Annotated in this window: 53 protein-coding genes (2 of these 53 only partly in view); 30 read left to right on the top strand and 23 right to left on the bottom strand. The window is 67.7% G+C overall.

Annotation, left to right across the window (positions count from 1 at the left end):
- On the top strand, nt 1-1,124 hold the 3' portion of the coding sequence (locus tag K320_RS0115795) for a lysophospholipid acyltransferase family protein (protein ID WP_024539792.1). It extends 577 nt beyond the left edge of the window; 1,124 of the gene's 1,701 nt are visible here — the last part of the coding sequence; its start codon lies off the left edge, out of view; the stop codon is at nt 1,122-1,124.
- Nucleotides 1,125-1,375: 251 nt separating this feature from the next.
- Complete coding sequence (locus tag K320_RS0115790) at nt 1,376-1,681, top strand: hypothetical protein (protein WP_024539791.1); 306 nt, start codon at nt 1,376-1,378, stop codon at nt 1,679-1,681.
- Between the two features lie 46 nt (nt 1,682-1,727).
- Here the strand turns inward: K320_RS0115790 and K320_RS0115785 are convergent, their stop codons facing one another.
- Together K320_RS0115785 and K320_RS0115780 are read right to left on the bottom strand one after the other, a co-directional pair.
- The gene (locus K320_RS0115785; RefSeq protein WP_024539790.1) at nt 1,728-2,321 is read right to left on the bottom strand and encodes an IMPACT family protein; all 594 of its coding nucleotides are present in this window, start codon (nt 2,319-2,321) and stop codon (nt 1,728-1,730) included.
- 1 nt (nt 2,322) lies between these two features.
- Nucleotides 2,323-3,675 (bottom strand): phospholipase C/P1 nuclease family protein, encoded by a 1,353-nt coding sequence (locus tag K320_RS0115780; RefSeq protein ID WP_024539789.1) that lies wholly within the window; start codon nt 3,673-3,675, stop codon nt 2,323-2,325.
- 78 nt (nt 3,676-3,753) lie between these two features.
- On the opposite strand from K320_RS0115780, the gene K320_RS0115775 reads away from it, so the two are divergent.
- A complete protein-coding gene (locus tag K320_RS0115775; protein WP_024539788.1) occupies nt 3,754-4,056 on the top strand; it encodes a flagellar basal body protein in 303 nt (100 codons plus the stop codon).
- On the opposite strand, the gene K320_RS0115770 is transcribed toward K320_RS0115775, so the two are convergent.
- Nucleotides 4,017-4,277, bottom strand: a complete 261-nt coding sequence (locus K320_RS0115770; RefSeq protein WP_024539787.1) for a DUF2061 domain-containing protein — start codon at nt 4,275-4,277, stop codon at nt 4,017-4,019. The genes K320_RS0115775 and K320_RS0115770 overlap by 40 nt on opposite strands.
- Nucleotides 4,278-4,411: 134 nt before the next feature.
- Between K320_RS0115770 and K320_RS0115765 the strand changes: the two genes are divergently transcribed.
- From K320_RS0115765 to K320_RS0115715, 11 genes are all read left to right on the top strand, one after another.
- Nucleotides 4,412-5,458 (top strand): SPFH domain-containing protein, encoded by a 1,047-nt coding sequence (locus K320_RS0115765; RefSeq protein WP_024539786.1) that lies wholly within the window; start codon nt 4,412-4,414, stop codon nt 5,456-5,458.
- 71 nt (nt 5,459-5,529) lie between these two features.
- Entirely contained in the window at nt 5,530-6,996 is a 1,467-nt protein-coding gene (locus tag K320_RS0115760; RefSeq protein ID WP_024539785.1) for a DUF4178 domain-containing protein, read from the top strand.
- 26 nt (nt 6,997-7,022) lie between these two features.
- The gene (locus K320_RS0115755; protein WP_024539784.1) at nt 7,023-7,241 is read left to right on the top strand and encodes a DUF350 domain-containing protein; all 219 of its coding nucleotides are present in this window, start codon (nt 7,023-7,025) and stop codon (nt 7,239-7,241) included.
- A gap of 224 nt (nt 7,242-7,465) precedes the next feature.
- A complete protein-coding gene (locus K320_RS0115750; RefSeq protein ID WP_245593906.1) occupies nt 7,466-9,205 on the top strand; it encodes a site-specific DNA-methyltransferase in 1,740 nt (579 codons plus the stop codon).
- 5 nt (nt 9,206-9,210) lie between these two features.
- The gene (locus K320_RS0115745) at nt 9,211-10,914 is read left to right on the top strand and encodes an RNA-binding domain-containing protein (RefSeq protein ID WP_024539782.1); all 1,704 of its coding nucleotides are present in this window, start codon (nt 9,211-9,213) and stop codon (nt 10,912-10,914) included.
- A 118-nt stretch (nt 10,915-11,032) separates the two neighbouring features.
- Entirely contained in the window at nt 11,033-13,714 is a 2,682-nt protein-coding gene (locus tag K320_RS0115740; protein ID WP_024539781.1) for a DEAD/DEAH box helicase, read from the top strand.
- Nucleotides 13,711-15,258, top strand: a complete 1,548-nt coding sequence (locus K320_RS0115735; RefSeq protein WP_024539780.1) for a polyamine aminopropyltransferase — start codon at nt 13,711-13,713, stop codon at nt 15,256-15,258. Before K320_RS0115740 ends, K320_RS0115735 begins: the two co-directional genes overlap by 4 nt.
- A 30-nt stretch (nt 15,259-15,288) precedes the next feature.
- On the top strand, nt 15,289-16,491 hold the full coding sequence (locus K320_RS0115730) for a threonine ammonia-lyase (RefSeq protein ID WP_024539779.1): 1,203 nt from the start codon (nt 15,289-15,291) through the stop codon (nt 16,489-16,491).
- 274 nt (nt 16,492-16,765) lie between these two features.
- Nucleotides 16,766-20,485, top strand: coding sequence for a PAS domain S-box protein (locus K320_RS0115725; RefSeq protein WP_024539778.1), 3,720 nt, complete (start codon nt 16,766-16,768; stop codon nt 20,483-20,485).
- A complete protein-coding gene (locus K320_RS0115720; protein ID WP_024539777.1) occupies nt 20,482-21,474 on the top strand; it encodes an HD-GYP domain-containing protein in 993 nt (330 codons plus the stop codon). Before K320_RS0115725 ends, K320_RS0115720 begins: the two co-directional genes overlap by 4 nt.
- 13 nt (nt 21,475-21,487) lie before the next feature.
- Complete coding sequence (locus tag K320_RS0115715; RefSeq protein WP_024539776.1) at nt 21,488-23,167, top strand: NAD(P)-binding protein; 1,680 nt, start codon at nt 21,488-21,490, stop codon at nt 23,165-23,167.
- Here the strand turns inward: K320_RS0115715 and K320_RS0115710 are convergent.
- Both K320_RS0115710 and K320_RS0115705 read right to left on the bottom strand, forming a co-directional pair.
- Nucleotides 23,127-23,705 (bottom strand): cytochrome b, encoded by a 579-nt coding sequence (locus K320_RS0115710; RefSeq protein WP_024539775.1) that lies wholly within the window; start codon nt 23,703-23,705, stop codon nt 23,127-23,129. The two genes, K320_RS0115715 and K320_RS0115710, sit on opposite strands and share 41 nt — an antisense overlap.
- 36 nt (nt 23,706-23,741) lie before the next feature.
- Nucleotides 23,742-24,059, bottom strand: coding sequence for a PepSY domain-containing protein (locus K320_RS0115705; RefSeq protein ID WP_024539774.1), 318 nt, complete (start codon nt 24,057-24,059; stop codon nt 23,742-23,744).
- Nucleotides 24,060-24,189: 130 nt separating this feature from the next.
- Between K320_RS0115705 and K320_RS0115700 the strand changes: the two genes are divergently transcribed.
- The 5 genes from K320_RS0115700 to K320_RS0115680 are packed head-to-tail and all read left to right on the top strand — an operon-like array spanning nt 24,190 to nt 28,334.
- Nucleotides 24,190-24,537, top strand: coding sequence for a PepSY domain-containing protein (locus K320_RS0115700; RefSeq protein WP_024539773.1), 348 nt, complete (start codon nt 24,190-24,192; stop codon nt 24,535-24,537).
- On the top strand, nt 24,537-25,208 hold the full coding sequence (locus K320_RS0115695; protein ID WP_024539772.1) for a response regulator transcription factor: 672 nt from the start codon (nt 24,537-24,539) through the stop codon (nt 25,206-25,208). Before K320_RS0115700 ends, K320_RS0115695 begins: the two co-directional genes overlap by 1 nt.
- Nucleotides 25,205-26,572, top strand: a complete 1,368-nt coding sequence (locus tag K320_RS0115690) for a sensor histidine kinase (RefSeq protein ID WP_024539771.1) — start codon at nt 25,205-25,207, stop codon at nt 26,570-26,572. The genes K320_RS0115695 and K320_RS0115690 overlap by 4 nt, the downstream gene beginning before the upstream one ends.
- Nucleotides 26,573-26,602: 30 nt before the next feature.
- The gene (locus K320_RS0115685; RefSeq protein WP_024539770.1) at nt 26,603-27,427 is read left to right on the top strand and encodes an SDR family oxidoreductase; all 825 of its coding nucleotides are present in this window, start codon (nt 26,603-26,605) and stop codon (nt 27,425-27,427) included.
- 43 nt (nt 27,428-27,470) lie between these two features.
- A complete protein-coding gene (locus K320_RS0115680) occupies nt 27,471-28,334 on the top strand; it encodes a restriction endonuclease (protein WP_024539769.1) in 864 nt (287 codons plus the stop codon).
- Between the two features lie 31 nt (nt 28,335-28,365).
- Here K320_RS0115680 and K320_RS0115675 read toward each other — a convergent pair whose 3' ends face one another.
- Nucleotides 28,366-29,457: a YeiH family protein gene (locus K320_RS0115675; RefSeq protein ID WP_034343707.1), complete on the bottom strand. Its 1,092-nt coding sequence runs from the start codon at nt 29,455-29,457 to the stop codon at nt 28,366-28,368.
- 105 nt (nt 29,458-29,562) lie between these two features.
- On the opposite strand from K320_RS0115675, the gene K320_RS0115670 reads away from it, so the two are divergent.
- Entirely contained in the window at nt 29,563-30,501 is a 939-nt protein-coding gene (locus tag K320_RS0115670; RefSeq protein WP_034343705.1) for a LysR substrate-binding domain-containing protein, read from the top strand.
- A gap of 79 nt (nt 30,502-30,580) precedes the next feature.
- Here the strand turns inward: K320_RS0115670 and K320_RS0115665 are convergent, their stop codons facing one another.
- The 6 genes from K320_RS0115665 to K320_RS0115640 form a co-directional block, all read right to left on the bottom strand.
- Entirely contained in the window at nt 30,581-31,288 is a 708-nt protein-coding gene (locus K320_RS0115665; protein WP_024539766.1) for an ABC transporter ATP-binding protein, read from the bottom strand.
- Between the two features lies 1 nt (nt 31,289).
- Complete coding sequence (locus K320_RS0115660) at nt 31,290-32,495, bottom strand: ABC transporter permease (RefSeq protein ID WP_024539765.1); 1,206 nt, start codon at nt 32,493-32,495, stop codon at nt 31,290-31,292.
- Nucleotides 32,492-33,643: an efflux RND transporter periplasmic adaptor subunit gene (locus K320_RS0115655; protein ID WP_024539764.1), complete on the bottom strand. Its 1,152-nt coding sequence runs from the start codon at nt 33,641-33,643 to the stop codon at nt 32,492-32,494. Before K320_RS0115655 ends, K320_RS0115660 begins: the two co-directional genes overlap by 4 nt.
- Nucleotides 33,640-34,257 (bottom strand): TetR/AcrR family transcriptional regulator, encoded by a 618-nt coding sequence (locus K320_RS0115650; protein WP_024539763.1) that lies wholly within the window; start codon nt 34,255-34,257, stop codon nt 33,640-33,642. Before K320_RS0115650 ends, K320_RS0115655 begins: the two co-directional genes overlap by 4 nt.
- Before the next feature lie 140 nt (nt 34,258-34,397).
- A complete protein-coding gene (locus tag K320_RS0115645) occupies nt 34,398-35,840 on the bottom strand; it encodes a M20/M25/M40 family metallo-hydrolase (protein WP_024539762.1) in 1,443 nt (480 codons plus the stop codon).
- On the bottom strand, nt 35,827-37,083 hold the full coding sequence (locus K320_RS0115640; RefSeq protein WP_084301281.1) for a GGDEF domain-containing protein: 1,257 nt from the start codon (nt 37,081-37,083) through the stop codon (nt 35,827-35,829). The genes K320_RS0115645 and K320_RS0115640 overlap by 14 nt, the downstream gene beginning before the upstream one ends.
- Before the next feature lie 131 nt (nt 37,084-37,214).
- Here K320_RS0115640 and K320_RS0115635 point away from each other — a divergent pair, with 131 nt between their 5' ends.
- The 6 genes from K320_RS0115635 to K320_RS0115610 all read left to right on the top strand — a co-directional run bounded on the left by K320_RS0115635 (nt 37,215) and on the right by K320_RS0115610 (nt 43,360).
- Entirely contained in the window at nt 37,215-38,483 is a 1,269-nt protein-coding gene (locus K320_RS0115635; protein WP_024539760.1) for a diaminopimelate decarboxylase family protein, read from the top strand.
- Nucleotides 38,484-38,499: 16 nt separating this feature from the next.
- Complete coding sequence (gene nadE / locus K320_RS0115630) at nt 38,500-39,324, top strand: ammonia-dependent NAD(+) synthetase (protein WP_024539759.1); 825 nt, start codon at nt 38,500-38,502, stop codon at nt 39,322-39,324.
- A 50-nt stretch (nt 39,325-39,374) separates the two neighbouring features.
- Entirely contained in the window at nt 39,375-39,935 is a 561-nt protein-coding gene (locus tag K320_RS18780; protein WP_024539758.1) for an HNH endonuclease, read from the top strand.
- 54 nt (nt 39,936-39,989) lie between these two features.
- Nucleotides 39,990-40,436, top strand: a complete 447-nt coding sequence (locus tag K320_RS19160; RefSeq protein WP_156914030.1) for an HNH endonuclease — start codon at nt 39,990-39,992, stop codon at nt 40,434-40,436.
- A gap of 291 nt (nt 40,437-40,727) precedes the next feature.
- On the top strand, nt 40,728-41,705 hold the full coding sequence (locus tag K320_RS0115615; protein ID WP_024539756.1) for a bile acid:sodium symporter family protein: 978 nt from the start codon (nt 40,728-40,730) through the stop codon (nt 41,703-41,705).
- Nucleotides 41,702-43,360 carry an acyl-CoA dehydrogenase family protein gene (locus K320_RS0115610; protein WP_024539755.1) on the top strand — a complete coding sequence of 553 codons (1,659 nt, stop codon included), beginning with the start codon at nt 41,702-41,704 and terminating at the stop codon, nt 43,358-43,360. Before K320_RS0115615 ends, K320_RS0115610 begins: the two co-directional genes overlap by 4 nt.
- A 4-nt stretch (nt 43,361-43,364) precedes the next feature.
- Here K320_RS0115610 and K320_RS0115605 read toward each other — a convergent pair whose 3' ends face one another.
- The 7 genes from K320_RS0115605 to K320_RS0115575 form a co-directional block, all read right to left on the bottom strand.
- Nucleotides 43,365-44,084, bottom strand: a complete 720-nt coding sequence (locus tag K320_RS0115605; protein ID WP_024539754.1) for a type 1 glutamine amidotransferase — start codon at nt 44,082-44,084, stop codon at nt 43,365-43,367.
- 16 nt (nt 44,085-44,100) lie between these two features.
- Nucleotides 44,101-45,279, bottom strand: a complete 1,179-nt coding sequence (locus K320_RS0115600) for an ABC transporter substrate-binding protein (RefSeq protein WP_024539753.1) — start codon at nt 45,277-45,279, stop codon at nt 44,101-44,103.
- Between the two features lie 61 nt (nt 45,280-45,340).
- Nucleotides 45,341-45,865 carry a 3-hydroxyanthranilate 3,4-dioxygenase gene (locus K320_RS0115595; protein WP_024539752.1) on the bottom strand — a complete coding sequence of 175 codons (525 nt, stop codon included), beginning with the start codon at nt 45,863-45,865 and terminating at the stop codon, nt 45,341-45,343.
- 11 nt (nt 45,866-45,876) lie between these two features.
- Nucleotides 45,877-46,281: a RidA family protein gene (locus K320_RS0115590; protein WP_024539751.1), complete on the bottom strand. Its 405-nt coding sequence runs from the start codon at nt 46,279-46,281 to the stop codon at nt 45,877-45,879.
- A 19-nt stretch (nt 46,282-46,300) separates the two neighbouring features.
- Nucleotides 46,301-46,771 carry a hypothetical protein gene (locus tag K320_RS0115585; protein WP_024539750.1) on the bottom strand — a complete coding sequence of 157 codons (471 nt, stop codon included), beginning with the start codon at nt 46,769-46,771 and terminating at the stop codon, nt 46,301-46,303.
- A gap of 18 nt (nt 46,772-46,789) precedes the next feature.
- Entirely contained in the window at nt 46,790-48,232 is a 1,443-nt protein-coding gene (locus K320_RS0115580; protein WP_024539749.1) for a glutamine synthetase family protein, read from the bottom strand.
- 12 nt (nt 48,233-48,244) lie between these two features.
- On the bottom strand, nt 48,245-49,567 hold the full coding sequence (locus tag K320_RS0115575; protein ID WP_024539748.1) for an aromatic ring-hydroxylating dioxygenase subunit alpha: 1,323 nt from the start codon (nt 49,565-49,567) through the stop codon (nt 48,245-48,247).
- A gap of 192 nt (nt 49,568-49,759) precedes the next feature.
- On the opposite strand from K320_RS0115575, the gene K320_RS0115570 reads away from it, so the two are divergent.
- A complete protein-coding gene (locus K320_RS0115570; protein ID WP_024539747.1) occupies nt 49,760-50,497 on the top strand; it encodes a GntR family transcriptional regulator in 738 nt (245 codons plus the stop codon).
- A 35-nt stretch (nt 50,498-50,532) separates the two neighbouring features.
- On the top strand, nt 50,533-51,492 hold the full coding sequence (locus K320_RS0115565; RefSeq protein WP_024539746.1) for a PDR/VanB family oxidoreductase: 960 nt from the start codon (nt 50,533-50,535) through the stop codon (nt 51,490-51,492).
- 131 nt (nt 51,493-51,623) lie between these two features.
- Here the strand turns inward: K320_RS0115565 and moaC are convergent, their stop codons facing one another.
- Nucleotides 51,624-52,109: a cyclic pyranopterin monophosphate synthase MoaC gene (gene moaC / locus K320_RS0115560; protein ID WP_024539745.1), complete on the bottom strand. Its 486-nt coding sequence runs from the start codon at nt 52,107-52,109 to the stop codon at nt 51,624-51,626.
- A 72-nt stretch (nt 52,110-52,181) separates the two neighbouring features.
- Between moaC and K320_RS0115555 the strand changes: the two genes are divergently transcribed.
- Nucleotides 52,182-53,717, top strand: a complete 1,536-nt coding sequence (locus tag K320_RS0115555) for a M48 family metalloprotease (protein WP_024539744.1) — start codon at nt 52,182-52,184, stop codon at nt 53,715-53,717.
- On the opposite strand, the gene K320_RS0115550 is transcribed toward K320_RS0115555, so the two are convergent.
- The gene (locus K320_RS0115550; protein WP_024539743.1) at nt 53,673-54,029 is read right to left on the bottom strand and encodes a phage holin family protein; all 357 of its coding nucleotides are present in this window, start codon (nt 54,027-54,029) and stop codon (nt 53,673-53,675) included. The genes K320_RS0115555 and K320_RS0115550 overlap by 45 nt on opposite strands.
- A 112-nt stretch (nt 54,030-54,141) precedes the next feature.
- Complete coding sequence (locus K320_RS0115545; protein ID WP_024539742.1) at nt 54,142-54,897, bottom strand: TerC family protein; 756 nt, start codon at nt 54,895-54,897, stop codon at nt 54,142-54,144.
- 314 nt (nt 54,898-55,211) lie between these two features.
- On the opposite strand from K320_RS0115545, the gene K320_RS0115540 reads away from it, so the two are divergent.
- A complete protein-coding gene (locus tag K320_RS0115540; RefSeq protein WP_024539741.1) occupies nt 55,212-55,517 on the top strand; it encodes a hypothetical protein in 306 nt (101 codons plus the stop codon).
- Nucleotides 55,518-55,523: 6 nt separating this feature from the next.
- Here the strand turns inward: K320_RS0115540 and K320_RS0115535 are convergent, their stop codons facing one another.
- Nucleotides 55,524-55,713, bottom strand: the 3' end of a protein-coding gene (locus K320_RS0115535) for a YaeQ family protein (protein ID WP_024539740.1). 371 nt of this gene lie beyond the right edge of the window; only the last 190 of its 561 coding nucleotides appear in the window; its start codon lies off the right edge, out of view; its stop codon occupies nt 55,524-55,526.

Raw genomic sequence — 55,713 nt, 5'->3', positions numbered from 1 at the left:
TGCACATCGACGGGCGCAATTCGGCGCTGTTCTACGGCGCCTCGATGTGCTGCAAGCCGCTGGCCTCGCTGCTGCTGGTGCGGGAGATGTTCGGCCAGCACCGCAAGAGCATCGCGCTGCGCATCGGCCACCCCATTCCCCACGCCAGTCACGGCGCCATGGCGCTGCCGGACGACGCCAAGGCCAAGCTGTTCTGCAAGCACCTTTATCGCGTGGCGCAGGACCGGCCGGGTCTGCTGCATACCGAGACCGCCGTGGCCCACCCGGTGGACCGCAGCGCGCTGGCGCAGGCCGTGGCCGCGTGCGAGCCGTTGGGGCAGACGCCCGACGGCATGCGCATCCACCTGTTTCGCGGCGGGCTCGACTCGCCCGTGCTGCGCGAGGTGGGGCGGCTGCGCGAGCTGGCCTTCCGCGCGGTCGGCGAGGGCAGCGGCCAGCGGCGCGATCTGGATCGCTACGACCTGCACTACGACCACCTGATCCTGTGGGAGCCGCGCGAGCTGGAGATCGTGGGCGCCTACCGCATGGTGCGCACCGCGCCGGTGGTGCAGGAACTGGGCGCGCAGGCGCTGTACACGCACAGCCTGTTCAGCTTCGGCCCGCGCATGGCGCCGTATCTGGCGCAGGGACTGGAGCTGGGCCGCTCCTTCGTGCAGCCGCGCTACTGGGGCCGACGCTCGCTGGACTACCTGTGGTTCGGCATCGGCGCCTACGTGCGGCGCTATCCCGAGTGCCGCTACCTGTTCGGCCCGGTCTCGCTGTCGCGCGACCTGCCGCAGGCCGCGCGCGATCTGCTGGTGCACCACTACCGCGGCCATTACGGCGAACCCGGCATCGCCGAGGCGCACCGCCCCTACGTGCCGGGCACCGAGCTGGACACGGCGGCGCACGGCAGCGGCGACAGCGCAGCCGACTTCGTGCGCCTGAAGCTGCTGCTGGCGCACCTGGGCTGCAGCGTGCCCACCCTGTACAAGCAGTACACCGAGGTGGCCGAGCCCGGCGGCGTGCGCTTTCTGGACTTCGGCGTGGACCCGGATTTCAGCCACTGCGTCGACGGCCTGGTGCTGGTGGACGTGCGGCAAATCAAGGCGCACAAGCGCGAGCGCTACATCGGGCCTGATTGATGGGTCGGCGCCGCGCCCACTGCCACAGCCGTACCCATGCCTCTCAAGCGAACGGGAATTATTTCGGATATCGAAACAATCAAATTCGGAAATTGATCTTTTTTAACCCAGGGTAAACCCGCACAATACAAGCCATCGAAGGAACACCACCGTGATCCTTCGACAAGGGAAGTGGCCTGAGGACGTCCTTGAGAGCCACCCGTTGACTGAATAGGTTTGTTTTTGGTTCACCACACTTTCAGGAGAAGACCATGATCCGCAAGAATGTTGCTTTCGCTTCCATCGCTGCCGCGCTGCTCGTTTCAGGCGCCGCCTTTGCGGCCGATGCCCAGCCCGCCGCCGGTGCCTTCCCGCTGTTTCAGGCACAAGACGCGGTCGTGAGCCAGGCGCAGCGTGCGGATGTGCATGCGCAGGCCGTGGCCCACGCGCCGGTGGCCGGCAACATGCCCGTGGCGCAGGCCACGGTGGACAGCAGCCTGACCCGCGCCCAGGTGCGCGAAACCACGCGTGAGGCGATCGCCCGCGGCTTTCGCCCGGCCAGCGGCGAACTGTCCTGATCGCCGCGCTGGCGCAAGGGCGGGCGCGGCCGCCTGAAGAGCGCTGCTACATATCCTGGCCGCTCCAGAAGGCGCGCCCTTGCGTGAGGTCATTGATGCGCTGTTGCAGCGCAACAGACTGATCGGCAGGCAGTCGCAGCAGCAGGCTGGCGAACTGACCGTGCTCTGCCTGCAGCAAGGTGGCGCCGGCGTGCTGGAGCTCCCGGCGCAGCAGGCCTTCCAGCGCGTAAGGCACGCTGCAGCGCAGCGTGGCGGCGCGCACCAGCGCCACCTTCTGCGCCGTCAGCAGCGTCTGCGCCACCGCATCGGCATAGGCGCGCACCAGGCCGCCCGCACCCAGCTTGACGCCGCCGAAGTAGCGCACCACGGTGGCGAGCACGCCTTCCAGCTGCTGGTGGCGCAGCACCTCCAGCATCGGGCGGCCGGCCGTGCCGCTGGGTTCGCCATCGTCCACCGCGGCGGATTGCCCGCCGGCCAGCAGCGCCCAGCAGACATGGCTGGCGCCGGGATGCTGCTGCCGTAGCGCCGCCACGCGCGCCTGCGCGCTGGCGCGGTCCGGCATGGGTTCGGCGCAGGCGATGAAGCGGCTTTTCTTGACGATGAGCTCGCTGTGCGCCGGTGCGGCGAGGGTCTGCGCCATCTCAGGGTTGGCGCGATGGCGCGAGGATGGCGCGCACCAGCGCGCGGCTGTGCGCGCCGAAGTGGCCCATCAGCGTGGCGATGCTCGCTTGCAGCGTTGCCTGGGCCTGCGGGCCTTGGCGTGCCACCTCGGCCATGAGATCGATGGTGCCGCCCTCCACGCCAAAGTCAAAGCCGGGATCGCTCACGTAGCGCGCAGGGGCGCAGGCAAGCAGCTGCTGCGTCACCGCCTCGCCCAGCTGGAAGGACTGCAGCGAGACGATGTCGCGCAGCGTGGCATCGTCCCAGGTGCCATCCGCGCCATCCTGGCGTCCATCGTGCAGCGCGTTTTCCAGCGCCGTCGTTTTGCGGACCTGGCCGCCGGCCTGGACCATCTGGCTCTCGTAGCGTTCGAGCACGAAATGGCGGTTGGAGAGCAGCACCACCATGTCGTTCCTGCGGCCGGGCATGCCCAGCGCGGCCAGCAGCTGGATGGCGATGAGCCGCGTGGTGGAAAAGCCCGGCGCCAGGCGCGCGTGGTAGGGCTGAGTCAGGTCCTGCACGTAATGCGCCGCCAGGCCGGCAAAGCGCCAGCCCCAGTAGGCATGGCCGCTCTCGAAGGCGAGCCTGGACAGGCCCATGAACTGGTGCACGCGCAGCTCGGGGTAGGTGCGCCTGAGGAAGCCCGCCGCCGCGTAGATGATGGGCGACTCATGGTAGAAGCCCATGTGAAACGGCGCCTGCGTGGCGAAGTCCAGCGCCGGGTTGCCGAACGGCAATGGGCCGAAGCCGTAGAGCGGCCCCCAGGCGGAGGGGCTGTCCTGCCAGAGGTTCACGTCCATGCCGTAGTCCGGCTCGTCGCTGGCGCTGGAGAGCACCGCCAGCGGTGCCACCGGCTCGCCCGCTTCAAGGCGAACGAAGCGGTGCGCCTCGCCGTCCTTCTCGCGCAGCGGCAGCGCGCTCACGGCATCGTGGGGCAGGGCAGCCGCCGCCGGCTCCGGTCCCCAGGGGTCGGGCTGCACATAGAGCGCGAAGCGGCTCTCGGGCGAGACGCGCAGCGCCATCAAAAAGGCGCGGCGCAGTGCCGGCGCGCCCTGGTGGGCAGCGGCGGGGTCAAAGCGCAGAGCGGCGGGCAGCGGCGGGTAATGCGCGATGTGGCTTTGCGCCCACGCATCCTGCGCCGCCAGCAGCCGGGCAATGGGCGCCGCCTGCGCGGCGAGGAAACTCTCCAGCGGCTCGGCCGCCACCGGCGGCGCCTGCGCGACTTCGGGCAGCACCTCGAAGGCGCGATAGCTGGCCAGCGCGTGGTTGCTCCAGGCCCGGGCGGGGGCGATGGCGCAAAGGGCCAGAGCGAAGGCGAGCAGCAGGTGTTTCATGGGGGTACGGGCCGTGTGGCGATTGTGCCCAAGCCGGGCCACCCTCAAGTCCGGCGCGCAATGGCCGATAGTTCCGGCATGTCCTCCCCCGCCGCCATCGCCCAGTCCGGATTGCAGACCGCCGGCCTGCGCCTGCAGGTGAGCGCGCACAACATCGCCAACATGAACACGCCCGGCTTTGCGCCGCAACGCGTGAGCGAGGCGTCGGCCGGGCCGCTTTCGGGCGTCAGCGCGCAGGTGGTGCCGGGTGATCAGCCGGGCGTCTCGCTGGAGCAGGAAGCCATCGAGCAGATGGCCGCCAGGCTGGCGTTCAAGGCCAACGTCTTCGCGCTGCGCAGCGCTCAGGACACCACGGGCACGCTGCTCAACGTGTTTGCCTGAGCACTGCGCCGCCGGGCCGCGCGCTCCCACGCCTTTTCGTGAAAGAAGAAGGCGCCGGCCTGCACCGTCGGCTCCAGCAGGCTGAGCGTGAGCGAGGCCCAGAAATTGCCGGTGACGGCGTAGGCCACGGTGGCCGCCACGCAGATATGGATCAGGTAGTAGCTGGCGGTCTTGGCGAGGGTGTGGGCGTTGCGGCGGGCCATGCGGCGGATGTGGGACATGAGAGACTCCTTGCAATGGTTAAATGATAACCATTCTCATTTAAATCGGCAATGGTTTCTGCCTATCGCCCGGATAGGCAAGTGGTGGCCCCGTCGCTATGATGCCCCCTCCCTGTCGTCACCGGAGCAGCGCCATGGCCCTGATGGATTTCATCAAGAAACAGTTTATTGACGTCCTGCAGTGGACCGAGGATGGCGACGGGGTGCTGGCCTGGCGCTACCCGATGCGCGACATGGAAATCCAGAACGGCGGCCAGCTGGTGGTGCGCGAATCGCAGCTGGCGATGTTCGTGGACGAAGGCCGCGTGGCCGATGTGTTCGGCGCCGGCACGCACAAGCTGGTGACGCAGAACATCCCGCTGCTGACCAACCTCAAGAACTGGGACAAGCTGTTCGAGTCGCCCTTCAAGAGCGATGTCTACTTCTTCAGCACGCGCCAGCAGCTCGACCAGAAATGGGGCACGCCGCAGCCCATCACCATCCGCGACAAGGAATTCGGCGCGGTGCGCCTGCGCGCGTTCGGCAACTACGCCTGGCGCATCACCGATCCGCGCCTGTTCTATTCGGAAGTCTCGGGCACGCGCGAGAGCTATGGCGTGGCCGACATCGAAGGCCAGTTGCGCGGCCTGGTGCTGCAGAACATCAGCAACGCGATCGCCAGCAGTGGCGTGGCCTTCCTCGACCTGGCGGCCAACCAGACCATGTTTGCCGACGTGCTGGCCAAGGCACTCGACCCGGAATTCGCCAGGCTCGGCCTCAAGGTCGAGGCCGTCACGGTGCAGAACCTCTCGCTGCCCGACGAGCTGCAGAAGGTGCTGGACCAGAAGATCGGCATGGGCATGGTCGGCAACGACATGGGCAGGTTCATGCAGTACCAGACCGCGCAGGCCATCCCCGAAATGGCCAAGGGCGTGGGCAGCGGCGGCGATGGCGGCGGCCTGGCCGGCGCCGGCCTGGGCATGGGCGCGGGCGTGGCCATGGGGCAAATCCTGGCGCAGAACATGCAGGCCGCGCTGCAGCCGGGGCAGGCGGCACCTGGCGCAGCGGCTGCCGCCACGGGCGTGAAGGCCGAGGATGTGATGGCCACGCTGGAGAAGCTGGGCGAGCTCAAGGCCAAGGGCATCCTGACCGACGAGGAATTTGCCACCAAGAAGGCCGAGCTGCTCAAGAAACTGGTTTGATCCCCCTGTTTTGATAGCTGACAGCGCATACCTCATAAGCGCTGTAGCCTGAAAACACCTCAAATCACTGCATGGCCGGCCCGTCCACCCAGCGCCACTACACCGCGCCCTGCCCGGGCTGCGGCGCGCCGGTGGAATTCCGCAGCGCGCAGTCCACCTGCGCCGTCTGCGGCTACTGCCACAGCACCGTGGTGCGCAGCGGCGAGGTGCTCTCGCGCGTGGGCAGGATGGCCGAGCTGTTCGAGGACCACAGCCCGCTGCAGCTTTTTGCCACCGGCAAGTGGCAGGGCACCACCTTCACCCTCATCGGCCGCATGCAGTTGCGCGGCGAGGAGGGCGGCTGGGCCGAGTGGAATGCCTTCCTGGACGACGGCAGCCGCGCCACGCTGGGCGAGGACAACGGCACCTACGTCTTCACGCAGCCGCTGGAGCTGAAGGGCGAACTGCTGCCCACGCCCGAGCAGATGGGCCTGGGCGCCAGCGTGCAATTGGCGGGCCGAAGCTGGAGCGTCGCCGCCTACCTGCGGGCGCATCTGGCCGCCGCCGAAGGCGAGCTGCCCAAGCTGCCGCCGCTGGGCCAGGAATTCCTGGTGGCGGAGCTGCGCAGTGACGACGGCCAGGTGCTCTCCATCGACTACGGCAGCAAAGAACCGCTAGTGGAATTCGGCCGCTCGGTGCAGCTCGAAGACCTGCAGCTCAAGGGCCTGAAGGACGACTCCGTCAAGCAGGAGACGGGCCGCCAGTTCGACTGCCCGCACTGCGGCGCGCCCGTGCAGGTGCAGCTGGAAACCACCAAAAGCTGCACCTGCGGTCACTGCCACAGCCTGATCGACCTCACGCGCGGCATAGGCGCGGAGATGGTCAGCAGCACGCAGGACGCGCTGGGCGCTACCTGCCAGTTCGAGGGCGTGCCCTGGCAGGTGGTGGGCTTTCAGCACCGCATGGGGCAGGAGCCGGGCGACGACGAGCAATTCGGCTGGGAAGAGTACCTGCTCTACAACCAGCAGAAGGGCTTCACCTTCCTCGTGGACGCCAGCGACGGCTGGAGCCTGGTGCGCCCGGCCACCGGCGCGGCCAAGGTCTCGGGCATCAACGCCAGCTACCTGGGCGCCAGCTATGTGCGCACCAGCGGCTACAAGGCCGAAACCACCTACGTGGCCGGCGAGTTCTACTGGCCGGTGGCGCGCGGCCAGCGCACCGAGAACGTGGACTACGCCGCCGCCAAGGGCAACGGCCTGCTGTCCAGCGAGAAAAGCGGGCGCGAGATCACCTGGTCCTACGGCAACCGGCTGGCCAGCAGCGCTGTGGCCGCGGCCTTCGGCCTGCAGGACAAGGCTGACCAGTTCAAGCGCGACGAGGTCGGCCCCTTCGTCGCCGCCAAGGGCGTGGGCTGCGGCACCATCCTCCTGCTGGTGGTGGTGCTGTTCATCATCCTGTTCCTGCTGAGCAGGTGCGCGTCGTCCGGGGGCGGCGGCAGCTACACGCGCAGCAGCGGCGGATCGTTCGGCGGCTATTCCAGCGGCGGCAGCCACAAGTAATCGGTCAATTCAACGGAGGTCTCATCATGGACATCGAATGGCTCAAACCGGCGGCCTTCCTCGGCTCCATCGTCTACGCCGTCATCGGCGTGGTCATCTTCTGGGTCTGCTTCATCATCGTGGACAAGATCACGCCCTACGACCTGTGGGGCGAGATCGTCGAGAAGCAGAACCGCGCGCTCGCGCTGGTGGTGGCCGCGATGTGCCTGGGCATCAGCATCATCGTGGCGGCGGCGATTCATTGAGTCTGCAAACCCGGCGGAGCACCCGCGCTTCAGAGAATCCTCGTTTGATAGCTTCTGACGCAAGCTGGGACTGCGCTGGAGCTGGATTCATACGGAAGTTTCCGACAAGCTGTGGAGCAGGGTGATAGGCTTGCGCCCGCCCTCAAGGCCCACTTTCCCGCCCTGTATCCATGCCCACGCTCGACTGGCTCAACCGCGCCACCGCCTTCACCGCCGCCGCCCAGGTGCCCTACCGCCTGCTGGATACCGTCAGCACCCACGGCGACGCGCAGGCTGCGCAGCACAACTGGCTGATCCAGGGCGACAACCTGCAGGCGCTCAAGGCCCTGCTGCCGTTCTATCGAGGGCAGGTGAAGTGCATCTTCATCGACCCGCCCTACAACACCCAGAGCGCCTTCGAGCACTACGACGACAAGCTGGAGCACAGCCAGTGGCTGTCCATGATGCTGCCGCGCCTGCAACTGCTGCGCGAGCTGCTGAGTGAGGACGGCTCGATCTGGGTCACCATCGACGACAACGAGGGGCATTACCTCAAGGTGTTGATGGATGAGGTGTTTGGGCGGGGGAATTTTGTGGCGAATGTGGTTTGGCAAAAAAAATACACCATCGCCAACGACGCGAAATGGCTCGCCGAGAACCACGATCACGTTCATGTGTTCGCCAAGAGCAAAGACTTTTGGCGCCCAAACCGGCTTCCACGAACCGAGGCGATGGATAAGCGGTATTCAAACCCGGACCAACATCCACGCGGCGCATGGAAAGCAACACCGCTATATGCCAAGCGCCTGCCATCTGAGCAAGAGCGAAATTTTTCATACACCTTCAAAAACGGCGTTACGTGGCGGCCACCTGTGGGAACGACTCCACGCTTCCCACGCGAGGAACTTGCCCGAATGGACGCCAACAATGAAATCTGGTTTGGAAGAGACGGTACGGCCACTCCGTCCCGTAAGACGTTCCTAGAAGGCCTCACTATTTCCAGCCCGCCTTCCGCAACTTTTTGGTCGCACACCGATGCTGGAAACAACCACGAAGCAAGAGAAGAAAGCAAGGCAATAAGCGCTGAAGAACCATTCGGAACCCCCAAACCCGAACGCCTCATCCAACGCATCCTCCACATCGCCAGCAACCCCGGCGACCTCGTCCTCGACAGCTTCCTCGGCTCCGGCACCACGGCCGCCGTGGCGCACAAGATGGGCCGGCGCTGGATAGCCATCGAGATGGGAGAGCACGCCCTCACGCACTGCCTGCCGCGCCTTGAAAAGGTGATCGCAGGCGAGCAAGGCGGCATCAGCCGGGCCGTGGGCTGGGGGCAGGGCACGAACGGCAAGCCGTTCGACGGCGGCGGCTTTCGCTTCGCGCGGCTGGGCGCGCCGGTGTTCGACGCCAGCGGCGCCATCCACCCCGAGGTGCGCTTTGCCACGCTGGCGGCCTTCGTCTGGCAGCAGGAGACGGGGCAGACCTGGGACGCAGCGGCAGGCCGCGCCGGCACGCCGTGGCTGGGGACGCACTCTGTTTTTGAGAGCTTGCCGCGCTTGTTGGACGGGGGCGAAGAGGCGATTTCTTTTGAATCGAGCGCCGCTGGCCCTCACCCCCACCCTCTCCCAGAGGGAGAGGGAGAAAGACAAGGGGAGGGAGAAGTGTCGTCGGGTGCTGCGCCGGTCTTGCTCCCTCTCCCGCAGGCGGGAGAGGGCGGGGGTGAGGGTGCACCCACCGCCCCCACACTGCGCAGCTGCACGGCCTTCTACCTGCTCTTCAACGGCATCCTGGGCGACAAGCGCCCGGCCGGCGGCAACGTGCTGACGCGCGCGGTGCTCGATGCGCTTGTGCAACTGCACGCATCAACGCCGCACCCCGACGCGCCGCTGGTGGTCTACGGCGAAGCCTGCCGCGTGGGCCCCGAGACGCTGGCGCGCTCGCGCGTGACCTTCAAGCACATTCCGTACGACGTGAAGGCGAGGTGAGGGTGATGCAAGAGTTCGACACCGCCGCTGAGCTTCAGCGTTGGCTGCACCTTCATTTTCCCAAGGAGAACGAGCGCCACGAATGGAAGGAGTGGCACTCGCTCAAGCACTGCATTTCGGGTCGCAAGGGCGAGGACTTGGTTTCCTACGTGAGCGCCTTGGCCAATATGGAGGGCGGCTGCATGGTGATTGGTGTGCGGGATGGAACGCTCGCGCCCACCGGCATCCGGGACTTCGCCGATTACACGCTGGAGAACGTGGTGCACCGCGTGCTGGGCAAGACGCTGGGTCTGCCTTCCCTGGGGCTGCACGTGCAGGAACTGCGCGCGAACGATACGGGTGCCATCGTGTGGCTGGTGCATGTGCCGCGCCATGCGCCGCGCGAACTGGTGCTGGCGCACGACAAGGCCTGGCAGCGTGATGGTGACAGTCTGGTGGAGTTGCGGGCCGACCGGCGACGCGCCATCCTGGCCGAGCATCTGGCGGGCGAGGACTGGAGTGCGGCGATCGTTGCCGAGGCCGCGCTGGCCGATCTGGATGAGGCGGCAATTGCCAAAGCGCGGGAAAAGTTCTTTGAAAAGCACCAGCGCGAACCCTGGGCAGCGCAAATCGCGCAATGGAGCGCGCAGCAACTGCTCGATCGGATCGGTCTGACTATTCATGGCCGCATCACCCGCGCCTGCCTGCTGCTGCTGGGCACGCGCGAGAGCGCGATGGCGCTGCTGTCGCCGCATCCGGTCGAGATCACCTGGAAGCTGGCCGCCGAGCGGGCGGCAGAGCACTTTCATCCGCCCTTTCTGCTGACCACCACCGAGGTGGCCCAGATGATCCGCAACCCCAATATCAAGCTGTCCCAGCCCAACGAGCTGCTGCCCGTGACGCTGCCGCGCTACGACACCAACACGGTGCTGCTGGAAGGGATGCACAACTGCCTGGCGCACCAGGATTACGCGCAGTGCGGGCGCGTGGTGGTGGAAGAAGGCGTGGGGCTGGTGCGCATGACGAATCTGGGCGGCTTTTTCGACGGCCAGCCGGATGATTACGCCAGCGGCGCGCGCACACCCGAGCGCTATCGCAACGAGCGCCTGGCCAAGGCCATGGCCGAGGTGGGCATGATCGACAAGGTGGGCTTTGGCATCCACGACATGGTGCTGGCGCAGCGGCGGCGCTTTCTGCCGTTGCCGGACTACGAGGGGTCCTCGCCCTTGCGCACGGTGTTCAGCGTGTACGGGCAGGAGATCGACGAGAACTACAGCCACTGGCTGATGCAGCGTGCCGATCTGTCCATCGAGCATGTGTTGTGGCTCGATCGCGTGCAGAAAAAACGCAAGCTGGATGCCGCGCAGGTGGCCGAGTTGAGACAAGCAGGCTTGATTGAAGGACGCAGTCCCAGGCTGATGATCTCCGCTCAACTGGCAGTGGCCTTGGGGCAGGAGGTGGAATACGTCAATCACAAAGGGCTGGACGCAAAACACTACAAGGCCCTGGTGCTGGATTTGCTCGCTCTGGGGTCACAACGACGCGCAAAGATCAATGCGATGCTGCTGCCAAAACTGCCAGCGTCGATCTCATCGGAACGTAGCCGCAAGATCTACATAAAGAATTTGCTGCAGGACATGGTGCATGAAGACTTGATCGAAAACGTCGGCGGCGCCACCAATGCGGCGCTGTGGCGGCGTAAGTTGCGGGGCCAAGGGGCAAGCCAATGAATCCAATAATTAAGCCAATCCAAAGCCAATCTGGTTTCAAAAACAATTACAAATCAATGACTTGCATTGGTGCATTGGCTTTTCATTGCTTCAGCTTGCGCCAATCGAGCCACCGCGCATGACCCCCATCACCCTCAAGTCCTACCAGCAGGCCGCGCTCGATGCGCTCACCGCCTTCGCCCGCGCCGCCCGCGTCAAGGGCGCGGCGCGCGGCTTTGCCGAGCTGGCCGGGCGGCCGTATCAGGCCGGGGCGTTTGGCGAGCTGCCCTGCGTGTGCCTGCGCATTCCCACGGGCGGGGGCAAGACGGTGCTGGCGGCCCACGCGGTGCCGCTCTTGGCCCGTGAATGGGCGGGGGTGGATGCGCCGGTGGCGCTGTGGCTGGTGCCCAGCGACGCGATCCGCGCGCAGACGCTGGCGGCGCTGCAGACGCCCGGCCACCCCTGGCGCGCGGCGCTGGCCGATGCCTATGGCGAGGGCCTGCGCGTGTGCACGCTGGACGAGGTGGCGCAAATTGCCCCGCCCGAGTGGGGACGCACGACCATCGTGGTGGTGGCCACCATCCAGAGCTTTCGCATCGAGGATGCGGGGCAGCGCAACGTCTACAGTTTTTCCGAGGGCTTCGAGCGGCATTTCAAGGGTGTGGATGAGCGCCGCTTGCAGACGCTGCGCGCGCTGCCCGACGCCGTCATCACACCCGACGACGTGGCGCGCGACACGAGCGGCGTGCTGGCCGGTTTTGTCGGTCAGCCGCGCTGGAGCCTGGCCAACTGGCTGGCGCTGCACGCGCCCGTCGTCATCGTCGATGAGGCGCACAACACCAAGACGGACAAGAGCTTCACGGCGCTCAAGCGCCTGGCGCCTAGCTTCATCCTAGAGCTGACGGCCACGCCGCTGGTGCAGCAGACCAATGTGCTCTACCACGTGAGTGCGCAGCAGCTCGCGGCCGAGGACATGATCAAGCTGCCCATCGTTCTGGCCGAGCACCCCGAAGGCTGGCCGCAGGCGGTGCTGAGCGCGGTGCAGACGCAGGCGGCGCTGGAGGCCGAGGCGCTGAAGGACGAGGCGGCGGGCCACGGCTACGTGCGCCCCATCGTGCTGTTTCAGGCTACGAGTGCGGGCGAGGAGATGCCGCCGGAGATGCTGCGCGAGTACCTTGTCGATGAACTCAAGCTGCCCGCGAACCAAGTGGTGGTGGCGACCGGCAAGGAGCGTGGGCTGGAGGACATCCGCCTGGCCGAGCGCGATTGCCCGGTGCGCTTCGTCATCACCGTGCAGGCGCTGCGCGAGGGCTGGGACTGCCCCTTTGCCTACGTGCTGTGCAGCCTGCAGAAACTCAGCAGCGCCACGGCGGTGGAGCAGCTTCTAGGCCGTGTGCTGCGTATGCCGTATGCCCAGCGGCGCGGGCGCGAGCGGCTGAACCGCGCCTATGCCCATGTGTGCGCTGCCGAGTTTGCGCAGGCCGCCAGCGCGCTGGCCGACCGACTGATCCAGCACATGGGCTTCGAGGCGCTGGACGTGGCCAGCATGATTGCGCCGCAGACAGACCTGTGGGATGACTTTGAACAAAATCAGGCTGCAGCGCCTCTCCAGAAATCGCCAATAGCTACGAATTTTGAAATTTCCGCAATCACGCCCGAATTGCTGGCCGCGCCCGGCGTCCAGGTGCAGACCACCGCCAGCGCGCCGCAGGTAGTGGTGACGGGCCACATCGGCACAGACACCGAGGCGCTGCTGCTGGCCCAGGTGCGTGGCGCGAAGAAGCAGGAGCACCTGCGCGAGCAGGTGGCGCAGCACAACGCACTGGTGGCCGCGCAGCAAGCGCCCGCCACGCGCGGCCTGCCGTTTGCGCCGCTGCCGCCGCTGGCCTACCGCACCGATGCGCAGGCGCCGCTGTGGCCGCTGGAGCGCGAGGCGGTGCTGGAGTCGGTCGAATTGGACCTGCTGACCCCACAGGCGGTGCAACTGCCCGGCTTTCACGTGGCGCGTGAATCCGACGTGATCCTGATCGACATGGAGGGCGAGCGCCTGCGTCTGACGCCGGGTGGCGAAGCGCAACTGCCGCTGGATGTGGGCGCCAGCCGCATCGATGCCGACACGCTGGTGGGCTGGCTTGACCAATCGCTGTACAGGGCGCTGCCCGGCATCACGCAGGCCCATCGCCGCGCCTGGCTTGCGGCGGTGGTCAACCACCAAGTACATGCATGCCGAATCCCGCTGGCGGAGCTGGCGCAGGCGCGCTTTCAGCTTGCGCGGGCGCTTGAAAACCATGTGGCCGACTTGCGCGACGCCGCCGCGCAACGCGCCTTCCGCCAGCAGGTGCTGGGCCTGGAAGGCGGCACCCCCTGGCTGGTGGAGCCCGATTGGGCGCATCCGCACATCTTCGAGGCCGCGCGCTACCCGGCGCCCGTGGCCTCGCGCTACGGTGGGCGCTGGCGTTTTGCCAAGCACTACTTTCCGGTGATTGCCGACTTGAAGAGCGAAGGCGAGGAGTTCCAGTGCGCGCAGCTCATAGACCGCCACACCAAGGTGCGCCAGTGGGTGCGCAACCTGGATACCGCGCCCTGCGGCTTTGGTCTGCCCACCTCGCGCGGACGCTTCTATGCCGATTTCGTCGCCGAGCTGGACGATGGCCGCGTGGCGCTGCTCGAATACAAGGGCGCGCACCTGAAGAACGATCCCTATGAAATGGAAAAGCGCCAGGTAGGCCAGTTGTGGGCCCGCGCCAGCGGCCAGCGCGCGGTGTTTGGCTGGCTAACGTTTGATGGCCTGGCGGCGCAACTGGATGCGGTGCTGGCATGAGCGATAGCGCCGCCGTTGCCGCGGGTGCGCTGCCCCCCCGCCCCATCGCCGTCGCCCTCTTCGCCAGCGTCTTCGTCATCGCCGCCTGCGGGCTGCTGTACGAGCTGGCGGCGGGGGCGCTGGCCTCGTACCTGCTGGGTGATTCCATCCTGCAGTTCTCCACCATCATCGGCACCTACCTGTTTGCGATGGGCGTGGGCTCGTGGCTGTCACGCTTTCTGGCACGGCAGTTGCCGGCGCATTTTCTGCGCATAGAACTATTGGTGGCGCTGGTGGGTGGGGCGCTTCCTGCCATGCTATTCATGGCAAATGCCTGGCTGCCGGGGGCGTTTCGGCTGCTGCTGTACCTGATGGTGTTCGTGGTGGGCACGCTGGTGGGGTTGGAGATTCCGCTGGTGATGCGCATCCTGCAGCGGGACGTGCAGTTCAAGGAGCTGGTCAGCCAGGTGCTCACCTTTGATTACCTGGGCGCGCTGGCGGTGTCGCTGGCGTTTCCGCTGCTGCTGGTGCCCTACCTGGGGCTGATCCGCTCGGGGCTGCTGTTCGGCATCCTGAATGCGCTCGTCGCCCTCTGGGCCTGGTGGCTGTTTCGCCATGAGCTGCGCCAGCGCGGCGCGCATCTGGCGGCCTGCGCGATGGTGCTGGCGCTGCTGGCGCTGGGCATGGCGGCGGCCGGCAGGATCACCACGCTGGCCGAAGACCATTTCTACCAGAGCCCGATCGCGTTCGCCGAAACCTCGCCCTACCAGCGCATCGTCGTCACGCATGGGCGCAACGGCTATCGGCTGTACCTTAACGGCAACCTGCAGTTTGCCCAGAGCGACGAATACCGCTACCACGAGGCGCTGGTACACCCCGCCATGGCCGCGCAGGGCGCGCCCCGGCGCGTGGCGGTGCTGGGCGGGGGCGACGGCATGGCGGTGCGCGAAATCCTCAAATACCCCTCGGTACAGTCCGTCACGCTGGTGGAGCTCGATCCGGCGATGACGCGGCTCTTCACCGATACGCCGCAGCTGGCGCTGCTGAACCGCCAATCGCTCTCCGATCCGCGCGTGCGGGTGGTCAACATGGATGCGTTCCAGTGGCTGCAGCAGGGCAGCGAGACCTTTGAGGTGATCGTGGTGGATTTCCCCGATCCGACCAACTTCGCCATCGGCAAGCTCTACACCAACAGCTTCTATGCGCTGCTCGACCAGCGCCTGGCAGCGAGCGGCTATGCGGTGATCCAGACCACCTCGCCGCTGGTCGCGCGCAAGAGTTTCTGGACGGTGGTGCACACCATCGAATCGGTGGGCTTCACGGCCGTGCCGTATCACGTGCATGTGCCCAGTTTTGGCGAATGGGGCTTCGTGATCGCCAGCCGCAGGCCCTGGCACCCGCCCGCCGCGCTGCCGCCGGGTCTGCGCTTTCTCGACGGCGCGGCGCTGGCCGCGATGCTGGACTTCCCCATCGACATGGCGCGCCTGCCCGCCGAGGTGAACCGCCTCTCCAACCAGGTGCTGGTGCGCACCTATGAGCAGGAATGGGGGCGCGTGGGGCCGTAAGCCGGCCCGGCGCTTCACAATACGCCCACCATGCTGCACCTCTCCGACATCCAGCAAGCCGCCGCCCGCATCGCCGGGCAGGTACTTGACACCCCCTGCGTCGAATCGCGCACGCTTTCCGAGCTCACCGGGGCGCAGGTGTTCCTGAAAATGGAGAACCTGCAATTCACGGCTTCGTTCAAGGAGCGCGGCGCGTGCAACAAGCTGCGCCAGCTATCGCAAGAGGAGCGCCAGCGCGGCGTGATCGCGATGAGCGCGGGCAACCACGCGCAGGGCGTGGCCTACCACGCGCAGCAGCTGGGCGTTCCCGCCACCATCGTCATGCCGGGCTTCACGCCGGGCGTGAAGGTGGCGCGCACCCAGGGTTTCGGCGCGCGCGTGCTGCTGCACGGCGCCACGCTGGAAGAAGCGGCGGCGCATGCGCGCGCACTCGCCGCGGACCAGCAGCTGACCTTTGTGCACCCCTACGACGACGAGGCCATCATGGCCGGGCAGGGCACGCTGGCGCTGGAGATGCTGGCCGCGCGGCCCGACCTGGACACGCTGATCGTGCCCGTCGGCGGCGGTGGGCTGATCGCGGGCATCGCCACGGCGGCCAAGGCGCTCAAGCCGCCAATCGAGGTGGTGGGCGTGCAGGCGCAGCGCTTTCCCGCCATGGTCAACGCCGTCAAGGGCGAGCACCATGCGCAGGGCGCCAGCACGATTGCCGAGGGTATCGCCGTGGGCGCGCCGGGCGTGCACTGCGTCGAGGCGATTCGCCGGCATGTGGACGATCTGCTGCTGGTTCAAGAGGGCGACATCGAACAGGCCATCGTGCTGCTGCTGGAGATCGAAAAAACCCTGGCCGAGGGCGCGGGCGCGGCGGCGCTGGCGGCGCTGATGCGCCACAAGCAGCGCTTTGCGGGCAAGAAGGTCGGCATGGTGCTCTCGGGCGGCAACATCGATCCGCAATTGCTGGCGCAGATCATCGGGCGCGGGCTGGTGCGCTCGGGCCGCCTCATGCGCATCGTCGTCGGCACGCGCGACGTGCCCGGCAGCCTGGCGCGCATCACCGCGCTGGTGGCGCAGGCCGGGGCCAACATCGACGAGGTGCACCACCAGCGCGCCTTCACGCTGCTGGCGGCGCAGAACGTCGAGATCGAAATGGTGCTGCAGACGCGCAGCCGCGAACATGCCGCCGATGTCATCGAGCGCCTGCGCGCGGCGGGGCTGGAGGTGCGGCAGCAGCCCTAGGGCTTTGCGCTGTCGATCCCATTGCCGCCGCGCTGCGTTGGTGCGCCTTCCCCCTGGATCCAGTGATCGATGAATGGGCTGGCCAGCTTGGGCTGGAGATGGAATGATTTTTGCTTGCGTTGCGTTGCGTTGCGTTGCGTTGCGTTGCGTTGATGTTGTCGCGCAACGGAGCACGGCGCCTGCGCACCGCCTGCCTGTCTGCTATAAAAGCAGGGACAAAATGTCTCAAACGTGACACCTGCCGCATCCACCCACGGACCTTGACGCATCACCCATGACCACGTTTCTCCAGGGTTTTTTCGTCACCGGTGTCGCCAGCGACCCGATGCTCTGGCGCGAGCACGATCCGTGGATGGTGGCGCTGTCGGCGGCGCTGGCGGTGGTGGCGTCGATGGTGGCGCTGCACATGGCGGCGCTGGCGCGCGAGGCCGATAGCCCGCGCAGCCGGAGCTGGATTCTGGGCTCGGGCGCGTTCGCCATGGGCGGCGGCATCTGGGCGATGCACTTCGTCGGCATGCTGGCCTTCACCCTGTGCGCGCGCGGGGCGTTCAACCCGTGGCTGACGCTGGCCTCGATGCTGCCCGGCTGGGGCGCCTCCTGGGTCACGCTGCAATGGCTGGCACGGCCGCAATTGGGCGCCGGCCTGCTGGCGCTGGGCGGCCTGCTGATGGGCGCGGGCATCGGCACCATGCATTACCTGGGCATGGCGGCCTCCAGCATGACGCCCTATTTCGGCTACGACCCGCTGGGCTTCGCCATCTCCATCGTCGTCGCCGTCGTGCTGGCCATGCTGGCGCTGTGGGTGCGCCTGGGCCTGCAGCGGCGCATGCTGAACAACAATTACCTGACCACGGCGCTCGCCGGTCTGGTGATGGGCCTGGCGATCACCGGCATGCACTACACCGCGATGGCCGCGCTGCGCTTCAAGGCGCCGATTGCGCAGATCGAAAGCCAGGCGTCCGCGGGCAATTCGTTCTCCCTGGCGCTGGCCATCCTGACGGTGGTGCTGAGCATGCTGGTGGTGGCCATCATCGCCGGGTTGCGCTACCGCGACTTGTTTACCGGCGTGCGCGCCAGCGAGGCCCGCCTGCGCGCCGTGCTGGAGACGGCGGTGGACGGCATCGTCACCATCGATGCCAGGGGCACGGTGCTTTCGTTCAACCCGGGGGCAGAGCGCATGCTGGGCTGGAGCGCGCGGGAGGTGATAGGCCACAACGTCAACATGCTCATGCCCGAGCCCTGGCGCAGCGCGCACGATGGCTATCTGGCGCACCACATGGCGACGGGCGAGAAGCGCATCATCGGCACCGGGCGCGACGTGCAGGCGCTGACGCGCGACGGCCGCACCCTGCCGATCCGCCTGGCCGTGGGGCGCATCACCCAGACCCATCCGCCCATGTTCGTCGGCTTCATCACCGACATGAGCGCGCGCCAGGCGATGGAAGATTCCCTGCGCCAGAGCGAGGAGCAATTGCGCACGCTGATGGAGAACATTCCCGGCATCACCTTCCGGTGCCGCAACGATGCCGACTGGAGCATGCTTCTGATCAGCCCGAGCGTGGAGGCGCTGACCGGCTGGCCCGCCGAGGCCTTCGTCGCGGGGCGCGTGCACCTGGAGTCGCTGATCCACCCGCATGACAGCGAGGCCGTGAAGCAGGCCGTGCAGCGCGCGGCGGCAGAGCGGCGCTCCTATGAGATCGAATACCGCCTGCGCCACCGCAATGGCCAGGTGCGCTGGGTGTCGGAGAACGGCCGCCCGAGCATGGATGCGCAGGGCCAGACGCTGTGGATCGACGGCGTGATGCTGGACACCACGGCCGCCAAGGCGCGCAACGCCGAGTTCGAAGGCATGCTGGCCGCCATCGGCCGTTCGCTGGCCGTGATCGAGCTGGACATGGATGGGCAGGTGCTCTCGGCCAACGGCAAATTCCTGGAGCTCACCGGCTATGCGCTGGAGGACCTGCAATGGCGGCACTACGGCCGGCTGTGCCCGCCCGCGCTGCTGCACGATGCGGCCCATCAGCGCGGCTGGGAGCGGCTGCAGTGGGCCGAGCCCTTCGCCGAGGAAGCGCAGCGCCTGCACAAGGATGGCAGCGTGCTGTGGGTGCAGGCGCTGTACAACCCGATTCTCGATTCCGACGAAGTGCCGTTCAAGGTGGTGCAGTTCGTCTTCGATGTCACCCAGCGGCGCCAGCAGCAGGAGCTGCGCGCCGCCAAGGAGCACGCCGAGCAGGTGGGCAGTGCGCGCAGCCACTTCCTGGCCAGCATGAGCCACGAAATCCGCACGCCGATGAACGCCATCCTCGGCTTCACCGAGGCGCTGCTGGATACGCCGCTCACCGATTCGCAGCGCCACCAGCTGGGCATCGTGCACAGCGCCTCGCAGTCGCTGCTGCAGCTGCTCAACGACATTCTGGATACCGCCCGCCTGGAGCGCGGCGCGGTGGCGCTGGAGGTGGCGGATTTCTCGCTGCGCGAAGTCTGCCGGCAGGCGCTGGACACGCTGCGCGTGCTGGCGCGCCCCAAGGGGCTGTCGCTGGTGCTCGATTACCCGCCGGCGCTGCCCGACTATTTCCGCGGCGACAGCCTGCGCCTGCAGCAGGTGCTGCTGAACCTGCTGGGCAATGCCGTGAAGTTCACCGAGCGCGGCGAAGTCCTGCTGCGCGTGGGGTTTGCCCATGGCCAGCTGGGCCTGGAGGTGCACGACACCGGCATCGGCATGACGGCCGAGCAGCTGGAGCGCGTCTTCGAGCCCTTCAGCCAGGCCGACGCCAGCACCGCGCGGCGCTTTGGCGGCACCGGGCTGGGCACCACGATTGCACGCCAGCTGGTGGAGCTGATGGGCGGCGGCATCAGCGCCGCCAGCGTGCCGGGGCAAGGCAGCGTGTTCACCGTCCGCCTGCCGCTGCAGCAAGGCCAGGCGCCTCGCGTCGCGGCGGTGCAGCGCAGCCTGCTGCCGGCCATGCACCTGCTGGTGGTGGACGACGTGCCGCACAACCTGGAGCTGCTGCAGACCCTGCTGGCACGCGATGGCCACCGTGTCACGCAGGCCGGCGGCGGCGAGCTGGCCGTGCTGCTGTGCGCGGCACAGCGCTTTGACGTGGTGCTGATGGATTTGCAGATGCCCGAGGTCGATGGCTTTGCCGCCACGCAGCGCATCCGCGCGCAGGAGCAGCGCGGCAAGCGAGCGCACCTGCCCATCATCGCGCTGTCGGCCAGCGTGCTGGAAGAAGACAGGCAGCATGCGCTGGATGCCGGCATGGACGGCTTTGCCACCAAGCCGCTGAATCTGACGCGGCTGTATGCCGAGATCGCCCGCGTGCTGGGGCTGCAGGTGCAGTATGTGGAGGCACCGCCGCCGCCCGTGGCGCCCGCTGCTGCAGCGGGGCCCGTCCCGCCGGTGGACTGGGCCGGTGGCGCGCGGCTCTGGGGCGGCGACGCCGCCTTCCTGCGCGCGCTGCGGCGCTTTGTCGGCGAGCAGGCGCAGGCGCCGCGGCAGCTGGCGCAATTGCACGCACGGGGGCAGTGGCCGGCGCTGGCCGCGCAGGCGCACCAGTTGTGCGGCGTGGCCGGACATCTGGCGCTGGCGCCGCTGCTGGCCGTGCTGCGTGCGCTGGAGCAGGCCGCCCGAGGCGCGCAGGCCGCCGAGGCGCAGCGCCACCTGCAGGCGCTGCCCGCTGTGTGGCAAGCCGTCTGCATTGCGGTGCAGGATGCCGGCGCGCCGCCATCGCCGCCGGCTGATGCGGATGGCGCGCTGGACGCGGCGCAGGTGCCGCAGCTGCGCCAGGCGCTGGCCCAGGCCACGGCCTTGCTGGCGCAGGGGCGCCTGCCGCCCGCGCTGGCGCCGGCCTGGCGCGCGCATCTGCCGGCAGCTGCGCTGCAGCGCCTGAATGACGCCATCGAGCGCTTTGATTTTGCTGCCGCGCAAGTCGAAGTCGATGCGCTGCGCGACGCGCTGGAGACGGGTGTGGCCGCCGTGGCCGTGAACCCATGAACACCCCGCACGACCACCGTCCCAGCGTGCTCATCGTCGACGATGAGCCGGCCAATCTGCATGTCCTGCGCCAGGTGCTCGATGCCGACTACCAGCTGCTGTTTGCCACCAGCGGTGCGCGTGCGCTGGAACTGGCCCGGGCACAGGCGCCGGACTTGATCCTGCTGGACGTGATGATGCCGGGCATGGATGGCTACAGCGTCTGCGCCGCGCTCAAGGCCGATGCGCAGACCCGCGCCATTCCGGTGATTTTCGTCAGCGCCCTTGGTGATGCGGGGGATGAAGCCCGGGGCTTCGAGGCGGGCGCGGTGGACTACATCACCAAGCCGGTGCGCGCCGCCGTGGTGCGCGCGCGGGTGAGGACGCATCTGTCGCTGGTGCAGATCGACGAGCTGCGCGAATCACGCCTGCAGATCGTGCAGCGCCTGGGGCGCGCCGCCGAATACAAGGACAACGAAACCGGCATGCACGTCATCCGCATGAGCCATTACGCGCGCCTGCTGGCGCTGGCGGCCGGCTGCAGCCCGCGCTGGGCCAGCGACCTGCTGAACGCCGCGCCCATGCACGACGTGGGCAAGATCGGCATTCCCGATGCGGTGCTGCGCAAACCCGGCCCGCTGGACGCGCACGAGTGGGCCATCATGCGCACGCACCCGCAGATCGGCGCGGAGATCATCGGCCGGCACCCTTCGGGCGTGCTGCAGCTCGCGTATGCGGTGGCGCTGTCGCACCACGAAAAGTGGGACGGCAGCGGCTACCCGCACGGCCTGGCGGGCGAGGCCATCCCGCTGGAAGCGCGCATCGTCGCGCTGGCGGATGTGTTTGATGCGCTCACCTCCGATCGCCCCTACAAGCGGGCCTGGCCGCCGGAGCAGGCGATTGCGCACATCCAGGAACAGGCTGGCCGGCACTTCGATCCGGCGCTGGCCGCCCTGTTCACGCCCTTGCTGCCGCAGTTGCTGGACATCCGCACGCGCTGGGCGGATTGAGCCCATTCGCCCCATGCGCCGCCGCGCCCTCTTGAGCCTGCCGGCCCTGGGCGCGCTGGCGGCCTGCGCACCGCGCGTGCGCGAGCTTGCGGGCGGCTTCACCGGCATCGATGTGCAGCATGGCCACGCGCTGCGCGATGCGCTGGCGCAAGGGCGCGGCCCCACCCCCGACGAGCACCGCCGCACCCGCGTGCTGATCGCCGGGGGCGGCGTGGCCGGCCTCTCGGCCGCGCGTGCGCTGCGCCTGGCGGGCATGCAGGACTTTGCGCTGCTGGAGCTGGAAGCCGAAGCCGGCGGCAACAGCCGCGCCACGCAGGTGGCGGGCATCGCCTGCCCGCGCGGCGCGCACTACCTGCCGCTGCCCGGCGACGATGCCCCCGAGGTGCAGGATTTTCTGGAAGAACTCGGCCTGCGCCGCCGCGTGGCCGGGCGCTGGCAGTACGACGAGCGCACGCTGTGCCACAGTCCGCAGGAGCGGCTGTACTGGCAGGGTGCCTGGCACGAGGGACTGCTGCCCGTCGATGGCGTGGGCGCCGGCACGCTGGCGCAATACCAGCGCTTTGCCCAGCGCGTGGCCGCGCTCTCGCGCCAGGCGCGCTTTGCCATGCCCACGCTGCGGACATGGCAGCAAAACAACGGTCTGGCACCCGCCCATCAAGCGCTGGACGCTCTTGTTTTTGATAATTGGCTGGCCCGCGAGGGCTTTGACGATGCGCATCTGCGCTGGTACCTGGACTACTGCTGCCGCGACGACTATGGCGCCGGCAGCGCCCGCGTCTCGGCCTGGGCCGGCATCCACTACTTCGCCAGCCGCCACGGCTTCGAGGCGCCGGGCGAGCATGGCGACGACGAGCACGACGCCGTGCTCACCTGGCCCGAAGGCAACGGCTGGCTGACGCGCCAGCTTGCCGCGCCGCTCGTCGCCCAGGGGCAGCTGCACCCCGCCACCAGCGTGCTGCGCATCACCGAGCAGCGCCACGGCGTAGAAGTGGATGCGCTGGAGCACGCCAGCGGCCGCGTCACGCGCTGGCAGGCCGAGCGCTGCGTCGTCGCGCTGCCCCTGTTCATCGCCGCGCGCGTGCTGCAGAACCCGCCAGCCTTCGTGCGCGCCGCCGCCGCGCGCCTGGCCTGGGCGCCCTGGCTGGTGGCCAACATCCACATCGCCCGCCCGCTGCAAGACCGCCCCGGCGCCGCCCCGGCGTGGGACAACGTGCTCTATGACCACGAGGCGCGCGGCGGCCTGGGCTACGTCGATGCCGGCCACCAGCGCCTGAACCTGGGCGCGCAGATCGCCGGCCCCACCGTGCTCAGCTACTACCAGGCGCTGGGCGACTGGCCCGATGGCCGCACGCAGTTGCTGACCCAGCCCTGGACGCACTGGCGCGACGCCATCCTGCGGCCGCTGGCCCGTCTGCACCCGGACATTCTTGAGCGCGCCACGCGCATGGAAATCACGCGCTATGGACACGCCATGGCCATTCCGCGGCCGGGCGACCAGACGGTTCTGAGCCAAATTGGCCTGCAGCGCTTGTCAGGCAAGCGCTACCAGCTATTGAATGGTGAGCGTACGGCATTGCCCCCGACGCCTGCGACCGGACGCCTTGCGTTCGCGCATGCGGATTGGTCGGGCTATTCGGTGTTCGAGGAAGCCTTCACGCGCGGGATGGGGGCGGGGATGCTGGCTGCGTTCTAGCCCAACCCATGCGCGCCAGCGTGCCGTCGCGCATTCCGTAGTGGTGCACCAGGGCCGCCGCGGCGTGCCCGCCGATGAGCCAGTAGCCCAGCGTGCCCACGGCTTCGTGGATCTCTTTCAGATTGCCCGCCAGCGCGCGGTCCGGCCCGAGGAAGGCGGGCATCTGCAAGCCAAAGAACGGCACCGGCGTGCCCTTGGCGTTCAGGCTCAGGTAGCCGAGGAGGGGCGCGGCGATGAGCAGGCCGTACAGCGCCCAGTGCATGCTGCTGGCCAGCCGGTGCTGCCAGCGCGGCGTGCCGGCCAGTGCGGGCGGCACGCCCAGCCACCAGCGCAGCGGCAGGCGCAGCAGCACCAGCGCGAACACCGCCACGCCCAGCGTCTCGTGCCAGGCCTTGGCGAGCGTGCGCAGCTCGCTGCCCTTGGGCAGGGCGTCGTGCCACTGGATCAGCGCGTAGACACCGATCATCAGCGCCAGCGTGAGCCAGTGCAGCGCGATCAGCGGCGCGGGGTAGCGGGCGAGGGAGGGTGCGGTGCGCATGGTGTGCTCCACTTCAGCCAAAGGGATTCGGACCGGCTATTTCGCGCGCTTGATGCGCGTGGCTTCGATCGCGCCGGTCTGCGCGTTGAGCGTGAGCTTCACGCGCTGGCCCTGGGCATTCACGGCTTTCACCTCGTAACGGCCATGCTCGAATTCGATTTCCTGCTGATCGTGGTAGCCGGCGGCTTCGACGCGGTCGTAGATGTCGCGGATGGAGAGCTGCTGCGCCATGGGGACGCCAGCGCTGGCGGTGGTGGGGGCCGCGGGCGCGGCGGTCTGCGCCCGTGCGGCGCCCAGCGGCAGCGCGGCGGCGATGGCGGTGGCCAGGAGCAAGCGGCGGGAGGTGGTGAACATCGTGCATTCCTTCAGGTTGCGGACCGGTACCGCACCGGCCTTGGAGCGCATTCTGGAAAACCGCGACTGAACGCTTGCTGAAGGCGCCGTTCATCTGCCATTCACGCGGCCACGGCTATACATTGCAGGCATGACACGCCGAACCGTTTTCCGCTGCGCCTGCGCCGCCCTCGCCCTGGTGCTGGCCATGCTGGGTGCGGCAACCCGTTTGCACGCCGGCGATGACGACCACGAACGTGCCCGCCAGGCGCTGGCGCAGGGGCTCGTGCTGCCGCTGGCGACCGTGCTGACCGGGCTGGAGCCGCAAGGCTATCCCGGGCAGGTGCTGAAGGTGGAGTTCGAGCGCGAGCACGGCCGTTTCATCTACGAAATCCGCCTGCTGCGCCCCGATGGGCGCGTGGCCAAGCTGGAGGTGGATGCGCAGGATGGCCGCGTGCTCAAGGCCAGACAGAAAGCCGGCGGCAAGGACGGGGACTGATGCGCATCCTCGTCGTCGAAGACGAAGCCCTGCTGCGCGAACAGCTCGTGCAGGCGATCGCCGCGGCCGGCCACACGGTGGAACAGGCGGGCGATGGCCGCGAGGCGCATTACCTTGGCGAGGTCGAAGATTTTGATGCGGTGGTGCTGGACCTTGGCTTGCCGGTGCTCGACGGCCTTTCGGTGCTGCGCCGCTGGCGCGCCGCGGGGCGCGGCATGCCGGTGCTGATTCTCACCGCGCGGTCGAGTTGGCAGGAGAAGGTCGAGGGCATGGATGCCGGGGCCGACGACTATCTTGCGAAACCGTTTCACATGGAAGAGCTGCTGGCGCGCCTGCGCGCGCTGCTGCGCCGCGGCAGCGAGCATGCCAGCAGCGAGTGGCGCTGCGGCGCCATCGTGCTCGATACGCGTGCGGCGCGGGTGCTGGTGGCGGGCCATCCGCTCACGCTCACCAGCCACGAATTCAAGCTGCTGCAGCTGCTGATGCAGAAAAAAGGCGAGGTGCTCTCGCGCACGGAGCTCTCGGAGCACCTCTATCGACAGGATGAAGACCGCGATTCCAACACCATCGAGGTCTTCGTCGCGCGCCTGAGAAAGAAGCTGCCCGAGGGCAGCATAGAAACCGTGCGCGGCCTGGGCTACCGGCTGGCAGAGCCCGGCGCCAGCGCATGAATGGCTCGCTGCGCTGGCGGCTGCTGGCGGGAACGCTGGCGTGGGTGGGGCTTACGCTGGCCGTCGCCGGCTGGGGCCTGAGCGCGCTGTTTCGCGACCACATCACGCAGCAGTGGCAGGCGCAGCTCACGCTGCAGCTGGACCAGCTCAGCGGCGCGGTCGACTGGACGGACGGCCAGCTGGCGCTGGGCCCGCTGCCCGAGACACGCTTTGCGCAGCCCCTGTCCGGGTGGTACTGGCAGGTTGATCGCCTGGGCCAGGCGCCGCGGGCGGGCGTGGCGCGTTCGCGCTCGCTGTGGGACGAAGTGCTGGCGCTGCCTGCGGTGGCGGCGCCGGGCGATGCGCTGCTGCATCTGCGCGACGCGCAGGGCCACGCGCTGCTGGGGGTGACGCGGGCGCTGCAGCTGCCCGAAGACGACGCGCCGCCGCTGCGCCTGACGGTGGCGGCCGACGAGACGCTGATCGCCGAGCCGATGGCCCGCTTTGCGCGCCTGCTCTGGGCAGCGCTTGCGGTGCTGGCGCTGGGCCTGCTGCTGGCGGTCTGGCTGCAATTGCGCCTGGCGCTGGCGCCGCTCGCGCAGCTGCGCGTCCAGCTGGCAAGGGTGCGGGCGGGAGAGGCGGCGCAACTGCAGGGGCGCTTCGTGCGGGAAGTGATGCCGCTCGTGGAGGAGTTCAACCACGTCCTGGGCGAAAACGCGGACATGGTGCGGCGTGCCCGCGCGCAGGCCGGCAACCTGGCGCATGCGGTGAACACGCCGCTCACCATCCTCGCCAATGCCGCCGCGCAGCAGGACACGGCGCTGGCGCGGCTGGTGCGCGAACAGGCCGAGAGCGCGCGCCGCCAGATCGACTGGCATCTGGCGCGCGCCCGCGCGGCGGCGGCCGTGCGCGCCACCGGGCTTGCCACGCCGGTGCTGGCGCCGCTCGCCGCCTTGCTGCGCACCATGGCGCGCTTGCATGGCGATCGCCGCGTCGCATTCACGCTGGCCGCCGATGCGCGCGAGGGCCGCTTTCGCGGCGAGGCGCAGGATCTCTATGAAATGCTGGGCAATCTGATCGACAACGCCGGCAAATGGGCGCGCGCGCAGGTGCTCGTGGACGTGCGGCCCGAGGGCGGCATGCTGGTTTTCACGATCGACGACGACGGCCCCGGCATCCCCGAGGCCGAGCGCGAGGCGATGTTCGCGCGCGGCGTGCAGCGCAGCGATACGCACGGCGGCGCCGGGCTGGGGCTGGATATCACGCGCACGCTGGCGCAGACTTATGGCGGCAGCGTTGAGGCGCAGGCCTCGCCGCTGGGGGGCTTGCGCATGCGGCTGCGGCTGCCCGCCAGCGCCGGCGAACCCGCGCCGCGCAAGGCATGATAGGCACCGTTGCATGCAAGGAGACAGGACATGGATTTGGGAATCGCCGGCCGCTGGGCGCTGGTATGCGGCGCCAGCAAAGGTTTGGGCTACGGCTGCGCCAGCGCGCTCGCGGCCGAGGGCGTGCATCTGCTCATCAATGCCCGCGGCGCCGTACCGCTGGAGCAGGCAGCTAGACAATTGAGAGCTGCCGGCGCCCAATGGGCAAGCGCTGCAGGCCAGGATGATCCCAAAGTGGTGGCGATCGCCTGCGACATCACCACGCCCGAGGGGCGCGAAGCCGTGTGGGCGGCGGGCGGCGGCCCGGGGCGGGATTTCGACATCGTGCTCACCAACGCCGGCGGTCCGCCGATGGGGGACTTTCGCGGCTTCACGGCCGACGATTGGCAGCGCGCGGTCAATGCCAACATGCTCACGCCCATCGAGCTGATCAAAGCGGTGCTCGATGGCATGGCGGCGCGCGGCTACGGGCGCATCCTCAACATCACGTCAAGCGCGGTGAAGGCACCGATCGACATCCTGGCGCTCTCCAACGGCGCGCGCAGCGGGCTCACCGGCTTCATCGCCGGCCTCGCACGCTCGGAGATCGCGGCGCACGGCGTGACGGTGAACAACCTGCTGCCGGGCAAGTTCGACACCGACCGGCTCAACGCCACCTTCGAGGGCGCGGCGCAGAAAACCGGAAAGCCGCTGCAAGACATCCGCCGCAGCCAGGCGGCGCAGATCCCGGCGCGGCGTTTCGGCACGCCGGCGGAGTTCGGCGCGCTCTGCGCATTTCTCTGCAGCCCGCAGGCGGGCTACATCAACGGGCAAAACCTGCTGCTCGATGGCGGGCTGTACCCGGGGACTTTCTGAGGCGGTTTGAGCGATCGAGGCGTATTGGGACAAGGAGGACTGGGTGGCGAGAAAAAAGGCGAACGGCCTTGGAAAAGAGCTTTTCGATCTGGTGGTGCTCCTGCCGTGGTGGGTGGGCGTTAGTGCTGCGGCCATCTCGTATGTTGCCTTGCATTGGGTCGCTGCAGCAGAAGTGGGCGGCGCGGCCCATCAGGCGGCGCCCTTGGTTGCCGCGCATTTGCTCAAGGCCTTGGCTTTTTGGGGGCAATACCTTCTTCCCGTGATTTTTCTGGTCGCGGCACTGGGCTCGGCATTGAGGCGACGCAAGCGCGGACGTCTTGTCGCAAGCGTGGCGAACGATGGGCCGGGTGTGGCCTTGCGTGAGATGGCATGGGACGATTTTGAGCGGTTGATTGGCGAAATGTTTCGGATGCGCGGATATTCCGTTCTTGAAACCGGCGGTGCAAAGGCCGATGGCGGCGTTGATTTGCGCTTGAGAAAGGAGCGCGAGATTTTTCTGGTGCAGTGCAAACACTGGCGTGCGTACAAGGTGCCTGTCCAGGTCGTCCGTGAGCTTTATGGTGTCATGGCTGCAGAAGGCGCATCGGGAGGGTTTGTCGTCACCTCGGGGACGTTCACCGCGGAGGCCGTCAAATTTGCCGATGGTCGCAATGTGGATTTGGTGAACGGTACCCGACTCACCGCGATGCTGAGTGCACTGCCGTCGGATAACGGGAACCAGGCGCGATCGGCAAATCTGGCGCCGTCTTCGACGAAGTTGGCCGCGCCGCCATGCCCGCGTTGCAATCACCCCATGGTCAAGCGCGTGGCGAAACAAGGCAACCACGCAGGCATGGAATTTTGGGGTTGCAGTACCTATCCGAAGTGCCGAGGCACCCGTCCGGTTTCGGAGCCGGGTGGCGCATGAATCGTCGCGCCCTGCGCGCTTCAAAACTGGTTCAACCCAGCCAGCGCTGCGCCCCGGCGTTGAGCAGCGCGCCGCCGAGCACCAGCCAGGCGAACAGCAGCAGCGCCAGCAGCAGCGGTTTGAGGCCCGCGCGCCGGATCGCGCCGACATGCGTCGTGAGGCCGAGCGCGCCCATGGCCATCGCCAGCAGGAAATCGTCGAGTGCCGTGGCGCTGGACTTGAGCGCAGGGGGGAAGGTGACCAGGGAATTGAGCAGCACCACGGCGATGAAGCCGAAGGCAAACCACGGGATGGCGATGCGCCGCCCGGCGTGCGGGGCGCCGGTGCGCGGCATCCGGCCCGCTTGGGGTTCGCGCGCCAGCCAGGCCGAGAGGATGACCAGAAACGGCGCCAGCAGCATCACGCGCACCATCTTGGTGATCACGGCCGCGTCCGCCGCCTGGGGGCTGATCGCGTCGCCCGCCACCACCACCTGCGCCACCTCATGCACCGTCGAGCCGATGTAGATGCCGAAGGCATGCTCGCCGCCTGCGATCAGGCCCCAGGCGCTATTGAGGTGAAACAGCACCGGATAGAGGAACATCGCCAGCGTGCCGAACACCACCACGGTGGCCACGGCGACGGCCACCTGCTCGGGCCGCCCGCGCACCACCGGCTCGGTGGCGAGCACCGCGGCCGCGCCGCAGATGGAGCTGCCGGCGCCTATGAGCATCGCCGCATCGCGGTCCATGCCGAGCCAGCGCGTGCCCAGCCCGACGGCGAGCGTGAAGGTCGCGCCCACCACCACGGCGTCGATCAGCACGCCGGTCATGCCGACCGAGCCCACGTCCTGCAGCGTCAGGCGCAGGCCATAGAGCACGATCGCCAGCCGCAGCACCCGTCCCTTGGCCTGCGCGATGCCGGCATCCATCCAGGGCTGCAGGCGCGGGTACAGCGTGTTGCCCACCACCATGCCGAGCACGATGGCCAGGCTCATGGCGCTCAGGCCCAGATGCCGCACCGCCGGGGCCGTATGCAATGCCGCCACGGCCAGCAATGCCGCCAGCGCGAGACCGGGCAGCCACTGAACCGGCCCGGGCAGGCCAGGCGGGGCGGACTTGAGCGGTAATGTGGTCATTTCCATCCTTGCGATGTGCATATCCATAAAGCTGTAAGGAATATAGAAAAGGGCGTTCAACCTGTCCAACGAATCATTTGCGTATCATTGATTCATTGAATGGGTAGATCCATGGCGGAAATACATTCGCTTCACCTCACGCTGCGCCAGTTGCAGGTGTTTCTGGCGATCGCGCGCTGCGGCACCACGGTGGCCGCGGGGGCGCAGATCGGGCTGTCGCAATCGGCCACCAGTGCGGCGCTGGCCGAACTGGAGCGCAGCCTGGGCATGCGCGTGTTCGACCGCAGCGGCAAGCGCCTGCTGGTAAACGACAACGGGCGCTCGCTGCTGCCGCGCGCCGGGGCCTTGATCGATGGCGCGCACGAGATCGAGCGCCTGGCCCAGCAGGCCCGGCCCTCGCTGGCGTCGCTGCGCATCGGGGCCAGCACCACGCTGGGCAACCACGTGCTGCCGCGGCTGCTGCGCCAGTGGGGGCCGGGGTGGCTGGGCGATGCGCAAAGCCCCTGGCATGCGCGCATCCTGATCGGCAACACGGAGCGCGTGTGCGGCGCGGTGGCCGATTTCGCGATTGACATCGGCCTGATCGAAGGCCCGTGCACGGTGGCGCAGCTGGAGGTTGAACCCTGGCTCAGCGACGAGCTTCAGGTGGTGGCGGCGCCCGGGCTGCTCGCCCGCCTGCTGCCCGCCTCCGGCGTCCACCGGGTCGTGCCGCTGGAGGCGCTGCAACGTGAGCTGTGGCTGCTGCGCGAGTCCGGCTCGGGCACGCGCGTGGCCACCGATCTGGCCCTGCTGCCGCACCTGCATGGCTATCGGCGCACGCTGGAGCTCGGCCATTCCGAAGCCATCCAGCAGGCGGCGGTGCAAGGGCTGGGCCTGGCCTGTCTTTCGCAATGGGTGGTGGCGGAGCAACTGGCGGCGGGCCATCTGGCGTGCGTGCCCACGCCGTTGCCGAAGCTGCTGCGCCAGTGCTACCTGGTGCGCCGTGGCGACCGGCAGCCCACGGCGGCGCTGGAACGCCTGATGGCGCTTCTTGGATGCGCTGTGCCGTAGCGCTGGGCGGGTGGAGCCGTACCCAGGCCTGCCGCCGGGCAGTGGAGGCCGCCTGCGTGCGCGCGCAGGATGCTTTGCGTCAGAAGCGCCTGCCTTCGCCCGCCTCCTCGTGGGTCACGCCATCGCGGATGTGGTAGATGCGCTTGAACGTCGGGATGATTTTTTCGTCGTGCGTCACGACGATGATGGCCGTCTGGTACTGGCGCGCCATCTCGTCGAGGATGCGCACCACGGCGAGCGCGCGCTCCGAATCGAGCGGCGCCGTGGGTTCGTCGGCCAGGATCACCGGCGGGCGGTTGACCAGCCCGCGCGCGATCGCCACGCGCTGCTGCTCGCCGCCCGAGAGCTGCGCCGGCATGGCCTGCGCGCGGTGCCGCACGTCCAGCGCCGTGAGCAGCGCCATCGCCCGCTCGCGCGCCTGGCCGTTGGACATGCCGGCCAGCATGGGCAGCAGCGCGACGTTGTCCGTCACGTCGAGAAAGGGGATGAGGTAAGGCGCCTGAAACACGAAGCCGATCTTGTCGCGGCGCAGCGCGCGCAGGTCGCGCACCTTCCAGCCGCCGTCGAAGATCACCTCGTCGCCCAGCGTCATGCGGCCGGTGGTGGGGTCGATCACCGCGCCCAGGCATTTGAGCAGCGTGCTTTTGCCCGAGCCCGAAGGGCCGATGAGCCCCACGACCTCGCCCGGCGCCACATGCATGTTCACGTCCTTGAGCGCGAGCACCGCGGTGTCGCCGCTGCCGTAGCGCTTGGAGAGGCCTTCGATGTGGATGCCCTGTCCCGCCATGTCAGCCCCCGATCGCCTCGGCCGGGTCGATGCGCAGCGCCATGCGGATCGCGACGATGCTCGCGGCCGCGCAGATGCCCATCACGGCGAGGAATCCCATCACCGAATCCTGCGGAATCAGCAGCACGTACTTGGGGAAGATCGGCGCCGACCAGGTGGCGCTGATCTTGCCCACGGCAAAGCCGATCAGGCCCAGCGCCAGCGCCTGCTGCAGGATCATCCAGGCGATGGTGAGGTTGCGCGTGCCGATGAGCTTGAGCACGGCGATTTCCCGGATCTTGTCCATGGTGAGCGTGTAGATGATGAAGGCGACGATGGCCGCGCTCACGATGGCGAGGATCGCGAGGAACATGCCGATCTGCCTGGCGGAGGTGGCGATCAGCTTGCTGACCAGGATTTCCTGCATCTGCGCGCGCGTGTGCACCGTCAGCCGCAGCGAACGTTCGATGTCGCGCGCCAGCGCGTCGGCATCGGCGCCGGGCGCCAGGCGCACCAGCACCGCATTCACCGACGTGCTGGCCGACTGCGCCGCGTTGACCGCCTCCAGCAGTCCGGGCACGCCGGGGCGGTTGAACGCGGGGTTGGCCGCGGTGCGCCGCCGCGCGGCCTCGATCGCATCGTTGTCCTTGAGGAACTGCGCCTGCTGCGCATCCTTGAGCGGGATGAAGACCATGGGATCGCCGCTGGAGGACACCATGCGCCGGGTCAGGCCGACGACGGTGTAGCGGTGGCGGCGGATGGTGATGGCCTCGCCCAGCGCGAAGCCGCTGGCGATGTCGGCAACGGCCTCGTAATGCCCGCGCGTGATGTGGCGCCCGGCGATGAGGTAGGGCGGCGCGCCCGGTGTGCCGGGCGTGGCGTCGGCGGCGATGCCCACGACCATGGCGCGCACGTCGTGCTCGCGTGCGCGCACCTGCATGGTGAAGTAGGTCACATTGGCCGCGCGGGCCACGCCGGGCAGCGCCATCAGCTGGCGCCAGGCGTCGTCGGCGAGGTTGGATGACTCGGCGTACGGTCCCATGGTGTCCTGCTGCACCACCCAGAGGTCGGCGCGGCTGTTGTCCAGCAGCGCCTGCCCGTCGTCCACCATGCCGCGGTACACGCCCGCCATCACCAGCGTGACGCCGATCAGCAGGCCCAGGCCCACGCCGGTGAAGACGAACTTGCCCCAGCTGTGCAGGATGTCGCGTCCGGCGAGCGAGATCACGACGCGCCCCGGGCGAGTTCGGCCACTCCATGCACCCGGGTGTTGCGTGCCAGCGCCTTCTCGCTGTAGACGATGATGGTCTCGCCTTCGCTCAGGCCGCCCAGCACCTGCACCTGGCCATCGAGGTCGGCGCGGCCGATCTGCACGGGCGCGAACTGCGCGCGGCCGTCCACGATCTTCCATACCCCCGTGCGCTCGCCCTGGCGCTGCAGCGCGGCGTTGGGCACGACCGGAGTCCGTTGCAGCGGCGGCAGATGGATGGTCACCTCGGCCAGCTCACCCAGGGGCGGCAGCGCTGCCGGGGCCACGTCGAGCACCACCTTGGCCAGCATTTCCTCGGTGACGGCGTCGGCCTTGGGTTCGACACGCAGCACGCGCGCCGCGAGCTCCTGTCCGGCATGGGAGCGCAGCGCCACGCGCGCGGGCAGGTCGCGCGCGAGCCCCGCGGCACGCGCCTGGTCGAGCCGCACGTTGATCCACAGGCTGCGCGGATCCACCAGCTCCAGCACCGTCTGCCCGGCGAGTACGGTGCTGCCCGGCTCGGCTTCGCGCGCCGTCACCACGCCGTCACTGGCGGCCACCAGGCGCCACTGGCTGCGCTGCGCGCGCAGACCGGCCTGCTCGGCGTCCAGGCGGCGTACTTCTTCGCGTGCGGCCGAGAGCTGCGCATCGGCGCTGGCCAGCTCCTGCTGTCTGGTGCGCGCCGTTTCCTCGCTCGTGGAGCGCGCGGCCAGCAGATGGGCGTAGCGCCTGGCCTGCTCGGCGGCAAACGCCTGGCGCGCCTGGGCCTCGCGCAGGCTGGCCTGCGCCCGCCGGCGCGCCGCGTCCTGCGCGCGCACGCGCTCATCCAGATCCACGGGATCGAGCTCGCCCAGCACCTGCCCGGCGCGTACCGCATCACCCACGTCCACGCTCAGGCTGCGCACGCGCGCCGGCAGGGTCGCGCCCAGGCGCTGCGTGTGGCGCGCCTGGACCGTGCCGATGCCGAAGAGCGCGGGCTGGATCGCCAGGGTCTGCACCTTGGCTTCGGTCACGTTCACGGGCGCGAGCGGCCCCGAGCGCACGGCCACGTAGCCCAGCAGCGCGGCCAGCGGCACGAGCACCGCGAACAGCGCCAGCGTGCGCCGCTTGGGAAGGGCGAATTTCATGCGCGGGCTCCCGCCAAGGCGTCACGGAACAGGGCGAAAACCCCGGGGGCCTGCACCCCCATCTGCCCCACGTTGCCCGCAAGCAGCGACTGCATGACCAGGCCCTGCACGCTGCCGATGAAGAGCAGCGCGGCGGTGCCCTCGTCCACGCCGCTCCTGACTTCGCCCACCGCCTTGCCCTGCGCGAGCAGCGCGCGCACGCGTTCGCCGTAGCGTGCGATCAGGGTCTGGGCCATGCGTTTGGGGCCGCTCATCTCGGCGCGCTGCAACTCGCCGAACAGCATGCGCGGCACACCGGGGTGCGCGGTGACGAACGCCACATGCGCCATGAAGACCGCTTCCAGCGCGGCGAGCGGCGAGGCCGCCTGGCGCGCCGCCGCATCGACACGCGTGAGCAGGCGCTCGGCCACCCAGCCCATGACGGCTTCCAGGATGGCTTCCTTGGTCGGGAAGTGCTTGAACAGCGCACCCTGGGTCACGCCCATGTGCCTGGCGATCGCGGTGGTGGAAATGTCGCTGGGGTTGGTCCGCGCCGCCAGGTCGACGAAGGCCTCGACCGTCGCGGCCCGGCGCGCATCGGCTGGCAGGTGCCTGGAGGCAGTCGGTGTTTCCATGGTTTCATAAGAAAGTAAGTTATTACTATCTTATGAAAATGCGGAAAATCTGTCAACAGCGTTTGAAAAGCGGGCGAAGAAGCGCGGGAAGTGGCGTGCGTGCGAATGCAGCCGTGCCGGCGCCTTGCCTGGCGTGTCGCTCAGGGCATGCTGGCCAGCACCTGCGCCACCGCCGCGGTAAGCCGCTTGGCGTAGGGCAGGTGCAGGAATTCGTTGGGCCCGTGCGCATTGCTTTTGGGCCCCAGAACGCCGCAGACCATCATCTGCGCCTTGGGAAAGCCCTGGCTCAGAATGTTCATGAGTGGAATCGTGCCGCCCTGGCCGATGTAGCCGCAGGGCGCGCCGAACTGGGCCTGGCTGGCGGCATCCAGCGCCTGCGTGAGCCAGGGCGCAACCGCCGGGGCGTTCCAGCCGTTGGCCGCGCCGTCGGCATGAAAGGTCACGCGGGCGTGGTAGGGCGCGTTGTCTTCCAGGATGTGCTTCATCTCGGCCACGCAGGCGGCGGCGTCCACCAGCGGCGGCACGCGCAGGCTGAGCTTGAAGGCGGTGTAGGGGCGCAGCACGTTGCCCGCATCCTTGAGCGCGGGCAGGCCTTCGGCGCCGGTGACCGAGAGCGTGGGCTCCCAGGTGCGGCGCAAGAGCGCCTGCGCCGGGTCTTCGGTGGTGGGCAGCGCGATCTGCTGCGCGCCGCCGCAATCGGCGTGCACCCAGGGGTAGTTGGTGATGACGGACTGGCCGAGGATGGCGGCCGTGGCACTGGCCTGCGCGACGCGTTCGGGCGGGGTGGCGCAGTGAAAGCTGGCGGGCAGCAGGCGGCCGGTTTTCGAATCCTCCAGCCTGTCGAGCACCTGCCGCACGATGCGAAATGACGAAGGCACCACGCCCGAGGAATCGCCGGAGTGCACGCCCTCGGTGAGGATCTCCACCTTGAGCGTGCCGCTGGCCATGCCGCGCAGGCTGGTGGTGAGCCAGAGCTGGTCGTAGTTGCCCGCGCCGGAATCCAGGCACACCACCAGCGCCACATCGCCCAGGTGCGCGCGCAGCGCGTCCACATAGGGCAGCAGGTCGGTGGAGCCGCTTTCCTCGCAGGTCTCGAACAGGCCGACGATGCGCGGGTGCGCCACGTCCTGGCGCTGCAGCTCCTTGATGGCGGCGATGCTGGCGTAAATGGCGTAGCCGTCGTCGGCGCCGCCGCGGCCGTAGAGCTTGTCGTCCTGGATCACGGGCGTCCAGGGGCCGAGCTCGCTCCTCCAGCCCTCGAATTCGGGCTGTTTATCCAGGTGCCCGTACATCAGCGCGGTCTGCGTGCTGGCGCTGTGCGCGGCGGGCACCTCAAAAAAGATCACCGGCGTGCGGCCTTCCATGCGCACCACCTCCAGTTTCAAGCCCGCCACCTGCTGCTCTTCGGCCCAGGCGGCGGCGCGGCGCACCACGGTGTCGATGTGGCCCAGCGCGCGCCAGTCGGCGGCGAAGGCCGGAGATTTGGCCGGGATGGCGATGTAGTCGGTGATCTGGCGCGTGATGTCGTCGTCCCAGGCCTGGGTGAGGCGCTGGGCGGCCAGCTGGCTGTCAAAAGTGGTCATGGCGTGATGGTGGTGGTGCTGGGCTGGCCTGGTGAAACGAACGCGCGGGCGCCGGCAGGGCGCCGATCAAGGCGTGCATGCGCGACAGCGGCGCGCTTTCGACGCGGTTGCGGCCTCCGCGCTTGGCGGCGTACAAGGCCTTGTCGGCAGTGGCGATCAGGTGCTCGGGCTGGTCGCCCGGCTCCAGCGATTCGGTGCAGCGGCCGATGCTGATGGTGAATGCAATACTTTTGCCTTGGTAGGCGCAGGGGCTCTGCGCCACCAGCTGGCGCAGCTTTTCCGCCGCGATCTGCCCGCCGCTGTCCGCCGTGCCGGGCAGCAGCAGCAGGAATTCCTCGCCGCCCCAGCGGCCCGCCAGGTCCTGCGCGCGCAGCCGCTGTCTGAGCAGCCCGGCCATGTGCTGCAGCACGGCATCGCCGGCCGCGTGCCCGTAGGTGTCGTTGATGGCCTTGAAATGATCGACATCCAGCATCAGCAGCGCGTAGGGCTGGCGCGCACGGATGGCGCGCGCCACGTCGCGCGCCAGGGTCTGCAGCAGCAGACGGCGGTTGGCCAGGCCGGTCAGATCGTCATGGAGTGCCAGGTGGCGGTTGGTGGCATCCGCCCTGTCCTTGGTCATGAGGATGAAGCCCAGCGAGGCCAGCAGCACGACGACGAAGGCAGAGAGGAAGGTGATGCTCTGTCCCGCGCCATTGCCGATGAAGCTGCCTTGCGGCGCGCCGTTGATGCCGTGCCACAGCCCGCGTCCCAGCAGGATCAGCCCCTGCGCGCCCAGCGCTACGCTGACCAGCAGGGCGCCGCGCAGTTGCGCCGGCGCTGCGGGGCGCCACAGCGCCCAGAGAACCAGAGCGATCTGCAGCGCCAGCATGAAGCTGCTGGAAAGCAGGCGCCCCTGGTAGTTTTTCAGAAACAGTGCCATCAACGCCGCGGTAGCGACAATGGGCAGCGCCATCCGCAGGCGTGGCAGCGCCCGGCCGTGGAATTCGGCGACGGCACCCAGCAGCAGCGCGAACACCAGCGCCAGCACCGTATTCGCCAGCACCACGCTGATCCAGTCCGCTGTCTGCTCGCGCAGCAGAAACAGCACGTAGGTAACGGTATGCGCCACCAGTGCCAGCGCCCACAGGCCCAGGCCTTCGCGGCGCTCCGGCCGTACCACGCTCATGGCGATGGCCATGCTGAGCGTTCCAGCGGCCACCATGACCATCATGGTGGGGGTGTCAAGCAAGGGCAGGAGGACCATGGGATGCCAAAGTGCGAGCGTTTGCGCAAGTCTATCGCCGCGGGTGCGGACGGGGGAGACAAGGCGGCTGGACAGGCGCACAATCGCCGCCCGCCGTTTGCGGCGCTCAAACCCTTTCGGAAGACCCGACCATGCCCCTCTCCAGAGCCTATCGCCAGCGGCTGTTTCCGCTGCTGCCCGACCTTGCCGCCAGCTTCGGCACGCCGTTTCATATCTATGACGAGACCGGCATCCGCGGGACCGGTGCGCAGCTCAAGCAGGCCTTTGCCGGAGTGGGGCGTTTCCGCGAGTTTTACGCCGTCAAGGCGCTGCCCAATCCGCGCATCCTGGCGCTGATGCATCAGATGGGCTTCGGCTTTGATTGCAGCTCTGTGGCCGAGCTGCAACTGGCGCGCGCCGCCGGTGCCAGGGCCGAGGACATCATGTTCACCTCCAACAATACCTCGCCCGAAGAGTTCGAAGCCGCGGCGCACGGCGGCGGCTGCATCCTGAACCTGGACGACGTCAGCCTCGTCGCCAAGGTGCCGCGGATGCCAGAACTCATCTGCTTTCGCTACAACCCTGGCCCCGCGCGCAGCGGCAACAGCATCATCGGCAACCCGGTGGAGGCCAAATACGGCGTGGCGCACGAGCAACTGCTCGATGCCTTCCGCCAGGCGCGCGCGCGCGGCGCCAGGCGCTTTGGCCTGCACACCATGCTGGCCTCCAACGAGCGCGACTGCCGCTACGTGGTCGAGACGGTGCGCATGCTGCTTCAGGTCATCGCCTGGGTGGGCCAGGAGCTGTCCATCCGCTTTGAGTTCATCAACATGGGGGGTGGCCTGGGCATTCCCTACAAGCCCGAAGACGGCGTGTTCGATGTCGCCCAGCTCGGGCGCGAGACGCAGGCGCTGGTGCAGGCATTTGAAAAGGAACAGGGCTATGCCCCGGCCGTGTTCATGGAAAGCGGGCGCTACATGACCGGCCCTCATGGCGTGCTGGTGACGCGCGCGATCAACCACAAGGACACCTACCGGCGCTTCATCGGCGTCGATGCCTGCATGTCGGCGCTGATGCGCCCCGGCATGTACGGTGCCTACCACCACATCGAGGTGGTGGGCAAGGAGCCGGGTGCCGACGACGTGGCGGTGGACGTGGTCGGCTCGCTGTGCGAGAACAACGACAAGTTCGCCATCGAGCGCCCCCTTCCGCCGATAGCGGACGGCGACCTGCTGGTGATAGCAGACACCGGCGCGCACGGCCACGCCATGGGCTTCAACTACAACGGCCGCCTGCGTCCGCAGGAACTGCTGCTGCGTGCCGATGGCCAGGTCGAGCTGATCCGCCGCGCCGAGACGCTGCAGGACCACTTCGCCACGCTGCAATTCGAGCCCAAGGTCTGGCACAGTGAGGCTGCCTGACCCCAAAGGAGTATTCATGAGCCGCCAGACCGAGATCGCCGCCGCCCTGCAGGTGGTGCCGCCGTTTGCCGACGAGGCCGCGCTGGCGGCCGAGTGCCAGCGGCGCATCGCCTTCATCCGCGCTACCTTGCAGAGCAGCGGCCTGCGCACGCTGGTGCTGGGCATCAGCGGCGGCGTGGATTCGCTGACCGCCGGGCGCATGGCGCAACTGGCGGTTGAGCAGCTGCGTGCCGAAACGGGCGATGCCGCGTACCGCTTCATCGCGGTGCGCCTGCCCTACGCCGTGCAGTTCGATGAGCCGGACGCGCAGGCGGCGCTGGCCTTCGTGCGCGCCGACGAGGAAATCACCGTGCCGATCGAGCCCGGCGTGACCGCGCTGGCCGTGCCCATCGCCGCGCTGCAGGCCCTGCCCGATGCGCAGCGCGACTTTGCGCTGGGCAACATCAAGGCGCGCTGCCGCATGGTGGTGCAGTACGCGGTGGCCAATGCCCACCGCGGCCTGGTCATCGGCACCGACCACGCGGCCGAGGCGGTGATGGGTTTTTTCACCAAGTTCGGCGACGGCGCCTGCGATCTGGTGCCGCTCAACGGCCTCGTCAAGGGCCAGATCCGCGCCATTGCCACACACCTGGGCGCGCCCGCGCACCTCGTCAACAAGGTGCCCACCGGCGATCTGGAAAGCCTCAAGCCCGGCAAGCCCGACGAGGTGGCCTACGGCGTGAGCTATGCCGAGATCGACGCCTTCCTGCAGGGCGGCACGGTGAGCCCCGAAGCCGCCGCACGCATCATCGCAACCTACGACGCCAGCCAGCACAAACGCAGCCTGCCGCTGGCGCCTTGACCGAATGACGGAATGACGAAGCTTGCCTTGGCCGCCGGGACTTATAAAAAATGCCTGAGATTCGCACGATCAAAGAACACATCGCCTGGTCTTACGCCAACCTGGCCGCAGCCCATTCCGCAGTGTCTGCAGGTGCCAAACGATATGGGCGACTGAACTACATGATCCGTGCACGCCTGAACAAGGGCCTGGTCTCAGGCGCAATGAGCATGCGGTCACTGCTGGATGACGAGAAAGTCAAATATCAGTACCCTCACTCATGCTGTTACTGTGGTTCCACAGAGCAGTTGCATATGGATCATCTGATCCCAAAAATCAAAGGCGGCCCTGACACTGGAGACAATATCGTATGGTGCTGCCGCTCCTGCAACAGTTCCAAGCGTGATAGCGATGTGATACGTTGGCTGGAATCCAAACGAGCACTGCCTTCCATATTATTGCTGCGCCGCTACTTGAAGTTGATTACGGCGTATTGTCTGGAGCACGGTTTGATGGATTCCGATCTGGCGGAGGTGGATAAATTACAATTGCCTTTTGATATCATGGCAATTCCGTATAAATTACCGGAACCGGGTGAGCTTGTTTTATGGGTAAAACCAAAACAATCATGAACTCCGACATTTTATTGCAAACATCGTCGATGACGTCTGGCCTCGGGATTCATCATGAATGAGGCAGACTCTTTATTTGCCGATGCATCAGAATTTGCCTTGCATCTGCGTGAATTGCGCAACCACCGACTTGCTGCCAAAAAACGCGAGGAAACCAAAAGAATCTCCCCGACCACAAAGCAAAAAGTCCTGATTTTTCAAAAGACCAATGGACATTGCCATATTTGTGGCGGGCAGATTACCGGGAACTGGGTCGCCGATCATGTACATCATCACATATACGGTGGAGAATCCGCGATAGAGAATTATCTTCCTGCCCATAGAATTTGCAACAGTGCAAGATGGTTTTATGGGACGGAGGAATTCCAGTGGATCATGAAAATGGGCGTGTTTTTCAGAACCCAATTGGAAGAAAAAGGAAATGCGGACGCCATCAATTTGGCCGAAGCTTTCATGGACCATGAACGGCATCGCGTCTCTCGCCGGAAACAATCCTCCTGACGTTTCACTGCACCCGACCCCCATCCTGCGGCCCCGTTGCGTGCTGCCAGCAGGAGACTTTGCATGTACCGCACGAATTTGAAGCTTTTTTTGGTCTTCAGCACTTTCGCAGCAAGCGCCGTCAGCTATTGTTTTTTGGTTTATTCCGTTGCCGCAGCTCGGCGCTTTTGATTGTTTCCGCTGCACGAAAGACGCAATGACCAACACCCCCCGTCATGCGGCGCAGGCCGCGTCATCGCCAGCGCCAGCTGCGGTCATGGCGCGCAGCGCCGTCATTCGTGATTGAGCAGCATGCAACGCCCAGCCTGGCTGCCGGATTCCTTCGTCCTCACGCTGATCGCACTCGTCGTGCTGGCCAGCGTGCTGCCGGTGCACGGCGCGGCGGCGCATTGGGCGGCGTGGCTGACCAATGCGGCGATCGCGCTGCTGTTTTTTCTGCATGGCGCCAAGCTCTCGTTTGCCGCGGTGGTGCAGGGGCTTTCGCACTGGCGGCTGCATGGCTTCGTGCTGGGCGTCACCTTCATTGCGTTTCCGCTGCTGGGCTGGGCGGCGCAGCCGCTGCTGGTGCCGCTGCTGGGGCAGGAGCTGGCGCGCGGCGTGCTCTACTTTTGCGTGCTGCCTTCCACGGTGCAGTCGGCGATTGCGCTTACCTCGATGGCGCGCGGCAATGTGTCGGTGGCGGTGTGCGCGGCGGCGGTCTCCAGCCTGCTGGGGGTTTTTCTCACGCCGGCGCTGGTGCTGCTGCTGCTGGGCTCGGCGGTCGAGGGCATTGATTTCGGGCAGGCGCTGGTGCGGGTCATGGTGCAGCTGCTGCTGCCATTCGCGCTCGGGCAGGTGGCGCGCCGCTGGATCGGCGGCTGGGTGGCGCGGCACAAGGCCCTGCTCAAGCAGGTGGACCAGTCCTCAATCTACCTCGTGATCTACACCGCGTTCAGCAAGGCGGTGGTCGATGGCATCTGGCAGCAGTTGCCGCTGGCCAGCCTGCTGCTGCTGGTGCTGTGCTGCCTTGCGGTGCTGGCGCTGGCGCTGGCGGGCTGCCACTGGGCCACGGGGCGCCTCGGTTTTGCCACCGAAGACCGCATCACCGCCCTCTTTGGCGGCTCGCAGAAAAGCCTGGCCACCGGTGTGCCTATTGCGCAGGTGCTGTTCACTGGTGGCAGCATGGGGGCCTTGCTGCTTCCGCTGATGATTTACCACCAGGTGCAGCTGATGGCCTGCGCGGCGCTGGCGCGACGATTTCAAGCGCGTTCTACTGGAGCACCCCCATGAACTGGACCACCCACGACGTATTTAACCAGGTCAGCGAACTGCGCGACTACGACCTGCTGGCCACCGACCCGGCGCTGGCCGAAGCTATTCGCCGCGATGGTGCCGAATGGGCCATGCCGCAGCTCTCGCACTACGCGCAGCTCATGGGCCAGTCGGACACCTACGAGCTCGCCGCGATGGCCAACCGCCATACGCCCGAGCTGCACAGCTTCGACACGCGCGGGCGGCGCATCGATCAGGTGGAGTTCCACCCGGCGTGGCACCAGCTGATGGCGATGTACCGCGGCGAGGGCCTGATCTCGCTCCCATTCAAGGAGCGCAAGGCGGGCCGCTGGACTGCGTGGGCGACCGGTTTCTATCTGCACGGCCAGATCGAGCAAGGCACGCTGTGCCCGGCGACGATGACGCAGGCCTGCATCCCGCTGCTGCAGCGCGAAGAACCACTCTGGGCCCTGCTGGGCGCCAGGCTTTGCAGCGACGCTTACGACCCGCGCGACCTGCCGGTGGCGGCCAAGGACAGCATCTGGGTCGGCATGGGCATGACCGAGAAGCAGGGTGGCTCGGACGTGCGCGCCAACACCACGGTGGCCACGCCCGTCGCGGCGGGCGGGCGCGGTGGCGAATACCTGCTGCGCGGGCACAAATGGTTCTTTTCGGCGCCGATGTGCGACGCCCACCTCGTCGTCGCGCGTGTGGGCGAAGGCGGGCCATTCGCCTGCTTCTACGTGCCGCGCTGGCGCCCGGACGGCAGCAAGAACGCGGTCAACATCCAGCGCCTGAAGGACAAGGTGGGCAACCGCAGCAATTCCAGCAGCGAGGTGGAATTCCACGACGCCTGGGGCGTGCTGATGGGCGAGGAAGGCAAGGGCATACGCACCATCATCGAGATGGCGACCTTCACGCGCCTCAATTGCGTGGTGGGCAGCGCGGCCATCCTGCGCCAGGCGCTGGTGCAGGCGATCGCCTACGCGCGCGAGCGCCACGCCTTCGGCAAGGCGCTGGCCGAACAGCCGCTGATGCGCACGGTGCTGGCCGACATGGCGCTGGAAAGCGAGGCGGCGCTGGTGCTCTTGATGCGCCTGGCGCGCGCCTACGAGCGCGACGACACGCCCGCCGAGCGCGCCTGGAAACGCATGATGACGCCGGCCGCCAAGTTCTGGGTCTGCAAGCGCGCCGTGGAGCTGACCGGCGAGACCATGGAGGTGCTGGGCGGCAACGGCTACATCCTGGACGGCATCGTCGGGCGGCTGTTTCTGGAGGCGCCGGTCAATTCCATCTGGGAAGGCTCGGGCAACGTGATGTGCCTGGACGTGCTGCGCGCGCTTGCGCGCGAACCCGAGGCGGCGCAGGCACTGCTGGCCGAGCTGGCACCCACGGCGCTGCGCGAGGCGCCGCTCAAGGCGCTGCTGCAATCACTCACCGCGATGGTGACCACGGCGCCCGAGGAACTGGAAGCGCTGGGCCGCATCTTCGTGCAGCAGCTGGTGCTGCTGGCGCAGGCCTGTCTGCTGCGCCAGCATGCGCCGGCCTATGTGGCCGACGCCTTCATCGCCACGCGGCTGGGAGCGGCGGGCCAGGGCGGGCGGGTGGCGGGGGCGATCGACGTGCGTGGCCTCGATGTGCAGGCCATCCTGCAGCGGGCGCTGGCGCGGTGATCCTTCATGCAACGCCGCGCACCCAGCGCGCATACAACTGCGTCAGGACGGCGTGCATGCGCGCCGTGCGCCCGGGCAGATCGCGCCGCACGCCGGCCGGATCGCAGACCGCCGGGTTGCCCAGCGTGAACTGGCGCTCCAGCTGCTGGCCGTTGTGCTGCAGCGAGAGTTCCACCAGCGCGGGCGTCATCTCCAGGTGCGATTGCAGCATCAGATGGCGGTCGTGCAGGACGAAGGCCTGGTGCTCGCAGTGGCTGCTGCGCGCAATCTGCTGGGCCGCGGGCGGCGGCGTGAAGGTGTCGCCATGCCACTGGAAGGTCTCCAGCGTCTGCGCGGCCCAGGGGCCCCACCAGTCGCGGGCCGCCGCGGTGGCTGCGGTCTGCAGCGGCTGCCAGCCGATTTCCGGCCGCACATGCTTTGCCACGCTGCCGCCCAACGCCAGCGCCACCAGCTGGCTGCCCAGGCAATGCCCGGCCACGGGAATGCCCTGCGCGGCGGCGGCGCGGATCAGCGCCAGCTCCTGCGCGATCCACGGGTAGTCGTCGTGCACGCCCATGTAGCCGCCCATGAACACCAACCCACCGAAGGCGCCCGGGTCGGTGGGCACCGCCTCGCCCGCCACGATGCGCACCAGCCGCACTTCGCAGCCCAGCGTCCGCAGGATGGGCAGCACCGCGCCGGGCGCGCCGACCACGGTGTGCTGGAAGACGGCGATGGGTTTCATGCGGGTGATGCGAGCCTCACTTGCCGGATTTGCCTGGATCCTTCACCGCCTCGTAGGTGGCGAATTCCACGTTCTGCAGCACGCCATCCACCTTCTCGACCTTGCGGATGTAGACGTTCTGGATGATGTCGCGCGTCTCGGGGTCGATCTGCACCGGGCCGCGCGGGCTCGTCCACTTCATGCCCTTGACGGCGGCCATGAAGGCCGGGGCCGAGGCATCGCCCTTGGTCTTCTCCAGCGCCTGGTAGATCATCTGCATGCCGTCGTACCCCGCGGCGGCCATGAAATTGGGCCGGTCCTTGGGGTAGGCCTTGGTGTAGGCGGCGACGAAGGCCTTGTTCTCGGGCGAGTCGTGGGCCTGCGAGTAGTGGTAGGAGGTAATCATGCCCATCGCGGCATCGCCCATCGCGGCCAATTCTTCTTCGTCGGTCACGTCGCCGGTGGCAATCGCCTTGACGCCGGCCTTCTCCAGCCCGCGCTCCTTGATGCCCTTGGCCAGCGCCACGTTGTCCTCGCCATTGGGCACGAAGAAGAAGGCGGCATCGGGCTTGGCGTCCAGCACGCGCTGCAGGAAGGGCGAGTAATCGGGCGTGTTCACGGGCGTGCGCACGCTGCCGACGATCTTGCCGCCCAGCTCCTGGAAGGTCTTCTGGAACTGCTTTTCAGCATCGTGCCCGGGGCCGTAGTCGGTCACCATGGTGTAGGCCGTCTTGATGCCGTTGTCCCAGGCCCAGCGCGCCATGGGCATGGCGTTCTGCGGCAGCGTCATCGAGACGCGCACGATGTTGGGCGATTTCTCCGTGATCGACGAGGTGGCCGCGTTCAGCACCACCATGGGCACGTTGCCCTGCGTGGCGATCGGCGCGGCGGCAAACGCGTTGGGCGTGAGCGAGAAGCCCGCGAGGATGTCGGCCTTGTCGTTGACCAGCAGCTCCTGCGCATGGCGCTTGGCCACTGGCGGGGCGATGCCGGTATCGTCCTTGACGATGAGCTTGATCTTGCGCCCGGCCACGGTGTCGCCATGCCCGGCCATGTACAGGTCGATGCCGTGCTTGATCTGCTTGCCGTGCGCGGCGAACGAGCCCGACATCGGCAGGATCACGCCTATGGTCAGGTCCTTGGTCTGCGCGCTGGCCAGGCTTGCCGCGCCGGCCACCAGCAGGGCGGTGGCGGCCCGTCTCGTGAAATGCTTCATGGTGTCTCCTTGTCTGGAATCGTCAGGGTGGGAAAGCTGCGTATTGTGTGCGGGGCCGCGGTCATTGCCCCGGCGCCAGCGCATTGGGCATGACATGGCCGCAGCCCTTGCAGGTACGGTGGTCTTCGCTCTCAAAAAAGTTGCGGTAGGCCTGGCTGACCGGGTCCTTGCCGTAGTCGGCGACGCTGAACACTTCGGCGTGCAGCAGATGGTCGCAACGGGGGCAGAACCACTGGAACTGGTCGTCCTCGCCGGGGCGGCGCGCGCGCTCCTGGATCAGCGCGTAGGCGTCGGGGGCGAAGCGGGGCGAATGCGGGATGCCGGCGGGCGTGTGGATGGCGGCGCCTTCGGGGATGACGGCCACCTCTTCCCTGCCCTCGGGCGTGCGGTAGTGCAGCCGCATTTCGCCCTTGAGCATGATCATCATCTCGTCGCTGGGGTTGATGTGGAATTCGCTGCGGTAGGGCCTGCCGCGCGCGATGAACACCAGCGATTCGGGCTGCTGCCAGACCACGCTGACATAGGCGCCGGTTTTGCCTAGCTGCTCGATGCGATCCTGAAAGGCGACGATGGGCATCTGGTACATGAGGCTCTCCTTCAACCGAGGTAGGCGACGCAATCGATCTCCACCAGCACGCCCTTGCGGTGCGGCGTGCCGCCGGTGCAGGTGCGGGTGACTTTTTCGCCATCCATGAAGTCGCGGAAGGCTTCGTTGAACGCCGGAAAATCCGCCGTGTCGCGCAGGCAGACGCGCATGTTCACCACCTGCGCCATGCCGGCGTCCGCGGCCTGGAGGATGGCCTTCAGATTGCCCAGGGTCTGCCGCGTCTGCTCGGCGATGCCACCCGCAACCACTTCGCGGGTCTGCGGATCGAGCGGCCCCTGGCCCGAGACATAGAGCATGTCGCCCGCACGGATGGCCTGCGCCAGCGGCGAGGGCTTGCTGTGGTCGGTGAAGCCGGTGACCGGCGCCTGGCTGCTGTGGATGAGGATCTTGGGCATGCGGGGGCTTCCTCAGGCGTTACCTGGTCTGGGCGGCTTCGGCGGGCTGCTCTTGGGCCAATTGCTCGCGGTGCGCGATGTTGGCAAGGATCTCCGCGCCCCGGTTGGCGGCCGAGAGGCCGCGGAACAGAAAGCAGAGGTTGACCGTGTCCTGCAACTCGTTCCAGCTGGCTCCCGCGCGACGCGCGGCGATGGCGTGCAGGAGGGCGGCGTCGCTCAGATCCATCAGCAGCATGCCGAACAGCATGAGCTGCGCCGTCTTCACGTCAAAGCTCTTGGGGTACATGGCGTGCGCGCGCATCTGCTCCTGCAGATCGACCATGGCCGGGTCGAGCGCGCCGGTGACGGCAAAGCGCGCCTCGATGCGCGGCGGCACGAAGCCCAGCAGTTCTTCGTAGATGCGGCCGCGCTCTTCGGCGCTGCGCTGGGTGTCGGCGTAGTCGCCGATGCGCGCGCGCACCGATGCGGTGTGGATTCGGGCGGGAATCATGAAAGGCTTTCCGGGCAATCAAAACATGTCGAAATATTCACGCTGCTCCCACTCCGACACCTCCATGTTGAAGCGCGCGATCTCCGCTTCCTTGATGCGGCAGTAGTAGTCCACAAAACCTTGTCCCAGCTTGTCGCACAGCCAGGCGTCTGCGCGCAGCGCCGCCAGCGCCTGCTCCAGCGTGCGCGGCAGGCGCGGCGCGGGGGTTTCGTAGGGCGCATCGGCGGAGGGGCCGGGATCCATGCGCTCGGCCATGCCGTGCATGCCGGCAAACAACTGGGAAGCCAGGTACAGATAGGGGTTGGCCGTGGGCTCGCCGATGCGGTTTTCGATGCGCGAGGCGCTGTCGCCGGGCGCGCCGAGCACGCGCAGCATGGCGCCGCGGTTGTCCTCGGCCCAGATGGCGCGGTCCGGCGCCAGCGACAGCGGGCGGTAGCGGCGGTAGCCGTTGAGCGTGGGGCTGGCCAGCGCGGCCGATCCGCAGCCATGCACCTGCAGGCCGGCCAAGTACTGCATGCCCAGCGGGCTGAGCGGCGTGGCGGCATCGGCTGAGGGCATGAAGGCATTGGCGCCGCTTTCGCCGTGGCGCAGCGACTGGTGCAGATGCCAGCCGCTGGACATCACGTTCGGGATGCGCGGGCGGCACATGAAGGTGGCGTGGTAGCCGTGGCGGCGGCAGATCTGCTTGATCGCGCTGCGCAGCAGCACCATGGTGTCGGCCGGCGCAAGACCAGCGGTGGGGCCGAAGACCAGCTCGAACTGGCTCGGGCCGAATTCGATTTCCAGCGACTGCAGCGGCAGGCCCAGCGCCAGCAGCTCGCGGCGCAGCAGCTCCATCAGCGCATCGACGCTGTCGTAGCGCAGCTCGGTCAGGTACTGGTGGCCATGCGTCAGCAGCGAGACGTTCGGCGGTGTGCCGGGCTGGCCCGAATCCGCCAGTTGCATCGCTGCTTCGTCGAGCCTGAAGGCGTGAAACTCCACCTCCAGACCGGCGACGAATTCCAGTTGCTGCGCGCCCAGCTCGGCCACGGCGCGGCGCAGGATGCGCCGGGTGTCGAAGGGGCAGGGCTGGCCATCCTTCATGTAGGCGTCGCACTGCAGCCAGGCCGTGCGCGGCGCCCAGGGCAGGGTGCGCAGGGTGCCGGGATCGGCCACGATGATGAAGTCCGCCCCGCCCTGCAGCCCGGGCACCGGGAAACCGCCACCGGTGGCGAAGACCGGGAATACCGAGCGGTGCGAGGTGTCCTTGGCCAGCAGCGTGGTCGTCAGATTCACCCCGCGGCGCAGGGCGGAACGCGCGGCATCCCCCACCAGCGTCTTGCCGCGCAGCACGCCATGCTGGTCGGCCCAGGAAAAGCGCACCACATCCCATTCACCCGCGTCGATTCGGGCAATGACGTCGCGCGCCTGCGCCTCCTGCGTTTCGCTCCACAGCCCGTGGCGCGTGACGAAGTCGCTCATCGCGGCCCCGGGTCAGGAGCCCAGGCGGGCGGCGGCCCAGTCACAGGCCTGGCGGCGCTGCAAGTCGGCGGTTGCGCAAAATTGCATGGCGGCATCCGCCGTCGTGACGCCGTCCACGGCCGGCGGGCCACTCAGAGTGCCGCCCTGCCCCGCCGCCGGGCGCGCCGGCAAAGGCTGGCCCTCCTGCACCGCATCGATCGCATCCACCAGCATGCGGCGGTAGGCGGCGATCGCCTTGTCGGTCGTGCCCAGGTGCTCGCGCGTGCGGTCCTGGATGGTGCCCATGGACTCGCAGGCCCACTGGTCGTGCACGTTGATGTCCATGCCCATGCCGGTATAGGTCTGGCTCTGCTGCTCGGCGATGTCGTAGCCGTAGTGGTTGCGCTTGTTCTTGCGCGAGTTGTACAGCGGCAGCTCGATGGTCTTGAGGCGCTGCTCGCGCATCTGCTGCTTGTCCACCGCACCGGCGAAGCTGGTGAAAATCGCGTACCAGTAGCTGTTGTGGTCGTCCACCGGCACATGCCACTGGGTGATGGTCATCTCCGGCCCCATCGGGATGGCGAAGACGTTGGGGAAGGCGACGTTGGTGATGCGCACATGGGTTTGCCCGGGCGAGAGCTTGCGCAGCGTCGTCAGGCGCAGGCCGTAGCCGGTGGCATCGACGCTGATCTCCGGCCGCTCGTACTCGCGCAGCACCTTGGCGATCGGAAGATCCGTGCCCATCGAGGCGCCGCGAAACTGCTTGCCAAAGCTCTCGGAGACATCCTCATCTTCGAAGAAGCGGTGCAGAAACGAGGCATGCGCCGGGTCCATGCCCACCTCCAGCGCCTGCAGCCAGTTGCATTCCCACAGCCCCTTGAACGCGAAGGTGTGGCTGTCCGGCGCGACGAAGCAGTCGAAATCGGCGAAGGCCGGCGGCTCGCCTCGGCCCAGATAGGCAAAGATGATGCCGCTTTTCTCGACCACCGGGTAGGCGCCCTGGTGGATGCGCGAACACAGCTTGCTGCCCTCGGGTTCGGCCGGGGTCTGCATGCAGCAGCCGTTCACGTCGAACAGCCAGCCGTGCAGCAGACAGCGCAGGCCGCCATCCTCGATGCGGCCATAGGCCAGGTCGGCCCCGCGGTGCGGGCAGTCGCGATCGAGTAGTCCCAAACGCCCCTTTTCGTCGCGGAACAGCACCAGGTGCTGCCCCATGACATCCACCGTTTTCAGCGGCCGCGGTCCGTTCAGCTCCTCGGCCAGCGCCACCGGCTGCCAGTACTGGCGCAGCAGAGTGCCGGCAGGCGTGCCGGGGTTGGTACGGGTCATCCAATCGTTTTGTTCCGCAGTGGCCATGGGTCTCGGTTCCAAAATGAGTTGCATACCATTGCATGCAATTTGGCTTATTCTTCGAGACACCCTTTCTTTTGTCAATCCTTCTGAAATGGGTATTTACCCTAGGAAAATAGGGGCAGGCGCGTGGCAGGATTGTGCAAAAATGGAATACCGCATCGCCTTGAACAGCAGTCGTTGCATGCAATCGAATCCATGACTTCCCAGCAATCCCGCGTCGTCGTGCAATTGCGCGACATGATCCTCAAGGGCGACTTCGCCCCTGGTGAGCGTCTCGCCGAAATTCCCCTGGCGGAGCGCCTGGGCGCATCGCGCACGCCGGTGCGGCTGGCGCTGACGACACTGGAGCACGAAGGCCTGATCGAGCCCTCGCCCGCGGGCGGCTACCAGATGCGGCGCTTCACCTCGCGCGAGATCGACGACGCCATCCGCCTGCGCGGCGTGATCGAAGGCTGCGCCGCGCGCCTGCTGGCGGAGGAAGGCGCGCCGCGCCCGCTGCTGCGCAAGCTGCGCGACTGCCTGGAGGAGGGGGACCAGATCGTCAATCGGCCGGGCATGGGGCTCGATGACTATGCCGCCTATGTCGAGATGAACAACCGCTTTCATGCGCTCATCGTTCAGGGCAGCGGCAACGCCGCGATCCGGCGCACGCTGGACTTTCTCAACAGCCAGCCCTTTGCCTCGCCCAGCGCCATGCTGCCGATGCAGTCCTCGATGCAGGAAGGCCAGCAGTGGATGCAGTTGGCGCAGCGCCAGCACCATGCGACGCTGCAGGCGATCGAGCGCGGCCAGGGCGCGCGCGCGCAGGCGCTGGGCGAGGAACATGTGGAAATCGCCCGCATGAATCTCGAATACGCGATGGACCGGCCGGAGCTGGCGGCCCGGCTGCTGCCCAGCATGCGGCTGGTGACGGCCCCGACCTTGGGTGGCTAGCGTGCAACACTAACGTCCCCAAAGCGATACCCACCATGAGCACTACCCTGCAAGCCTACGTCCACGCCCTGACCTTCGAGGCGCTGGAGACCATCAGCGTCGAGCTGCGCCCGCAGCGCGGCGGCGATTTCCCGGCCTTCACGCCGGGCTCGCACATCGACCTCAACCTGCCCAACGGCCTGGTGCGCAACTACTCGCTGTGCAACAACAGCGAGGAGCGCCAGCGCTACGTCGTCGCCGTATTGCTCGACCGCAACAGCCGCGGCGGCTCGCGCTGCGTGCACGAGAGCCTGAAGGTCGGCATGCCCATCACCATCGCCGCGCCGCGCAACAACTTCGCGCTGCGGGAAGACGCCGCGCACAGCGTGCTCGTGGCCGGCGGCATCGGCATCACGCCGCTCTTGTGCATGGCGCGCCGGCTGAAACAGCTGGGGCGCTCCTTCGAAATGCTGTACTTCGCCCGCGAACGCAGGAGCGCTGCCTTCCTGGCCGAACTGCAGGCCCTGGGCATGCCGCTGCACCTGCACTTCGACAAGGAAGCGGGCGGCCCGCCCGATCTGCGTGCGCTGCTGGCCCGGCGCGCGCCCGACGCGGGCACGCACCACTACGCCTGCGGCCCCGCGCCCATGCTGGACGCGTTCGAGAAAGCCTGTGAAAACCTCGGCCACGCCAACCACCACATCGAGCGCTTCGCGGCGGTGGAGGTGGCGGCATCCGATGAAGCGCTGGTCAGCTTTGCCGTCGAGGCGCGGCGCAGCGGCAAAATTCTGCAGGTCAGCGCCGACAAATCGATCCTGGACACGCTGCTGGACGCTGGCATCGAGGTGGACTACAGCTGCTGCGAGGGCGTGTGCGGGACCTGCGAAACCAAGGTGCTGGAGGGCATTCCGGACCACCGCGACTCGGTGCTGAGCGCCAAGGAGCGCGCGGCCAATCAATCGATGATGGTCTGCGTCGGCGGCAGCAGGAGCAAGACGCTGGTGCTGGATATCTGATCCATTTCCCGATCAAACGATTGCTCTGCCGGCTGTGCTCGCCGTGCTGCGGCACTGTCTGCGCTCCACCTTCGCGTACGCGCTTGATCGAGCAATGGAATGACGCTTCCCCTGCGCGCGGCACGGCGGGATCAGCGCGGCTGCACGAAGCTGCCTGACTTGCCGCCGTGCTTTTCCAGCAGCCGCACGCCCTCGATCACCATGGCGCGATCGACCGCCTTGCACATGTCGTAGAGGGTCAGCAACGCCACCTGCACGGCGGTGAGCGCTTCCATCTCGACGCCCGTCGGGCCGACGGTCTCGGCGGTGGCGGTGCACTGCACGGCATGCGCATCGGCCAGCAGCTCGAATTCCACCGCCACGCGCGTGAGCGCGATCGGGTGGCACAGGGGAATCAGCTCGCTGGTCTTCTTGCTGGCCATGATGCCGGCGATGCGCGCCACGCCCAGCACGTCGCCCTTTTTTGCGCTGCCCGAGGCGATCAGCGCGAACGTGGCGCCCTGCATGCGGATGCGCCCGGTGGCGACGGCGATGCGGTGGGTTGCACTTTTGGCGCCGACGTCAACCATGTGGGCCTGGCCCTGGGCGTCAAAGTGGGTGAGCGGGGAATCGGACATGGCGGGCGGAAACCTTCAGTGGGAGCAGGCATCATACGGCCGTCGCGAGCGACGGGGCCTTGTGTGAAATATATGCAGATAAAAGCGGTGATTGCGCAATACGGACGGGCGCTGACAGCTCTTGTTTTAGTAGTTATGGCAAGCATCATGCCAGCGCTGTCGATGGCCCAGGGGCTGCCGGCGATGGGCGATGGCGACGAGATGTCGCTGGCGAGCGAGCGCCAGCTCGGCGAGCGCATCGTCGCCGAGATCTACCGCGACCCCAGCTACATGCAGGACCCGGCCATTCAGGAATATGCGCAGGACATTCTGGACCGGCTCATCCAGGCGGCGCTGGCGCGCGGCGAAATGACGCCGGAGATGCATGAGCGCTTCGCCTGGAAGATCCTGCTGATCCGCGACCGCACGGTCAATGCCTTTGCGCTGCCGGGCGGCTTCTTCGGCCTGCAGCTCGGGCTGCTGGCGGTGGTCGATACGCCTGATCAGCTGGCGTCCGTGCTGGCGCACGAACTCAGCCACGTCACGCAGCGCCACATCTCGCGCCTGATTGCGCAGGACAAGCGCATGACGCCGCTGATGATGGGCGCGCTGATCCTGGGCGCCATCGTTGCCGGGCACAGCCCCAATGCCGGGCAGGCGCTGATGGTGGGCGGGCAGGCGCTGGCGGTGCAGAACCAGCTCAACTTCTCGCGCGACATGGAGCGCGAGGCCGATCGCGTCGGCTTTTCGCTGATGCAGCCCGCCGGCTTTGCGCCGCAGGGCTTCGTCGCGATGTTCGACAAGCTGCAGGCGGCCAACCGCCTGAACGACAACGGCAGCTGGCCCTGGCTGCGCAGCCACCCGCTGACGACCCAGCGCATCGCCGACATGCACAGCCGCCTGCCCAGGGATGAGCCGCCCGCGCCCGCGGCGCCGCTGGTGCATGCCATGATGGTGGCGCGCGCGCGCGTGCTGGCGCAGCCGGGCATAGACCTCTGGCGCCAATGGATGCAGGACGCCCAGGACGCGCGCACCGCCAGCCGTCCGTTGGCCGAGCGCGTGCGGGTGCGCACCCAGGGCCTGCTGGCCGCGCAGCAGCTCAAGGACCTGAAGCTGGCGCGCGCGCTTTTCGGGCCCCTGCAGGCCGATGTGCGCCACGACGCGGCGGCGGCGCGCCAGGCGCGCCTGATGGATGCCGAGCTGGCGTTGGCCGAAGGCGATGCGGCGGCGGCGCTCGAGGCGCTCGGGCCGGCGGCCGAGAAGGAAGCGCGTCCCGAACTGCTGCTGCGCACGCAGGCGCTGCTGGCCACCGGCACGGCGGCTGCCATCGCCGGGCCCTTGCAGACCCGGGTGACGCTGCATCCGGGGGATGGCGCCGCATGGCAGGCGCTTGCGCAGGTCTGGCACCAGCAGGGGCAGATGCTGCGCTCCATCCGCGCCGAGGCCGAGGTGCAGGTGGCGCACTACGACTACGCCGCCGCGGTGGACCGTTTCCGCGCCGGGCAGGACCTGGCGCGAAAGAGCGGCGGCGCGCAGGATTACATCGAAGCCTCGATCATCGACACCCGGCTGCGCGCCGTGCAGTCACTGCTGAGCGAACAGATGCGCGAGCGCCGACTCGATCAGTAGTCCCAGCGCGGAGTAGATCAGCGAGCCGATCAGCGCCGCGCCGAAGCCCGCCACCTGAAAGCCGTCGCCCAGCAGGCCGGAGGCGGCCCAGAACATCAGCGCGTTGATGACGAACAGGAACAGCCCGATGGTGACGATGGTCACCGGCAGCGTCAGGATCACGAGGATGGGCCGCAGCACGGCGTTGAGCAGCCCGATCACGAAGGCCGCGCCCAGCGCCGCGCCGAAACTGTGCACCTGCACGCCGCTGTAGAGGTAGGCCACGCACAGCAGCGCCACCGCGTGCAGGGCCCATTTCAAGAGGATGCGCATCATGCCAGCATAACAGCGCTATGACGAAATGACGCCGGCTTGCGCCGGGCATGACGAAATGACCCATACCTCCGTCATGCGGCGCAAGCCGCGTCATCGCCGCGCAGCGCGGTCATTTCGTCATCTGAGCATGCCGAGCCGCCAGCCACTTGCCTAGCGTCAGCACCAGCAGCGCACCCACCAGGTGCGCGCCGTAATACAGCGCGCCATGCACCTCGGCCAGGCCATCGGCGTTCAGCGTGCCCAGCTTGGGCGCCCAGAGCCATTGATCGGGATGGGTGAACACCGGGTCGGTGACGAACATGCCGCCGGCGATCCAGCCCAGCAGCATGCCGCCGAGCACGATGATGATGGGGAAGCGCTCCATCAGCTTCATCACCAGCTGCGAGCCGCCGACGATGATGGGCACCGAGATCAGCAAACCCAGGATGACCAGCAGCAGCTCATGCGATTGCCCGGCGTTCTTGGCCGCGGCGGCAATCGCGATCACGTTGTCCAGGCTCATCACCACATCGGCGACGACGATGGTCTTGATGGCCGTCAGCAGCTTGTCGCTGCTCTGGATGGCTTCATGGCCGTCTTCGTGCGGCGCGATCAGCTTCACGCCGATCCAGACCAGCAGCACCGCGCCCACCAGCTTGACGAAGGGCAGCGTGAGCAGCGTCATTGCAAAAATGATGAGCACCACGCGCAGTCCTATGGCCGCTGCCGTGCCCCAGAAGATGCCTTTGGCGCGCTGCGCGGGCGGCAGCTTGTGGCAGGCCAGCGCGATCACCACGGCGTTGTCGCCGCCGAGCAGGATGTCGATGATGATGAGCTGGCCGAGCGCGACCCAGAAGGGCGCGTGCAGAAAGAATTCCAGATCCATGTGTTTGCTGTCCTCAAAACCGCTGAAAAGCGGGTCGGTGGTTGTGGATCTTCCGCACCAGCCCGGGAGCTTGCTGCAAGAATTGCAGAGAGACACCTTGGACCGCGCACGGAAAATCCGGGGTCCAAGGGTCTTGCTCGGCATGGCGTCCGCCACACCCGGCAGGCCGGAAGCGCACCCGCGCTTCGTGATGACGACCCTGCCATCCACCCGCGCGGCAAGGCCGCGCTGGCGGGGAGCTACTCCCCCTTGAATGGGTGAAATTAAACCACAAGCCGCCTATGATGGCCGCTTCAGCCGTCTGTTTTCGCCCCATGCAGCGTCTCACCCAAGCCCCCAACATCGCGATCGCCACCGTCTGGTGCGACCTGCTGTGCGAGGCGGGCATGCCGGCGACGGTGCAGCGCCAATACCTGAGTTCGGCGGCCGGACAGCTGCCGCCCAGCGAATGCCTGCCCGAGATCTGGCTGGACCACGGCGAGCACCTGGTCCGCGCCCGTACGCTGCTCGATGAACTGCGGCGTCTGCCCCAGCGCCGCTGGGCCTGCCCTTCGTGCGGGGAGATCGTGGAAGGCGGGTTTGAACAGTGCTGGAATTGCGGCGCCCTCATGCCGCGCTGAAGGTAATTATTGCCAGCGCAGCGGCTCCAGCACCACGCTGCCCTGCTCGCTGCTGAGCGTGAGCGCACCCTCCTGCACCGTGGCCTGCAACTGCATGCTGCGCTCAGCCAGGGCCGCGAGCTCCTTGGAGGCTTCGGTCGGCAGGCGCCAGACCTGCAGCTTTTGCAGCCGCGCGAGTTTGGCGGCCATGCCGCGC

The sequence above is a fragment of the Comamonas badia DSM 17552 genome (genome assembly GCF_000484635.1).
Taxonomy (GTDB): Bacteria; Pseudomonadota; Gammaproteobacteria; order Burkholderiales; family Burkholderiaceae_C; genus Comamonas_C; species Comamonas_C badia.
This window is presented reverse-complemented; position numbering and strand designations above follow the sequence as displayed.

Excerpts from the sequence above, each read along its gene's own strand:
- K320_RS0115590 (WP_024539751.1), bottom strand. The coding sequence starts at position 46,281 with ATGCCCAAGATCCTCATCCACAGCAGCCAGGCGCCGGTCACCGGCTTC.
- K320_RS0115720 (WP_024539777.1), top strand. The coding sequence starts at position 20,482 with ATGAACACCCCGCACGACCACCGTCCCAGCGTGCTCATCGTCGACGAT.
- K320_RS0115635 (WP_024539760.1), top strand. The coding sequence starts at position 37,215 with ATGCCCCTCTCCAGAGCCTATCGCCAGCGGCTGTTTCCGCTGCTGCCC.
- K320_RS0115650 (WP_024539763.1), bottom strand. The coding sequence starts at position 34,257 with ATGGAAACACCGACTGCCTCCAGGCACCTGCCAGCCGATGCGCGCCGG.
- K320_RS0115700 (WP_024539773.1), top strand. The coding sequence starts at position 24,190 with ATGACACGCCGAACCGTTTTCCGCTGCGCCTGCGCCGCCCTCGCCCTG.
- K320_RS0115545 (WP_024539742.1), bottom strand. The coding sequence starts at position 54,897 with ATGGATCTGGAATTCTTTCTGCACGCGCCCTTCTGGGTCGCGCTCGGC.
- K320_RS0115675 (WP_034343707.1), bottom strand. The coding sequence starts at position 29,457 with ATGGAAATGACCACATTACCGCTCAAGTCCGCCCCGCCTGGCCTGCCC.
- K320_RS0115775 (WP_024539788.1), top strand. The coding sequence starts at position 3,754 with ATGTCCTCCCCCGCCGCCATCGCCCAGTCCGGATTGCAGACCGCCGGC.
- K320_RS0115540 (WP_024539741.1), top strand. The coding sequence starts at position 55,212 with ATGCAGCGTCTCACCCAAGCCCCCAACATCGCGATCGCCACCGTCTGG.
- K320_RS0115690 (WP_024539771.1), top strand. The coding sequence starts at position 25,205 with ATGAATGGCTCGCTGCGCTGGCGGCTGCTGGCGGGAACGCTGGCGTGG.
- moaC (WP_024539745.1), bottom strand. The coding sequence starts at position 52,109 with ATGTCCGATTCCCCGCTCACCCACTTTGACGCCCAGGGCCAGGCCCAC.
- K320_RS0115770 (WP_024539787.1), bottom strand. The coding sequence starts at position 4,277 with ATGTCCCACATCCGCCGCATGGCCCGCCGCAACGCCCACACCCTCGCC.
- K320_RS0115570 (WP_024539747.1), top strand. The coding sequence starts at position 49,760 with ATGACTTCCCAGCAATCCCGCGTCGTCGTGCAATTGCGCGACATGATC.
- K320_RS0115595 (WP_024539752.1), bottom strand. The coding sequence starts at position 45,865 with ATGTACCAGATGCCCATCGTCGCCTTTCAGGATCGCATCGAGCAGCTA.
- K320_RS0115685 (WP_024539770.1), top strand. The coding sequence starts at position 26,603 with ATGGATTTGGGAATCGCCGGCCGCTGGGCGCTGGTATGCGGCGCCAGC.
- K320_RS0115790 (WP_024539791.1), top strand. The coding sequence starts at position 1,376 with ATGATCCGCAAGAATGTTGCTTTCGCTTCCATCGCTGCCGCGCTGCTC.
- K320_RS0115760 (WP_024539785.1), top strand. The coding sequence starts at position 5,530 with ATGGCCGGCCCGTCCACCCAGCGCCACTACACCGCGCCCTGCCCGGGC.
- K320_RS0115555 (WP_024539744.1), top strand. The coding sequence starts at position 52,182 with ATGCAGATAAAAGCGGTGATTGCGCAATACGGACGGGCGCTGACAGCT.
- K320_RS0115665 (WP_024539766.1), bottom strand. The coding sequence starts at position 31,288 with ATGGCGGGACAGGGCATCCACATCGAAGGCCTCTCCAAGCGCTACGGC.
- K320_RS0115740 (WP_024539781.1), top strand. The coding sequence starts at position 11,033 with ATGACCCCCATCACCCTCAAGTCCTACCAGCAGGCCGCGCTCGATGCG.
- K320_RS0115610 (WP_024539755.1), top strand. The coding sequence starts at position 41,702 with ATGAACTGGACCACCCACGACGTATTTAACCAGGTCAGCGAACTGCGC.
- K320_RS0115710 (WP_024539775.1), bottom strand. The coding sequence starts at position 23,705 with ATGCGCACCGCACCCTCCCTCGCCCGCTACCCCGCGCCGCTGATCGCG.
- K320_RS0115765 (WP_024539786.1), top strand. The coding sequence starts at position 4,412 with ATGGCCCTGATGGATTTCATCAAGAAACAGTTTATTGACGTCCTGCAG.
- K320_RS0115785 (WP_024539790.1), bottom strand. The coding sequence starts at position 2,321 with ATGGCGCAGACCCTCGCCGCACCGGCGCACAGCGAGCTCATCGTCAAG.
- K320_RS0115780 (WP_024539789.1), bottom strand. The coding sequence starts at position 3,675 with ATGAAACACCTGCTGCTCGCCTTCGCTCTGGCCCTTTGCGCCATCGCC.
- K320_RS0115730 (WP_024539779.1), top strand. The coding sequence starts at position 15,289 with ATGCTGCACCTCTCCGACATCCAGCAAGCCGCCGCCCGCATCGCCGGG.
- K320_RS19160 (WP_156914030.1), top strand. The coding sequence starts at position 39,990 with ATGAATGAGGCAGACTCTTTATTTGCCGATGCATCAGAATTTGCCTTG.
- K320_RS0115550 (WP_024539743.1), bottom strand. The coding sequence starts at position 54,029 with ATGCGCATCCTCTTGAAATGGGCCCTGCACGCGGTGGCGCTGCTGTGC.
- K320_RS0115725 (WP_024539778.1), top strand. The coding sequence starts at position 16,766 with ATGACCACGTTTCTCCAGGGTTTTTTCGTCACCGGTGTCGCCAGCGAC.
- K320_RS0115670 (WP_034343705.1), top strand. The coding sequence starts at position 29,563 with ATGGCGGAAATACATTCGCTTCACCTCACGCTGCGCCAGTTGCAGGTG.
- K320_RS0115600 (WP_024539753.1), bottom strand. The coding sequence starts at position 45,279 with ATGAAGCATTTCACGAGACGGGCCGCCACCGCCCTGCTGGTGGCCGGC.
- K320_RS0115755 (WP_024539784.1), top strand. The coding sequence starts at position 7,023 with ATGGACATCGAATGGCTCAAACCGGCGGCCTTCCTCGGCTCCATCGTC.
- K320_RS0115655 (WP_024539764.1), bottom strand. The coding sequence starts at position 33,643 with ATGAAATTCGCCCTTCCCAAGCGGCGCACGCTGGCGCTGTTCGCGGTG.
- K320_RS18780 (WP_024539758.1), top strand. The coding sequence starts at position 39,375 with ATGCCTGAGATTCGCACGATCAAAGAACACATCGCCTGGTCTTACGCC.
- nadE (WP_024539759.1), top strand. The coding sequence starts at position 38,500 with ATGAGCCGCCAGACCGAGATCGCCGCCGCCCTGCAGGTGGTGCCGCCG.
- K320_RS0115605 (WP_024539754.1), bottom strand. The coding sequence starts at position 44,084 with ATGAAACCCATCGCCGTCTTCCAGCACACCGTGGTCGGCGCGCCCGGC.
- K320_RS0115580 (WP_024539749.1), bottom strand. The coding sequence starts at position 48,232 with ATGAGCGACTTCGTCACGCGCCACGGGCTGTGGAGCGAAACGCAGGAG.
- K320_RS0115745 (WP_024539782.1), top strand. The coding sequence starts at position 9,211 with ATGCAAGAGTTCGACACCGCCGCTGAGCTTCAGCGTTGGCTGCACCTT.
- K320_RS0115575 (WP_024539748.1), bottom strand. The coding sequence starts at position 49,567 with ATGGCCACTGCGGAACAAAACGATTGGATGACCCGTACCAACCCCGGC.
- K320_RS0115640 (WP_084301281.1), bottom strand. The coding sequence starts at position 37,083 with ATGGTCCTCCTGCCCTTGCTTGACACCCCCACCATGATGGTCATGGTG.
- K320_RS0115735 (WP_024539780.1), top strand. The coding sequence starts at position 13,711 with ATGAGCGATAGCGCCGCCGTTGCCGCGGGTGCGCTGCCCCCCCGCCCC.
- K320_RS0115715 (WP_024539776.1), top strand. The coding sequence starts at position 21,488 with ATGCGCCGCCGCGCCCTCTTGAGCCTGCCGGCCCTGGGCGCGCTGGCG.
- K320_RS0115565 (WP_024539746.1), top strand. The coding sequence starts at position 50,533 with ATGAGCACTACCCTGCAAGCCTACGTCCACGCCCTGACCTTCGAGGCG.
- K320_RS0115705 (WP_024539774.1), bottom strand. The coding sequence starts at position 24,059 with ATGTTCACCACCTCCCGCCGCTTGCTCCTGGCCACCGCCATCGCCGCC.
- K320_RS0115585 (WP_024539750.1), bottom strand. The coding sequence starts at position 46,771 with ATGATTCCCGCCCGAATCCACACCGCATCGGTGCGCGCGCGCATCGGC.
- K320_RS0115645 (WP_024539762.1), bottom strand. The coding sequence starts at position 35,840 with ATGACCACTTTTGACAGCCAGCTGGCCGCCCAGCGCCTCACCCAGGCC.
- K320_RS0115695 (WP_024539772.1), top strand. The coding sequence starts at position 24,537 with ATGCGCATCCTCGTCGTCGAAGACGAAGCCCTGCTGCGCGAACAGCTC.
- K320_RS0115615 (WP_024539756.1), top strand. The coding sequence starts at position 40,728 with ATGCAACGCCCAGCCTGGCTGCCGGATTCCTTCGTCCTCACGCTGATC.